Origin of the sequence: Candidatus Nitrospira nitrificans, assembly GCF_001458775.1 — a bacterium.
Classification (GTDB): Bacteria; Nitrospirota; Nitrospiria; order Nitrospirales; family Nitrospiraceae; genus Nitrospira_D; species Nitrospira_D nitrificans.
Genome location: NZ_CZPZ01000009.1, coordinates 1 through 57,324 on the forward strand (window position 1 = coordinate 1; position 57,324 = coordinate 57,324).

The following is a 57,324-nucleotide window of genomic DNA, read 5'->3' on the forward strand; positions in this document are numbered from 1 at the left end:
AAGATCGGCTGGTTGGCGATGCTGGGGATCGGCGTGTTTTGGGTGCTGTACCAGCGGACGTTTGGGTACTCGCACGGCCTGGACTCCATGACGCCGGAGTTCGACTCGGTATGGATGGGGCTGTGGCGGTTCAACATCCTGGCGAACGCCGTGTTCTTTGCCGTGTCGATCGGCTGGATCTGGGTGACGCGGGACCGGAACCTGACGAACCTGGACCCGAAACTGGAGTTGAAGCGGTACTTTTACTGGATGGGGTGGTTGGTGTGCTACATCTGGGGCGTGTACTACGCGGGCAGCTACACGTTGGAGCAGGATGCGGCGTGGCACCAAGTGATCATCCGGGACACGAGCTTCACGGCGAGCCACATTGTGGCGTTCTACGGGACGTTCCCGTTGTACATCACGTGCGGTGTGTCGAGCTATCTGTATGCGCAGACGCGGTTGCCGCTGTACAGCCAAGCGACGTCGTTCCCGTTGGTGGCGGCGGTGGTGGGGCCGATGTTCATTCTGCCGAACGTGGGGTTGAACGAGTGGGGCCATGCGTTCTGGTTTGTGGATGAGCTGTTTGCGGCGCCGTTGCACTGGGGCTTCGTGACGTTGGGCTGGTGCGGGTTGTTCGGGGCGGCGGGCGGGGTCGCGGCGCAGATCGTGAGCCGGATGTCGAATCTGGCGGACGTGATCTGGAACAACGCGCCGAAGACGATTCTGGATCCGTTCCCCAGTCAGGTGGGCCCAGGTTCTAAATCTGTCTACTAGTCGATCGTACGAGTGGTGTGAGGATGTGGCCCGGAACTCCAACAGGGGTTCCGGGCCATATTTTTTCTGCCTTATGGCTGTGACTTCCGTACAACCTACTCATCTGTAGGTCCCCTTGCACCGGAATTTCTTCCCGCCTAAAATGTCAATTCAACGTGTCCGCTGTTTGACAGTGATTTGCAGAAACGTCGCTTCCCCAAAATAGTTCATGTGAGTCTCGTGACGGTGGAGGCTATGCTGCGAGAGAGTTTGACTCTTGATCTGTTGTGAGGTGCGCTACTGAGAATGCTTAGAAAGGAGGATTCTATGTTCGTTGAACGTACCTGTCCAACTTGCAACACTGATAAGGCGCAACGCATCCGGGACATTCTTGAACAATCGCCATCTGCAAAAGCGTTAACCGGCTTTCCAACGTCGTATCTCCCGCCAAAGGTCCCCTGGGCCTATCTTCAGGGATTTCTGCTTGGGGTTCCCGTGTATGTTGGCATCTTACTGACCATCGGGTCCCCTCAAGGTTCAGAAGCAGAGATGGCCGTAACAGAGATCGCCTCGTCTGCGGGCTTGTTGGGAGTATGGGTTGGGTATGGAAGGCTAAAAACAAAGACCTATACCGAGAAGCTGGCTGAATGGAAGGATACGATTGCGTCGAAGTTTCTGTGCCGGAAATGCAATCATGCGTTTGAAGGGTAGGCTTATCACGGGAGTCGTAGTCGGTATCTGGTTTATTTGTGATGGAGTCAGCTTCTCATCTGTCGAGACGAGATGGGTACCGATCGAGGAGGCATATCAAACACCCAGCCTTCACACGGTGTATGTTGATCCTGACTCTATAAGTCGAGATGGAAATGTCGTTGTGTTACGGCAATTGACGGACTATCTGTGGATGCAAGGGAATGCTGGGTTTGGACGATTCGGACCGGGGCCTCATCGTTTTTTTTCGACTGTGACCCGCAAAGAATTCCATTGTGCAGACAAACGTGTGCGATTGCTTGCCTTCACTGAATTTTCACATCACATGGGAACTGGTCGACCGGCAGACGGCTATGTGGACCAGAGTCAGTGGCTCCCTATCGAACCAACCAGCATTAATGAAGGTCTGTGGAAGATCGCCTGCAGCCAGCGCTAGCCGAGCGCCATATTTTTTTAGTTCGGTAAATTCAGGCAGGCCCGTCATGGCAAACCGAGATGGTAGCGGGTGTTTATTCGGGATGATACTGGTGTCTCCAATCGGAATGTAAACTTTTCAATGTTGCCGTTGGCCCGATTTGTGATCCCGTTTTCAGGAGAACTTCCGGCCCGCGCCGCGTAATGCCCTTGTAGAGCAGAGGTCTGGGCCGGAGATCCTTTAGCGTCTTGATCAGTGCGAGCCGTTTACCAGCGATCGCGCTTTCCACCGCCGCCACCACCGAATCCACCACCACCGCCGCCAGAACGCGGCTCCTGTGGTTTCGCTTCATTGACCGTTAAGGTGCGGCCACCCATCTCTGTGCCATTCAACGCTGTGATCGCGGCTTGCGCTTCAGCATCCGAGGACATCTCCACGAAGCCAAATCCACGCGACTGTCCCGTGAATTTATCCGAAATGATCTTTGCCGAGGCCACCGTGCCATGCGCCCCGAACGTTTCGGTCAATTGCTGCTCGGTCGCCGAATACGGCAACCCACCGACGTAAAGCTTTGAACCCATCTTGGGGTCCTCCTGTGATGATGACATTGTCCATGACGCGAGAGGATTTCGCAAAAAGGAAGACGCGACCTAAGGATGGTACGGCGTAATGGGACTGAGGCTAAACTTCCAATCACGGTCTCGGTAGGAACAACATCGGTAATAGGCCGTCTTGCGCGCGTTTCATGCGAGGCCTGACGCGATGAAACAGTCGTAGTCTATCAAGATGCCACAACAATAGAAAGTGTTCCTTACCCCATTGGGGGAATCACTAGCGGTCCGATTGATAAGGGCGAACATGCGGTCAAGAATCTCTAACTAAGGCCTCCGGTTGGCGGATTTCACTGTTGGGGACTGACCGCCGAAGCCAACCTACACTCTGAATGATACGACTCACCCGCATGCCCCAATAACCCTACTGCGCGGCTTAATTCACTTAATTCACATCGACCCGCCGCGCCTCATCCGGTGACATAAGCATCGACTTCAGTTCCTCGACAGTCGGCAACGGTGTCGTGTCTTGCTTCGTCAATTCAATTGTCGAGAGTTTTGACAGGTAGAGCATCGCCACTTCTGGCGGGACCACAGCCAAATAGAAATGTACATACCCAGTCGGTCCCCCTGTATACTGAATGTAGATTGTCTGGCCCGCCTGTACGATGATGTCCAGCCAACGGTTATCGATGTCCCCCAACCCCTGATACACTGTGAAGCGATGGCGACCCGGCAAAACCTCACGAGCAAAGGCTGTGTTTCCCCGTATCGCCCCAATGATTGTGTCATCCTGATAGACCGCAATGGTGTTTGGGTCCGCGAAGCGATTGGGCCAGAGAAAGACCACGGTGGCTGTCTCTGGGTGGTGCGGAATGACTACCGGCGATGGAGAAATTCGATACTCACGCGGCATCAGTAATCGAGCCCCACAGCCCTCTAGGACTGCCATTGTGATCAGCACACCTCCGATTGTTTGCCACCTCATAGTGTCAATGTCCCATGGGCTGGTCATACGGCGTCAGTCCCGATTTCATGTAGACGATTTTCTCCGCTGCCTTCCGTCGGGCTTCCAGCACGAGGATCGACTCCGGGCATACCGGACGCAGCGAGTCTTCCTGAATCGGCACCGCAAAGTAGGCATGCACTCGATCAGGCGAATGGTTATAGCCTGCCCCTGAGGTGCTATCCACGGCCATTCCAATCAATCCACCAAAGAGAAGGTTGCCCCAGATCATCCCGCTCGCTGTCGGCACGACCGTCAATTGGTAGGGATGATACCGGTCTTTCGCGACTTCAACGACATAGGTTTTTCCTCGTGGTAGGGATGCGACCACCGGCGTGGCTCCATACGAGTCACCGTTGATCTTGACGCACAACGCCTCCGGCTGACTCGTCACGGTCAGGTCTTGATTCGGCCCGTTGGCGACGGTCGCGCATCCCGTCGCCATCCAGCCTGCTACTACGATTCCAATTGCCAAAACACATCGTGGTCCGTTCATGCTGTCCTCCTGTGTTCCTGCTCGCAGTAGGATGCACTGGAACGGATTGCTTGGGTATTCCCCTATGGAGGGGCCGCTTTACTGGATAGTACTGTGCAGAGCGGGTTTTGTGATTCAGGAAACTGATTGGGTCGTTCCCCTCTCTCTATGTACATCCCCACGGCGGGTCTTCCTTCATGCCTCAAGAGGACCTGGAGAGGACAGGGAGTATGGGGAGGCGACCGAAGAGAAGAGTCACTGCCACCAACAAGCTGGGGTCGATCGTTAGCAGTCACCTCTCAGTGATCTGGTTTCACGCCTGGTACATGCAGCGGGCGACCTTTCCCTGTCCCAAAGATCCAGACCTACTGCGTCTCATCGTCCCTGCGCGGGTTTTCAAACCTGCCCAGACGAGACAGATTCTTCGGAAACTGTTGCCGAACCGGGTTCGAGTTGGCGCGAGATCAGAGACCGGGAGAAGGTCTATCGCTTCGAAGGAGAAGTGGCAGTGAATCGATTTTTCAACGGCTTAAGTCCACATTGAAAGGTCTGGTGTCCCCAACGGGTCCCGTCAGACAGGGGAGCAACTCCTGACCGTCCGCTAAGCTTCATAATCGAGCTTCTGGTGGAGGCGGCATGAACCACCGGCTCGAACTTGCCCCTCGTCATAGCCACATCACTCGGAAGGTCCGCATAGCGAACCAGAGGACGCTCGATATCTCCGTCCACGACGATCTCTCCCCGGCCGAAATCTTCTTTCGAGTGAAAGGTCCTGACTGTACCCCAGAGCTCATCGGTCTTTACGACGTGAGTGCCCGCCTGACGAGCGTGGCCTTGCAGTACGGTGCCATCATCCCCCGAAAAGCTCGGCGATCTCCTCACAGGCGCCAAATTTGCCCCATGCGGGTCTGTGTCAGGGCATGATCGGCTGAAACACTGCTCCAGCTTGCCGGATCTGATTGGCCGGCATCTGTTGGTCGAGTACTGCAGCAGTGAGGAGCTGGCTCATGTCACAAGAGCGATCGATGAGACTGTGCAGACGAAGGAACATCAGAATGTTGACGGCTAAGCGGGAGCGGTTCTGCCCGGAAATGATCAAGCCGAAGGCCACACAGATTAAAGCGTATAAGGCCGCGTTCAACGTCAAAGAAAATGAGTCGAGCCGCTATGGATGTCGAATCTTCGAAATTGATGAAGAACCCTGAGATTGCCCTAAGACTCAAAGAACTCATGACACCCGTGATCGCCGAAGTCCAACTCACCCGCGAGCAGTGGATCAAGGACGGGCTGAGCCGCGGACGCTCGAAAGCTGTTCGATAAGTTCGGGAATCCCATTCCGGTCGCTGAACTGGGAGACAACGAGATTAAGCTGCTCGAAAGGTTCAAGCACAAGACGGAATACTTGGGGGTGAAGAAAGCGGAAGGGGGGCGAACAAGCGGTTGAGAGTGGCTCGACCCAGCTTGAGGATGCCCAGATCCCGAAAGATCCGGAGACCGGTGAACCCTTCCCCGATCACCACACCCGCATGGCCGCAGCCGATCGCTTGATCGAGCTCTATGGGGAGTTAACAAAAACCAAGACGGACGTGAATCTTGGTGGATCTAGACTTGAAGAGATCGTGTTAGCTTCTTTGGAATTGGAACGAGAAGAGAATGAGGCCCGATGAGTCCTGACAACCCACGTGACATGGGCGCCCACCGATGAACCTCCTCGACACCAACCGAATCTGGTTTTGGCCGTCCGAGGTCGCCAAGATCGGCCACGTCTCGAAGCAGACAGTTTATCACTGGGTCCAAGAGGGCAAGATCACCACGATCCTCAAGATGCGGCCCTTCAAGATCCGACGGGAAGAGGTCGAACAGATACTCAATCGGGGATAGAACCCTATAAACCTCCACCAAAAGGTTTGGAGATCAGCAAGACCTTTTTTCGGGTTGATTCTACTTCTTAGCAGCCTTACGTTTGCGCTTTGGTCTGAGGGGTTCTACCACTGACCTTGCAAGCTTCATGGGGTCAGATGGATTCTTGGAGGGCAGCTTCTTTTCCTTTGGCACGGGCTTCATGGTGGCCTTTCGTTTTGGCTGTAACATGGCCTCATCATGCCACAGCTTTTGGCCTTTCGCCAACCTTTCAGGGTTCAAACTTACCAGTACCCCAGCATTCATCGGAGGCAACAGAGGCAGCGTGAAAGGTCAGGTTTATCCTCTCAAAGGCTTCCTGCTAATAGTATCCAGGATGGCTACGGCTATAAGGATCGCGTTGCGAAGCCGGCGGAGGTTCGTCGTCCCGATGTTGTTGGCCCGGCTGCGGCGATCCCATATTGACGTTGTCGTAGCCAGGCGCCGGTCGTGGTCGACTCGAATATGAATCATCGGCGCAGCCGGCCACCATGGCACCTATCAGAAGGGCAAAGGGCAGAGCGCATAGAATACGAATCATACGAAACCTCCTTCGTGAATCAGAATTATTCTGATGCATTTCGCATCCAATCAGTCTGCTGTACGTGCACGATACCGCTACCTGACAATCCTTCTCCAACCTGCGAAGAGTCAAGGGATCATTTGAATTCTGGATCGTTTTCCTGGCTTCCGCCACTCCCATGGCGGTATAGGCCGCGGATCAATCCATAGCCCTCGTTTGGCTTCTCGTGCCTCTGCCTCGAACCCTTCAAGAACCATGTCATCCGGGGCGTACGTTCGGTACCACCAGCACCACCCGTCTTTGACCAGTTTCTGGTTCACATTCGTGGCGTCCGCGAGGACGATATCGGCCACCACCCGCTTATAACGATCCGTGTCGTGACGCTGAATCGTCACCGTTCGACCAAATAATACTAAGGCAGACAAAGCCCACTTCGCGACCGTCCAGAACGGCTGGCCTTTCTCGGGGCAATCGATGCCGTGGAGACGAATCCTTTGGGCTTTCCGGTCATGCACGACTTCAATAGTGTCACCATCCAGGACAGAGATGACGGATACATTTAGCTCAGCAGCTAGGAGCTCGCGGTCTGAATGCAGCAGCCAGAGACACAGTATGAGTAGTCGGAATATAAGATAGGTTGGCAAGAGAGAGAAGAGGTGATCGCAAGACGACTCTTAGGAGTTGTCCCCGCCAGCACCAATCAGGCTTCGCTGTTTCTTCCCACGTGATCGAGACTTGCATGGACAAAGTATGGTCGGTGGCCTCCTCAGTGCCATATAGCAACCGTCATTGGCTCATGCGCCCCTGGAGTCTCAAGGCTTAGGGGGTTTTGTTTGATCGCTGGAGTGTCGACAGGTGGTACATTGGTTTGTCAGAACAGTTGAGTATTATCAAATGGCGTTGATCCACATGCATATACTTTCTAGATTATTCATGGGGTGCATGATGATCATGACGCTGTTTTCCACGACGAGCTGCGCTCAACCGCCCCCAATAGACAAAAAATACTATTCCTCGCGTCTTTATGACCTGCCGTATGAACGGGTGTTCAATGCCGTGCATGCTCGTGTGGCTGAGTACCCAATGGGCATGGCGGAAGCTAATGAGACCGATGGGATCGTCAAGAGCCGCATCGGCAGCACGACGCCGGGCAGCAGCGCGACCGTAGGCTACCAAATTACCGTGGTTATATTGCAGGCAGGGAAACGAAGGCGAGTGACCCCAGACTGGCACATGAACGTCTCATCGGAACGCTCTCAGCCTCATCTGGTTCCAATCAGTATCGACGAACGGCCTCGGCTCTATGTAGAATTCTTCGAGGAACTTGACAAGTATTTCAAGAACTAACCCAATTCATAGAACCCGTTACTACCTTGAAATGGACACTCCTCACGTTGCCCATAATCGCGTTGCAGGTATGTGTCAAAACTCACAAGATAATCGCGCAATAAACTCTTCGCGGGTCTAGGCCGGCCGCCCGAACCGTCGCATCCCGACGGCATTCGTTCATCGGCGCGGGCACCTCATACGGGCTTCACGCCAGAGATCACGCCTGCTCCGCTGCAGGAACGTTACGAAAGAATTCTCTCTTCGACGGTAATGTCCCGGTACCTCGACACCCGAATGCGCTTGCCGGGATTCTGAAGGATCTTCTTGATCGCTTTCGCGTCTATGAATTGCCACAACTCCTCACGAGACATCTGATCGGCGAAGAACTCCTCGTGCATACCCAGGAGCCATGACAGGTTGTGGTCGCCATTGTGAAAGGTAAAGGTGGGTCTGATCTTCTGATCGAACGTCACGTGTCTGAATTGCGTTTCAAGACATGCTTGTATGATCTGAAGTTTCATTGAATCAATTCCCCCTGTACGACTGGTCATACATATCTCCTTCATGTCAATACGCCATCTGTGAGGCTGGCACGGGCAGAACCGGTTTGCGGCCTCCACCACCAGCGTTGAGGTCTCCGCTAGTGCTGCAACTCGTATTGAACCGCGTTGAGTAGTGCGTGGAGATCAAGCGGTTTCGGAAAGGTCTGCCGAGCCCCGAGGAGCTTCGCTTGGTGAAGGTCTTCGGCGGCACACCCGCTCATGGCGATGACCTTCACATCCAGGAACGCACGGGTCAATGCCAAGATCACGTCCAAGCCCGTCATCTCCGGCATCTCCAGATCCGTAATGACGAGATCCACCGGTTGCTCACGGAACCGTTCGAGTCCCTGTCGGCCCGTCGCAGCCTCGCAGACCTGATAGCCGGCATCGTGCAGCACCTGAGCCAGGAGCGTGCGCACCGGCGTGTGATCCTCGATAATCAGAATGGTGGCTGCCATAATCGTGGTGTCCCTTTCTCCCTGTGACGGTCCCCACTCAGGGAACCAGCCAGCTCATTAGGCTGCCAGCGGTTCAAGGGACTCCGATTCCCTGGATAACGCGACGGTCTCCGGAACCGTCACAGCCGAGGGGTTGCCCATGATCGGCGTGGCGTGTCGCTGACGATGGTGGCGCATGACGGCGTCATCCCGATGGCCACAGTTAAAACAGCGCAAGGCACGATGCCACATCTCGCCATAGCCCCCTTCGAGATCAATCATGTGCTCTTCCAGCATCAATCCCTGACAGCGTGTACAGCTCATCGCAGCCCTCCTTTGGTGTTCACCTCGTGTGTGAAGTAACCGTATCAGGGATGGCGATTTGAGCTAGATCTGAAGGAAGTACTTCGAAAGAGGGGAGCAAGCGATGGGTCGCTTATTCATTGGTGCGCCTACGCCTATTGGTTCGAGAGTCTCAGATCCCCATTATGAGCACGGTGAGAGACTCGTAACGAGGGAATCCATCGCAGGCACCTACTGAAGAGTGGGCACTTCACCTACTTTGGAATATAGCCATCGGAGTCAGACGCGGTATCCTGTCTCTAGCAAGACCATGGCTGGCATAGGGAGGGATCTGCGAATGATGAACCGCGAAGAATTTACACAATTCCTGAACGAGCTCCGGGCCGAATACGATCTTCCACCGAGGTTCAAGAAGGGCTCACTGATGTCCCCGAGCGAGGAAACGGATCACTATGAAGACGTTCTGACCGAAGAAGAGTGCTCCCGTCTACAGCCACAAGACGATGCACGTAGCTAGAACGCGAAGAGGGCGGAGGGCGCAATCCTGACACAGGACGATAGGGAAACCTTTGCCATGGTTTTGTATTCATCCCCTGTTTTAAGAATTGTGGAAAGCTGAAAGACACCGTAATGCCAGACTATAAGCATCGTACAATCAAGTTGGCGCCTAAGAAGCAGGGTGATGAGACGTGGGGTTGCGCGTATCGCATTATTGAAACCAGCTCCTCCGGCTGGAGGTTTCACAAAGGGTATTCGTACGGCAGTTTTGGATCTCGCCAAGAGGCAGCAACGGCAGCTCTTGTGGAAGCGAAACGGATCGTGGACGCCCTCGAACCTCTTACACATCGTCCCTGGCCAAAACCCAGCGCGGTTCTTCGTAATTATGAGAATAGGATCAGAAGGTTTCTTGCTTGGTCATGAAGAGAGCCCCCGTCCCCAGCATCCGTCCATACCGGTCTTTGCCAGGCCCCGCGCTTCTTCAGTCATCAGCTTCTCGTACCCCGCCTTTTCGGAGTGTCAGCCAAAGCACGAGATACCCGGCCATGGCCGAGAGGAGGGATCCAAGCAGAATCCCAATGCGCACATCGAACAGCGCTGGCCGCTGGAGTTCCTCAAAGGCGAGCCCGCCGATGAACAGACTCATGGTGAAGCCGACTCCGCACAGGATAGCGACCCCATAGAGCTGGAGCGTGGTGACTCCACGCGGCAGACGGGCGATCCCGAGCCATACTCCAGCCATGCAGAATAGGAAGACTCCGAGTTGCTTGCCGAGGAACAGCCCCAGCGTAATGCCAAGGGACACCGGGTGGGTCAGACTATGGAGGGAGACCTCGGCCAAGGGAACCCCGGCATTGAAGAAGGCAAAGAGCGGTAAGGTCACAAAGGCCACCGCCGTGTGCAGTTCATTTTCTAGGAAGCGGAGCGGAGAATGATTCCGGTTCGTCGCATCGGTGAGGGGAATAAACATCGCCAGCAGGACGCCCGCAAGCGTCGCATGTACGCCAGACTTCAGCACCGCGATCCACATCACGAGGCCCACCAAGGCATAGAGAGGAATGGCCGTGAGACCGCTATAGTTGATGAGCAGGAGGACCACCAAGCAGCCTCCGGCAGTCCACACCATGACAGGGGAGAGACTAGAGCTATAAAAGATCGCCACGATTACAATGGCGCCGATATCATCAAAGATGGCAAGCGATACTAAAAACACCTTGAGAGAAAGTGGGACTCGTGGACCGAGCAGTGAGAGAATGCCCAACGAAAAGGCTGTATCGGTTGCCATGGGAATCGCCCAGCCCTGCATGTCTCCTGGCTGATCATAATTGACCCACCAGTAGAGCCCAGCAGGTATCACCATTCCGCCGAGCGCGCCAAGAGCCGGAAGCCCTATATTGGCCGCATCGGACAATTCGCCTTCCATGATCTCCCGTTTCAGCTCCATGCCGACCAGAAAGAAAAATAGCACCATGAGACCATCATTGATCCAGAGCAGGAGAGGTTTATGAATCTGGAGGCTCCCAAACTGCACTCCCATGGGAATTTGGAGCAGGCTCTCATACAGATGCTTCAGATCGGTATTGGCGCACACCATGGCGAGTCCTGCTGCCACGATCAGCAGTATGCCAGCGGCGGATTCCAGTTTGAGGAATGTGCGGATAGTGCTCAACATGTAGTGGCCCATGCACCGTCGTCTACCGTGTCTGGAGTTTTGAAGAGTGGAGGATGGTCGCGGGACGAAAATGCTCTAGTAAGAGTGCCGGGCAGCGTGTCCGCTATGTGCTTCTTTCACATGAGGGACAGTCGCTCATTAGGCTTTCAGGAGGAACTCCAGCGTGTTGTACCCCGGCGCCTCAGGTGGCAATCATACTCGGTGAGGGCACCAGTTTACTAGGCTCTCATTTTATCATTACTTGTCGTTGCCAATGAGGGAAACAACGCCATGCATCTCACTGACCCGGCGGTGTATATCCCGTATTCATCATCGCCCACACAATAATAGCCAGGGCGAACGCGCCCAGAATAACGTAGGTGATGATGTCTGCTGGTCCAGGCATGGTCTCACCTCCTTGCGGCGGCAGTGATGCCAAAAAGAAAGCCCCGCCCTTTTCCAAGGACGGAGCTTAGGAGAACAGCGCAATTTTTATATTTCGTTCCTGATAGCGTTTCCGCCACCCCGTTCAAAATATTTCCACTGCTCTGTCCTGTTTGCAGGTTATCGCGTTATAGGTTGAGCCGGTACTAGCAAAACCCCCTGAACGAAGCTTTGGCTGTGATGTGTTCCCAAGACCATCAACAAGAATCAGCCGCCAAAGCTGTTTCCCACTTTGGCGCGCTTGTCTCGGTACTTCTTCAGTAAATCCTTCGCGGCTTCTTCGATTTTGTCGTTTAGTCGAGGTCAGGAGTCTGCGGATCCGGTAACATTTTAGGGCTTCTTCCAGTGGCGCCTTCAGACCTAGACGTTATCGTAAAAATGGAATCCCGCAGGGAAACATTTCGAAACAGTAGCGGAAACGTTATTTCAATCCGAATGTACAAACTGCGCTGTTCTAGAAAGCTCCGTTCTTGGAAGAGCACGGAGCTTTCTTTTTGCTGCTGCTCCATTCTGCCTTTTTCAAAGCAGGGCACGTAAGAGGTGGATGCTGAGGATATCCAAGCCTACCGATCCTATAACTGACGCGAGGACATAGGCCATGGCCATACTCCAATCACCTCCAATACACATGGAGGCGGTCTTAAGTGAAAAGGCCGAAAAGGTGGTGAAGATCGTGCAATAAATAGGAAGACTTTGCTGGACAATTGCGCCGGAGCCAGACCACCAGTTGTTACCTGGTGGTCTGGCACCCCTGATGGTTGCAGCCGCAGGCTTTTCCCTCGGTGCGGGAGCTGCGGCATGCGTCGGAGCAGAATTCTTTTCCCGCTTCAGCGGAACAGGTACACGGAGGATGGGCGCATTTCTTCTCCGCCATGATTCCTCCTGGAGTTAAGTTGCTGTGAACACGCGTTCGTACCGTGCACACGTTCTTTCTCCTTCAATCCTTTATCGAATCGGACCGCCTCAATTATCCCGCTGCAAGGTCGTCGTATGGCCCTGATCGGTCACATAGGCTTTGACCATGTCGCCCACCACCACCTTATCCAGCTTGGTGCTCTTATCGACATGGATCCTATACTGTTTCCCGTCGTTATCTTTTATGGAGTAGAACTCTCCCTCGATATTCATCAATGTCCCTTTGATCGTATCTTTAGTCAGGCGTTCTTTGATGGTGGGACTCGCTTCTTTCTCCGCCATGGTATCGGCTGCGTAGGTTACACCGATTCCACCGCCTAATAGTCCAGCTATAAACATCGAGATCAATCCTGTTTTCATCATGGCCTCCTTATTTTCTGTGATCTTCGCATGGAACCCCGAATCGTGAACCGGGGGAAAACCCTGGAGAGGTTCGGGCATGCCTATTCGTGCGGAGTCGGAGGCTCACGTCGGATGAAGTAAAAACTGAGGAACTCTTCTAGCCTGTAGAGCCTGCCGGGTCATGCGTGGGAAAGCTGCAACAAGACAGAGTTTACATTCTTGGGGGATGGAACCCTGCTAGGCCGTACATGCCGGAAGGAAGATGAAGATGGTGCGGTTTCGTTCGATGTTTTGTGAGGATGGGACTCTAAAAGCATGGGCCGTTTGAGCCCTCTGCAACAACAGGTACCGTTTATTAAACGTGTCCCTACGAACGGTCGAACGATGACGGTGATTGGCAAATGAGAACCATCTTTTGGTCCGAGATCAGAAAATCCGTCTACTGAGGACCGATGCAGATGATATCAGCAAAGTCGGCCGCATCCGCACTTGTGACGTGCCGCCCAGTGGCATTTTAAAAGTATGTTAGGCTGATTTGCTTGTGATTGTGTTCCCAGGGTTCTCCATGGTTGCATGGAGTATGATGTTCCAGCATGATATGCCATGACCGTGGCGTGGCACGAGAATGCCGTATTGTATGCCGTGGATATTGCCGCGTTTCAGGACTCCAACGGGATGGCATTGGAGACTTCCGTGGGTTGACCAATCGACTTCCTTACCTGGCCGATCTCGGCATCACGTGTCTCTGGCTCTTGCCATTTTTCCCATCGCCTGGGAAAGACAACGGTTACGACGTCTCTAACTATTATGAGGTTCATGCCGACGTCGGCAGTCTGAACGACTTCATGGAATGCGTGCACCGTGCCGGAGAGTTGGGGATCCGCATTCTCCTTGATCTGGTCATCGACCATACCTCGGATCAACACCCGTGGTTCCAGGCGGCGCGGCGGGATCGGCAGTCACGCTACCGCTCGTATTATTTTTGGGCCGATGCCCCCTCTCCGCCCGAGCCGGGCCATGGCCCGATCTTTCCAGACCAAGAAATGACCGTCTGGACGTATGACGAGGTGGCGGGACAGTACTACTATCATCGGTTCTATCGATTCGAACCCGACTTGAACGCCTTTAATCCAGAGGTTCGACAAGAATTCCTGCGTATCATGGACTTTTGGCTGTCTTTGGGCGTGGCAGGGTTCCGTATCGATGCCGCCTCGCATCTGATTGAAGCGGGTCCTCACCAGGTCGGACCGGGAAAGGAGGACCATGACATTCTGAAGGAGCTCCGCACGTATGCGGACCGCCGTCGTCAGGGGACTGTGTTAGTGGGAGAAGCCGACGTCGAGCCGGATCAGCTGACGACTTACTTCGGCACCGGCGATGAATTGCACATGCTGTATAATTTTTATCTCGATAATTACCTCTTTCTGGCGCTCGCCGAAGAACGGGCCGAACCGTTGACGCATGCATTACAAAGACTCCCTTTACTCCCCGAGCCCTGCCGATGGATCAACTTCTTGCGTAACCTCGATGAGCTGGACCTCGAACGGTTAACGGAGCGGGAGCGGGAAGTGGTCTATGAGGCTTTTGCGCCCGACGAGGACATGAGAATTTTTGGGCGGGGTATTCGCCGGCGGCTGGCTCCGATGGTGCACGACCGGCGCAAGCGTGAAATGGCGATGAGTCTTCTCTTCACCTTGCCCGGCATTCCGCTCGTCGTGTATGGAGACGAGATCGGCATGGGCGAAGACTTGTCGCTTCCTGGCCGTAGCGCAGTCCGGACGGCGATGCAATGGGCACCGACGCCGAACGGGGGATTCTCCGATGCCGCACGGGAGCGTCTCCGCCGTCCGCTCATCGACGGAGGCGCCTTCGGCTACGACCAGGTCAATGTGAGCGATCAACAGACTGATCCCGCATCATGTCTCAATTGGATGAAACGGCTCATCGCAGCCCGGAGGGCCTATCCGACGTGGGGATCGGGCATCTATCGTAACGCAGAGGGGGGAGGATCGGCCGTCCTCGTCCATGAATGTATCGGTCGCGGTGACCGCCTTCTTGCGCTCCATAATTTGACCGGTAAAGATCAGCCTCTCTCCTTACCTTCGTCACAGATCGATCAACGCGTGGCGATTTTCTCGAGCACCGGTCACGAGCACTCTGACTCGCCATCGCTGGTATTGGAGCCGTATGGATACCGCTGGTATCGCGTGGCCCTCTGATTCTCCTGCGTCGGACCCCGGCTCGACGATGCCAACCCGCTGGTGGCAGCGGGGTGTCATTTATCAGATTTATCCCCGCTCGCTTGCCGATAGCAATGGCGATGGCATCGGCGATTTGCGAGGAATCATCGGCAAGGTGGACTATCTCTCGTGGTTGGGCGTGGATGCGGTGTGGCTGTCTCCCATTTACCCGTCTCCGATGGTCGACTTTGGCTACGATGTCGCGGACTACACCGAGATCGACCCTCTCTTCGGCACGTGGCGTGATTTCGACGATCTCCTGGACACACTGCACCGGTACGGGATCAAACTGATTCTTGATTTTGTGCCCAACCATACCTCAGATCGACATCCGTGGTTCCTGGAATCACGTGCTTCGCGGTCCAATGTCAAACGGGACTGGTACATCTGGCAGGATTCGGCCTCGGACGGAGGACCACCAAATAATTGGATGAGTGTGTTTGGTGGCAGCGCCTGGGAGTGGGATCCGCCCACGGGCCAGTACTATTACCATGCCTATCTGAAGCAGCAGCCGGACGTGAATTGGCGTAACCCGGAGCTCCGAGAAGCGATGCACCAGGCCATGCGGTTCTGGTTGAATCGTGGCGTGGACGGGTTTCGCATGGATGTGATCTGGCACTTGGTGAAGGACGAGCAGCTCCGCAGCAATCCACCAAACCCTGACTATCACCCAGGGCTGTGGCCCTCTCGCCGCTTCCTGTCGACCTATACGACTGACCGGCCCGAGGTCCATGACATCATCGCGGGAATGCGGCGTGTCGTCGATGCCCATGACGATCGTCTGTTGATCGGTGAAATTTACCTTCCCATCGAGCGTCTCGTCACGTATTACGGGACAGGTGGAACCGGTCTTCACCTGCCGTTCAACTTCCAGCTTGTGGAATTGCCTTGGCGGGCCGATGAGATTGAAAAGGCAGTGGATACCTACGAGGCAGCCCTCCCCAAAGAGGGATGGCCGAATTGGGTATTAGGCAACCACGACAAATCGCGGATCGCCACGCGGATTGGTCAGGAGCAGGCCAGGATTGCGGCGGTGTTGCTGCTCACCCTCCGCGGCACACCAATCCTTTATTATGGCGATGAAATCGGTATGACCAACGTCCCGATTCCTAGGGACCGTGTTCACGATCCATGGGAACACACCATGCCCGGGTTCGGCGTGGGTCGGGATCCTGTGCGCACTCCCATGCAGTGGGATGCATCACCCCACGCAGGCTTCACCACCGGAACGCCGTGGCTCCCGATTTCGGAGGATTTTGAAAGCACGAATGTGGCCGCGCAGCGCGAGACCCCTGCGTCACTCCTACGGCTGTACCATCGTCTAATCCATCTCCGGCGCCATGAGCCGGTCCTCGTGTTGGGAGACTACCACCGACTTTCATCTCCCCCTGAGATCATGCTGTTTTTTCGCCGTCTAGGCGACCGCCGGTGTTTGGTGGCATTGAATTTTACGGCGCATCGCCAGATCATCTCCGGTCTTCCTCACGAGCTTGTGTTTAGGCGCGTGACTCTGTCGACTCAGCCTGAGAGGGAAGGAAAGGTTGTGGGTTCGCCCGCCTATCTTGAACCCAACGAAGGCCTGATTTCGATCTACACGATTTGATCGAAGTCCCCCCTTCAAGATACTCACGACCAGTGCCACAAGAGGGAATAGTCCCGCTGTGCCCATGATTCGCAAGGCACTGGCGCACCCTACTGCCTCACTGAGAAAGGCGAGAAACGGATAGAGGGTCTAATCAGCGTGGGGCGTCAGTCCGACGAGAGAGAATTTCAAGCCGGACACAAAGCTGATCCAGAGGCTAAAACCGCTCCTGCGGGACAGGGCTTTCCATCGTATAGATGAACGTCTGAGAGGCATACGTTACAAGCTACGGATTTCCTAGCATGAACGGCCATCATACCGAAGAGGGATCCGAGGGAGGAGTTTGTCGTACGCAGGCTGCCAAGAGCCTTGCTTATCACTATAGAGGTGTACGATGACTGACTGGTTATTGCACAGAACGTCTGAGTCTCCACAAAACCTTACGGGTTGCCTATCCTTAAGCTCTTGAAATTTGAGCCCGGTGAAGTGGTCAATTCACCTTATCCAAAGCGGACAGTAAATGCCCATTCAGCAACCGTCGGTATTCGGCCACAAGCGGAAGTTCGGCGCGGAGATTGCGCCGCCGCAAAGCGGTCCTCAGCCCTGTCGCATTAACGTTCGCTATAACTGGGCCAATAGAACGGAAGCTGTCATATCCCGCCACACGCCTTCCTCCTATCGACCAGATCCGAAACCGTGCCTCTCAGATGTCAGCCTCAGCGCCGAATAGCATCGGCGTCGTGCCTGCCACATAAACCTGTTATCCTGCCGCACTCATGTTCACCTCAGCATACAGGAGTCCTTCCTACGAGGGGCAATGGAACGGACGGTGCGATACACCGCCATATGTTCAATGGTGATCAGGAACGAACGGCGCGGGAAATGCTGAAACCACCCAACAGTCATGAAAGCATTCCAACGTGCCCACGGGCTGTCAGTCAGTAACTGAGAATGCTCCCGTTACGCAAAGTACGTTTTGTCTCCAGGGATCGTCAGCGCAGTATTTGCAAACGGTTAGAATCGCTGTGGCGCAATAGAACAGTTTCCGTTCCATTGCCCCTGGGACGACAGCTTGCCGATACGGTTGTAGAGCAGCTATGCTGAATCACTGGCATGACACGATCCGGCGTGATATTTTACCCGTTCCATCTGTGCCACGAGCGCACCTTGCAGTGGCTGCTGGAGCGGTATCAGCAGGTGCATTTCCGGGACTATATGGCCATACAAGTCAGTCTTTTCTGCGGGACAATGGCCTTTCCCGACCGTATGGGAGATTCCTTCCCCGACCTCCTGGCAAGCAAGCGACTGGTGCAGGGGTACAACGTCAGCGGACCGCTCAAGCCGGACACCTGTATCGCCGTGGATCGTGATCTAACAGATTCAACTTGGCGTGAGCTCTTTCATCGCGCACTGGTGGAGAATCGCCGATTCCAACGCGGCCTGTTCGACGGCACAGACATCACTGGGCGTCACAAAGATGGCCATGTCGAACAGCCCTTGATGGTTCGTCTGAAGGATGTTTCATTCGAGACGACTCCCTTTACGGTGGCCGGTATCCGTCAACTCAGCCGGCGACGGCTCATCGGCAGAGAAGCTGATCTCTTCGACTATGGCCTTGCCCTACTGAAAACCTCCGCCTCACTGGTGTATACCATACAACTGGCGACGGCTGAACAGCTGGCCGTTGCGACTGACTCGCACGCCCATTTCACATTACTCACTCGGATTATAGAACGAATGGGCTTCACGATCGAGAATGGGTTGGTCGAACAAGGCATGTCTTAACCCATACACTCAGGTCTGCTAGAACCTCCGCCCATGCCTGCCCCATCAACGCCCCAAACAATTCCGGATGTCACTGAAGACATTGAGACCGGCAGCGGCAGCGGATTGGGGAGAAGCCGGGATAACTCATATTCGATCAGATGAGGGCAAATGACGCCATGTACTTCTGCTTTGGGTCTGATTTCGACGGTCGCAGAACGGCCGAGTATGGTTCGGCGCCGAGATCGCACCGTCATAAAGCGGCACGGCGGTGGAAACGGTGGGACCGTTGGACGAGGCTCGGTTAAAACGAGAGCTCAAAGATCGGCTGTCTAACTTGAGGGGACTGCTGAGGCGCCATGTGGCTGGGGCACGGCAACTCCTCAAGATCCTGTTGGATCGTCCGCTCAGGTTTGAGACGGTTCAGGACGGCGAGAGGCGGGGGTATCGGATCTGGGGAATAGGCAGTTATCTGCCACTCCTTGGGTACGCGAAAGAATCCATGCTCCCTAGTGCATGGTGTCCCCAACGGGATTTGAACCCGTGTTACTGCCTTGAAAGGGCAATGTCCTAGGCCAGGCTAGACGATGGGGACGCGCCACTATCGATAAACGAACAGAGGCACTCATACCACAGTCGTGCCGGCCCTGTCACTAGGACTGCTTTGCAGGTACTGCGAAGAGAAAAGACGGAAAGACTCATGGTTACACGAGAAGGCCCGATGTGTAGTGGGTGACGATTGAGTTATCGAATAGGTTGATAGGATGGTAACTCTGCTTCCATTTCTTTGAGGGGGCGGCAGGCTTGGTCTTTCGGTGAAAGAAGCGCCTCGCTGATCGGCCAATGGATCCCCAGGGCCGGATCGTTCCACAAAATACCTCGCTCATTCCTCGGCGAATAATAGGCGGTGCACTTATAGAGAAACGTTGCGGTCTCGCTCGTGACACAAAAACCATGAGCGCATCCAGGGGGAATGTACAGCTGGTAAAGGGTTTTACCCGATAGCTCGATGCCATACCATTTCCCGAACGTCGGCGACCCCTTTCGGATATCGACGACGACGTCGTAGATGGTCCCCTCAAGGGCCATGACGAGTTTCCCCTGAGCCTGTGGCTCCTGAAAATGCAGACCGCGGACCGTGTTTCGCACCGACCGTGAGCAGTTATCTTGCACGAAGTGCTCGGTGATGCCTGCCTCAGCGTAGCGCTGCTGATGATACGTTTCCGTGAAGCAGCCTCGATAGTCCGAAATGACGGACGGTTCGAGAAAAAGGACCCCGTGAATGGCAATTGGCGTCACACGCACGGCATCCCCTCGTTCATGGCGTCGGGTTGGATTTGCGAGGTGGATGATCTGGAGGATCGACGGACGTAGGATGGTCGGGATACAATTGTCCCAATCGATCGATCAACGGACTGGCTTCAGGGGTGCTGGTCATGCGAGCCTCGCTCACCGGATGGTCCCACACCAAGGTCGTAATGTTTGCCTCCTGGAAGAGGGATCGGATCGTGGCAGCGCAGGCGTCGAGCGTGAGTTCCGTTCCTCCTCGGAGGTCCAGCACGCGTTCGTGAGGGGTGGTGGGTGGCGGTTCGGTGTGAATGAGGGCCCAGCAGCGATCAAAAATCGTTTGCCGCAGTTCTTGCGAGACATTGATCGTCGACAGATCTGCCGTACAGAGTGCCGACACAAATAACACGAATTGGAGATCGGGCATGCCTGGATTCTGAACATCGAGAGACGGCATATTGATCTATTATCAAGAGAGACGGTGGACGAGTCAACACTCGTCCACTGGAGAGATTGAGAGTGTGTATATGAATGAGGAACGACGGATATGGTGACCATCGTACTGACCGGACAATTGCAAACCGTGGATGGAGAGTGTGATCTGGCATGCGACATCGATCGATCGATGTCGGTTCGCCAACTGATCCAGAGACAAGGAGTTCAGCTTCGGCATCTGCTGCAGCTCCTGCGTGAGAAGAAAGTGCTGGTAACCATCAATAAGAAGATCGCCAGCGAGGACTCGCTTGTTCAGGATGGGGATGCGATTCGTCTGATCGGACACGACGGGATGGGGGGCAGTGGACTTGGACCATCGCACCACTAACCCATAACCCATTGGCAAGAAAAGCCAAGGGCCGAGACCTGTTTGGCCTCGACCCTTGGGTGTATCGTGAGAGGCAGCGGATGGACCCCCAACTCAGTGGATCTGGCGCTGCAGCAAAGCCGGGACAGGAATTCTTCTTATTTCTTGCCGAGAATTGCGTCCTTAGCGGCCTTGGCTACACGGAACTTGACCACGCGTTTTGCCGGGATCTTGATTTCCGCACCGGTCTGAGGATTGCGGCCGATGCGCGCCTTGCGGTTCGCCAGTTTGAGCTTGCCGATACCGGGCACCGTGAAGACATTCTTGGCTTCGCGATAGGCCAGGGCCGCGAAATCATCAAGAATCTGAACCGCCCCTTTCTTCGTGATGCCGGCTTTCCCGGCAAGGTAATCTGCAATCTGCGATTTCGTCATTGATTTTGCCATTCGTGAACCTCCTTGAGGGTAAGGGATACAGTGAGTCGATATGTCTCCTGACGCGCCTCGTGAAAACACATCCTGGTTATTCTGGGGTCGCCGGTGCGCGTACTCGTGATCACATCGTCAAAACCCGCGAGAGTGTAGCCAAGAGTAGGAAGCGTGTCAACGAGAAAAACGCACGTCTGGCGTGGAGAAATGCATGCACTACCCCTTGCGGTTGATGCAAATGGAAGGGTAGAGTAGAGCTGGATGGACCTCGCCGCTCAGCATAAACGGCTCTTGACCATGGTGAAAATGCGTGGGTAAAGACCTGCCTATATTACCCTTAGGTGCGGATAGTCAAGCGCCCGAACAGCTTGACGACATTCTTTATACTCGGGTTTTCTGCCAGAAGGAAAACTCCCCTCCGCTGCAACTCCTGATCGACTTTCTGAAGTCGCGCGGGCAAACCCCCATCGTTCCGGCCGATCTCCAGCAAGGAGCCCTTGAGGAATGGGCCTGGGTGCAGGTGACATTGGGCTACCATCGTGAACGGAAACCGATTCACCTTTTTTGCGTCCGTGATCGCGGCAGCTATCGAGATGTCTTCGAGCAGGAGAAAAAGATCTTCCTGGATCTTCTCGCCGCGCACTCCGACATTGACGCGCAACTCGCGCTGGAATATGTGACTCGTTGCCGATTTATCCTGACGACGCGCATGGCAGAGGGCGATGTGACCGACGAAGGCTATGATTTCAATGGGTGGATCCTTGAGTTCTATCAGGAGCAGTGTAACGGGATCGTTCAAATCGACAGGCAAGGTTTCTACTCGCCCAAGGGCGATCTCATCGTGGACATGTCGGCAGCCGCTGAAGACTAAGCGAAGAGGGCAATCCCTTGCGGCCGTCTCCACTATTTGAAAAGACCGCTCGGTGGTTTCATCGTGCGAACGCCGCCCTCCTAGGCACTCTCCCCTGTACTCAAGGCTGCAGTCACTGTTGTATCGGTCTGTTTCCCGTGACGATTCTCGACAGACAAGCACTTCGGTTGGGTCTCCGAACGCTTCCGGATGAGCACAGGAAGCGGATCGAACGGACAGCGGCGGAACAAGTCTCTGCGCTCACCGCCGCCGCGCCACAACTGAACACGAATCGTTTCATCGACCAGTGGCCGGAGGAGGAGAGCCGACAACTCATCGAACGGTTCGATACCTGGCCTTGTCCGGCTTTGGAGCAAAATGGAAGCTGTGGCCTCTATCAGTTTCGGCCGCTGGTCTGTCGTTCCATGGGTGTGCCCCCGGAGGACGGCGGCTGTGTCAGTGGCGCCTGTGCCGTTCAAACGGCTGTTCCATTGATTCGGCTCTCAAAAACCATTCGCGAGGAAGAGAATCATCTCGCAGGGATGGAAGCGGAGGAAATTGAAGCGCTGCGCCGCCATGACGGTGCCGAGGGAGAAGAACTGTTTCTGCCCTATGCGTTTTTATCCGATGCCGGAGCGTGGTGAAGCACAAACACGACTCGCCACATTATTCATGACGATTCGTTGCAAATCGCGAAGTCGCCCAGCAAGATAGGCATGTAGAGCCTCAAAGGACCGAAGCGTCTCGAAACAGTACGTGGAGGCTACGAGGGGCGAGCCTGCCTGCTGGTAGTCCGCTGCGCCGCACGCCAGCCCGTCGCAGCGGCGAGCCCATGATTGCGCCAGAATGGCTCATGACCACTGCGCGGTAGACAGCATATTTCCCGCTGTGCTAAGGTGACCGTCCTTGGTTGAGGGAGCGCCTGTAGCTCAGCTGGATAGAGCATCAGCCTCCGGAGCTGAGGGCCACAGGTTCAAATCCTGTCAGGCGCACCAAACCGCGTTTTGTTCTCGGCATCGACAATTCAATACCCGGTGGGGCCGTTAGCTCAGTTGGTAGAGCAGCTGACTCTTAATCAGCGGGCCGTAGGTTCGACCCCTACACGGCCCACCAAAATCAACCACTTACAACCACATTCCTGCCCGCATCCGATCGGTGTAGACGCTGTGTAGACGGATCGGAAGCAAATACTTTTTGCTCTTCGAGGTTTTTTGCTTTTAACTCTGCCGAAGCTCAAAAGGAGCTTTTTCAAGAGCTGTACACCATGAAAGTTTTCGTCACCAATTTTCTATAGACGACAAGACTGGCAGAAAACTGCTGCAGACAGATGCTTATAAGCTAATTAGACTTCAGATTACCTGGCGACTTTTTCGAGCTTTTAGGAAACTCTCACCGTGCTGTATCGTGCCGGGTCTCCATGGACATTTCCAATCCTTTGGTGACAAGATGCGGTACTAGTTCCACAGCAGAAATCTATTCTACGCTCTAGCGGGAGTGCAGATTTTATAGAACTTTGGCGGCCCCACCAGAGTACAGGTAACCCACCCTACATAGTGGTCACAGGACCAGACACGCATTTCTAACCACTCCAGGCTATGAGCCGAAGGTTAATAGAGTACGTAGGAGCAAACTGCAACTACTCACATAGCAATGAGGCAAGATTTCAGATGTACTTGCTGGACAGCACCGATCTTCGCTTGCGGTTTGGATTGATAGCATTGCAAATATGTCTCGCTTTGAGTGCGCCAATCTACCTATGGATACAGCCTGAAAGCGCCCCCCTCGGATATCACTCAATGTTGGAATGGGATAAGTGGATCCTTGTGCTATCCGCAATGACCTGCACCTGGAAATGCCTCGAATATATTCGGCAGCTTCATGGGTCCCGCTACTCTGAAGCGGTGATTAGCTATTTTGTCAATCTTCGACTCAGCGACCATCAATTGCATGGCACGGTATTCGTCGCAATCCTTGAGGAAACCCTCTACAGGGGACTAATTAGCCCTTTTGCATCTCCTTACATATCCGTGATTGCCTTTTCACTTTCCCACAAAGGCACATGGGTGAGATTATCCTCCCTACTCTTTGCAATATGCATGGAGCTTTCTTTATCTTGGTCGGCAAGTTTAGTCTTATGCATTGCAATTCACACAGCGGTAAACATAACCACATGGTTCTACATTAGAACCATTCCAATAAAGACAACAACCGAAGGCACAATTGCAATTGCACTGTAAGACGATTAGGGGCACACCCTCAACAAAGGCTATTCCCAGATGGTCCAAAGTAATTGGTCAAAAACAGCAAAATGGGCCTCGTGTCTACGCACTATTCGGCGCGATGAAGTTGGCAGATTTGAACAACGGATGCCACGCGCCGGAGATGTTGTTGTATGTCGAGTTGAAGTGGCCGCATTCCCTCATTCGGTCATTGAGGATACATCAGGACGCCTACAGTCTCTGTTCCCAGGGGACATTCTGTTAACAACAGTTGCCAATAGAGAATCGACACGATGGAATGTTGGGAAAATTCCAGAAGATGATGTTTACAAAGCGGGCCGGCAGCTATCCATACTTAGCGTTCAAGGAATAATAGGAGAACTGACAGAAACGGCCTGCGACCATCAAGAGTACGAAACTCGCGTAAGCGTCCTCGGGGTAGCAATCAGGGATAACTACCTCACTGTAAATATCTCGGATTATGCACTTACGCCATTGGAGTATGGTGGACCAACCCAACTTCCGTTAACCATCCTAATAACTGGCTCGTCGGCTGAGGCCGGGAAGACAACAGCTGCAATTAATATAATGCGCCGTCTCATTCGGGAAGGTCATAGTGTGACGGCGCTAAAAGCTACAGGCACAGCGTCCATGATTGAACGTGAAATCTATGCAGATGCTGGTGCATCTCGCGTAATCGATCCCATTGATTTCGGGTTAGCGACGACTTATTATGCTCCCTCTGATGGTGACTTAATAAAGAGCAGGTTCCTGGGATGCCTTTATTACATATCAAAATTGAATTGCAGTTCGTTAATAGTCGAATGTGGAGGTGATCCCATTGGTGCCAATGTCCCGCTTTTCCTAACCGCACTCAGAGAATGTGGAGGGCCTCAGTTCCACGTATCATCCGCGTCAGATTGCCTTGCGGCCTTAGGGTTAAAAGCTCTCTTTCAAACAATCAATCTTCAAGTGAATCTTTTTTGCGGACGCTGCACCGATACCACGCTTCTAAAAAATAGAACAATGATCCTGACAGGCATACCAGCACTGAACCTTGCAACAGACGCCGACAATGAGGCTCTTTCCGCCATGATCAGAAAACTCACAGGCGCAAACCATCCAGAGGAAAATCGATAATGCTCTTCGATGCACCTGCAATTAGGAAAAAGCTGGGTACGGTTAAAGTCCTTAGGGCCATCAAGGTCGATGATACAAATTACCTGGCCGTAGCAAAAGCTTTGGGCCTCAATGTGAAACTCAAAGGAGTTACTCCTTCAACAATTTACATTGTTCAAGAGGCACCAGAAATTCAGAAAAAGACAAAGAATAAGCCATAGCGCCTTATCTGCGGACACATTTCTCGGGAGATCCTCTCTTAATCAGCTTAAGCCTGCCCTTGCTTTGTCTGAGGAGGAGAGAACCGCTCAACAGCCTCATAAACCTCACCCGGAGTATCAGCATAGGTTAAGAGTTCGCGCTGGGGAGCATTACCCTCACCATCAAAAAGCTTGTCGAGGAGTGGCTTAATCGGCAAGTCTTCTAGCCACTGCTTCTTCTTGTAAAAGACCATCGGACTAGCAAACCCAAATGTCTTATAGTAATTCTGTGCCGCATCTTGGAAAATCTCCTGCAGGGTCCCCGCCCTTCCTTCGACATAGATGATCCCATAGTTGGCCAACGCGAGCATTCCATCTTCCCGAATGCTGTTCTGAAAATATTTTGCGATGTGGCTGGCAAACGGCGTAGAGGGCTCTTGGCCATAGTGCCATGTGGGAATCCCCAAACTGTGGCTTCGCCGTTCATACTCCCGGGCAATGCCTAATGCTGGCCTAAGCCATCGATGAACCTGCTGGAGCAGATCTTCATTCACTTTCCCTTTGTCATCAACGAGGTGCTCTAGCTTTTGAGGTAAGGAAGGTTCAACCGCTAGACGCTCAATAGCTTTGTCCACCTGCCCCTCCTTGAGGTCAGCTAGGAGCGCGCCAAGATGTGCTGCCTCCATTGCTCCTGGCCCACCTCCCGTCACAACCAGGTATTTCCGTTCTGTGAGATGCTTGGCCATGAGAACCACCTCTCGATAAAGCTCGCTAGCACGGCTGAGCTTATGTCCCCCCATAAAAGCCACGATTTTTTGGCCCACTGTAAACGTCTTAGTCGCTTGCATAATGGAACCATCGTGAAGACTCTGCACGATGGCCTGTCGCCCAGAGGCCCGCTCAATTTTTCCACTTGAGACGAAATCTTGATAAACACGAAAATCAAACGTCTGCTTATAACTTCTGAAATCAGTCGAATCATACCTGTCATATAGCTCATCCGCGTCATACAGACTGTCTCGCAAAGAATTGACTAGAACAGATGACTGGGGCATCACGACCTCCAGATAGGTTACGTGGGACAACTTTTCTCGCTCGGCATCCATAAAGGAAGTGGACGACGGGTACATCTCCTAACAATTCTACGCTGGACGTGCAAGGGCCAGATGCCACCAGACCACTCCCTTTCCGAGAAAGCTGGGTTGGCCCCCTCGACGGCATACCATCGACTCCTCGGTGGTGCGTGTCACGATCGGAACCACCTGTAGCCGCTGACCGGTGCTTTCCATTTCTACATTGAGCAAGGCTCATCAAGACGCAACATCCGTGCGCGACTCCTCTCTTGACGTTTACATTCGGATGGCTTACGACTACGCCCCACCATGGCATTGAGAATCATATCAGGGGAGTCCCTTTATGCGACTGGCAACCTTCAACGTTGAAAATCTGTTTGATCGATCCAAGATTATGAACCTGAATAAATGGACAGACGGGTCCAAGATTTTGAAGGATTACGCTCGACTCACAGACCTCGTCGGACAGGACGTGTACTCAAGCACCGACAAGAAAGAAATGCTCAAGATCATGGAGAAGTACCCTGGCCTGAGTTCCCCTCAAAAAAAAGACAGCACCTACATCCGACTCCGAGACATTCGCGGTGACTTCCTTAAGAAACCTCAAGGGCAATCGGTGCAAATTGTCGCCAATGGGCGCAGCAGCTGGATTGGCTGGTTTGAGCTCAATACGGAACCCATCTCCGAAGTGGCCACGGAAAACACGGCTAGAGTTGTGCGACTACTCAATGCGGATATTCTGGGAGTAGTCGAGGCAGAAGATCGCACGGGACTGAAAGCCTTCAATGACACCGTCGTCAAAAAGATTGGAGGCCAGCCCTACGACCATGTGATGCTTATCGACGGGAATGACGAGCGCGGTATCGATGTAGGCATCATAAGCCGCTCAAAGCTCCCGATAGTTTCTATGCGAAGTCACGTGGATGATCAGGATCAGGAGGGATCGATTTTCAGCCGAGACTGCGCAGAGTACACATTCGGTTTGTCGGAAGGAAGAACCTTGCTGGTTCTGGTCAACCACTTGAAGAGCAAAGGGTACGGGACCCAAGGGGATTCAGACGCCAAACGTTTGCGCCAGGCTCGGCAGATACGAAAGATTTATGATCAGCGCAGACAGGAGGGATTTCAGTATATTGCTATTATCGGCGACTTCAATGATACCCCCGATAGCGGGCCACTAGCGCCTCTACTTAAGGAAGAATCAGATTTGAAAGACGTGGCAGCGCACCCTAACTACCACAATGACGGACGGCCAGGAACGCATGGCAACGGTACAGCGTCTAGCAAACTAGACTATATTCTTCTCTCCCCATCCCTCTGGGCAACAGTGCAACAAGCTGGGATCGAGCGTCGGGGAGTTTGGGGAGGAAAGAACGGCACGCTCTGGCCTATTCTGCCAGAAATAAAGTCCGCGAAGGATGCAGCATCTGACCATGCCGCCTTATGGGTCGATCTAGCTATTTGAAGTGTTTCCGCCCCCCTCAGCCCGTCTTTCAAGGAAGGGCGAATTAGTAGGGACGAATTACTGATGCCGAACATATCGTGAATGCCCCGACCGCTCGGCCTTAACGGCGCGCATGGACGACCCGCGGCTCGATAATGTAAGTTCCTCCATCAAGTAGACACCGTGTAGACGGACAGGCCGAAAAATCTTTCTTGCACCTGCCTGCGATTTTCTCTTACTTGGGAACCTCCAACGCTGAAAGAGAATCTTCTAAACCCGGCTTGCGTTGAGAACTATAGCCAAATATCTTTCAAAGCCGAAACGGGCTCCCTGCTCCATCAAGACGACAAGATGCAAATCTGACCGGTCAATTTAGGGAAAAACCACGAGACTAAGATCTGCAAAAAAATTTTATCTGCCCAAGAAGCAAGAAGAGGACGCAGGTCTCATGAAGCTTTACTGATACTCCACAACTGCTGCGACAGCAGCAACAAGCTCTTCCATCACCGTCGACGGCACAGTCCCCAGTTTTTTAACAAGCCGTGAGAGATCTATTCCCCTGAGTTGTAAGGTGTCGATAGAGGAAACCTTTGAGAGGCCGTTCCTACCGTCAGGATCAATCCGGACATGCCAGATGCTTCCCTTGAAATGATCCTTCCATTCGGTGATGGGGGCGATCAGCCTGAGAGGAAGACGGCCCAGTGCATCTGAGCTCACTACGACAACCGGCCGTGTTTTATTTATCTCAGAACCCATGGTTGGGTCTAAGTTTACAAGCCAGATTTCGCCGCGCTTAGGGGATGGTGGGTTAGTACTCAACGAAGTCTCCACTTTGGAGATCGCCTCTGTCTGCTCCCTCCCAATAGTGTGACTTCAGTTTATCTGCCTGTTCAGACAGAATCCGCCTGCGCTCTTCAAGTGGCAACTTCATGAAGGCTCGTCGTTCAATAAGGGTGAGCGGCTCCTCGACATCAAGAGGCTCGCCAAGCAACCTTTCGACTTCTTCACGGGTAATCAGTCCCTCAGCATAGGCTCGAAGCGCTGTTTGCCGAAGCCATTGTGATTGTTCAGGTTCCAATTCACTCGGCTCTTTCCGTTTCCATCTCAATCGGTTTATGAGCATCATCCAATGCCTGTAGTATCCCTCTGAGATGATGTCCAAATCGAACAGTCGTCGAACAAGAGCTTGCACACTCATTCCAAATCGCTTCTTAAATAGCAGCAGTTCTTCACTAAGAATGGTTTCCCGCTTAGTGCCAATCTCTCGATAGACTACTTGTGCGGGAGCAAGGAAAGCTGCCCCGAACCGAAATGCTGCTTTTTCCTCATCAAGGTTATGCCCTATCTTTAAGACAAGATGGCCTAATTCATGTGCAAGACTTAGTCGCTGTCGCTCTCCAGACACGCCTTTGGACGTGACGAGCCCCGCTGCTTGAGTCTGGGTGGCTTCATCGACCGCCACGGCGCAAATGCCATCAAACTTGTCAATGGCATCAATCTCGATGACATGAATGTGATGATCTTCGAGCATACCAACCATGCTTGAAATTGGATCCTGCCCAAGCTTCCAATTCGTACGTAATTCTTCAGCAGCCTTCTCAGTATCTTCTATCTTTGAAATGCGATGTGCGTGGATCGGCAGATGATTCCCGTTCGGCCATCCTGTCATGGCCTGAAGACTCACTCTATCCTCCAAGACCTCCGTCACAATGCTCTCAATTCTTCCCTGATCTTTCTTGGGTAAAGTCGAAGCCTTTCTATAGCCGATGAACTTAACAGTGACTTGAGGCTCTTTCAGAAAATAAGACGCCTTAACCTTAAAGGTGTCGGCAAGCTTGTTCAGTACGATGGGAGACGGGCTAGCCTTCCCACACTCATATTTTGAAAGCGCCTGCTTCGTGACAACATGCCCCATGGACGCAACGAGTGCATCCAGCGAAAGGCCTCGTGACATTCGTAGTCGCTTCAGCCGCAGTGCGATGTTAGAGGAACTAGACATAGATAAGCCGTACACGTGGTTGACAAACTATACAATTATATATGAATTTGTCAACCATCTGAGCCCCCATCAAATCACTCCTTTTCACGCTTTCTTTTGAACAGTATCCCCCATGTAGCAATTGGCGCGGGCGTGAGCCGGCGCCGGGCTGTAGGGGGTCTGGGGGATGTCTTCCCGCTGCATGGAGAAAAACCACGCTGCGGGAAGACTTCCCCCAGAATTTCCCTCGGCCTAGGCAGCCGGACGTCGTTGTTTAACTAAGGCAAGGTTCAGCAAAGCCCTCCATTCCGTCTTGGGATTTTCCGCGACAGCCAGACGCACTTCAAGCAATTCATCGGCGGCCAGATAATTGAGAACCTCCGGAGTAGCAAACTGTGACTTTGCGACGATCAGGCGAACCTCTTTGTCTGGATCACACGCCAAAACCGCCAGAACCACTGTCGGCGTGTTCGGATTTGCCGCCACCGCTCTCCGAATCTCAGGCTCAGGAAACCGCTCAAGAGCTGACCGGTTAAGTGGATGCCCCTGTATCAGATAGTTGGGCTGAGGACACTCAACTAGCGCGGGGATATCCAAATATCCGCGGCTGTGCCAGGAGACCAGTTGGATTTTGTAGTTTTCATCCATGGTGGTCCAGAACAGGCTATCGATAATCTCGGGAAGATCGCCACTCGCGCGACAGGCAACGCGAATGAGCACCATGTTCACAAGCTGAGTCCACGTGAGGGGAACCAATTCAGCCCCCACATAGCTCTTCAGAAACTTGAGATAGAACCAGTTGAGCACCGGACGATGGGGAACCTTCTTCATGCTTCACCTCCAAGTTATGTTAAGAAGATGGGAGATTCCATCCCTATAAGGGTTATACGAGGCTGCTATTTCGACGTGTGTTTTCAATATGTTACCAAGGAATGGAACCTGGTCGTCTTGTTGACAATACCGGCAGAGCCGATTAGGGATTAGACCGTGAATAAATCCCGAGCATACGCGACAACGTTCTGCGCCTAACCACCAATTTACACATCATGTGTTTACTTCTTACCGTTCATGACCTGTTGTGCGCCACTTCCCTGCTGCCGGCTCAACAGCTTCCATTGCACTCTCGTGCCCCTTTGTCTGTTGGACGGCATCACGCAGCCCCTCCCGGTCATCTGTAAAAATCATTGCTGACTCCCGAGCACGACTCACGCTGACGTAAAAAGCTTCCGCACTCGTGACGGCTGACTCTGCGGTTACATGGTAAATCACATGCTCAGCGGTCTTGCCTTGAGCACTATGAACTGTGGTGGCATATGAATGATCCCAATGTGTGCCAGTGCGAAGATCGAGAGTTTGCTCTTCACCCTGGATAGAGATGATGGCAGTCCTTGAGTCTGGATCAACCGAAAGTACTTGTGCGCTTTCTCCGTTTCGCCGCCCTAGATCTGAGAGATTCCGTGTCCATCGGATTTGATCCCCTTCTTGAATTTCCCGACCTTCCAGGCTGTATACCTCGACCTTCGCAACTCGATCAGGCTGCCATTGCACCACTCTCCCACCTGATTCCATCTTTAATTCGACCATGCCAGCAGATACATCAGCCTGGACTACTCGGCCATATTCGTGTGCCTCAACCCCTAAGCTGGGATAGGTTTTCTGGAACTTCACCATGTCACCAGCCTGATATTGGCCTGCATCACGACTTTGCGCCTTGGTGAAACTCTTTTGGACAAGCACCTCGGCATTGATTTTCTGGCCCCGAATTGTTCCCTCTTCTTTTAGCCCAGTTCGGATCAGCTGGTTGAGCTCTGCTCGATCTGCCCTCGTCCCGGTAAGTACAAGCGTACGCCCTCGTCCTTCCTCACCACGGGCAATATATTCACTCGCCACAGCTCCGAGCCTTTCCGCTCTATCCGCTAGTTCGACAACACGCCCGTTCTCTTCTAACCGTTCAAGAGCAACGCGGACCTGCCCTTCAGCTGCTAACTGCACCGTCTCTCTCAGATCCGAATTTGTCTGGCGAACAATGTCGCGCATCTCTACCGTGCTCATCCCCCGATCCACTAAAGTCGCATGAAACTGGCCCGCCTCAATTGAACTCAGCTGGGCACGATCGCCAACTAGGACCAATCTTGCCCCTTCATCCTGCACCTTCTGAATAAGATCCAACCCCTGACGCATGCCAATCAATGAGCTCTCATCAGCTATATAAATTGTTTTCTCATTTTCTGCGGATCGACCATGCCCCTCAGCGAGAAAACTCGCAACAGTCCGACTCTGAATGCCGGCTTCCTCCGCTAACGTATTCGCCGCCGATGCTGTGACTGCCAGCCCTCGGATAGTGATGCCGCGCTCGCCTGCCAGATCATGAATCTCCCGCATCACCGTTGTCTTACCAACACCAGCAAATCCTTCAATGCCAAGGATCTGATCGCGGCTCGTCATCACATGCACAACGGCATCCTGCTGTCCGGGCGTGAGGCTAGACCAGCGAGATACCGCCAATACCTCACCTTCCTTCAGGATCGGCTCTGAAACACCTTTCCCATTTTCCATGCGAGCGAGCACCTCATACTCTCGCTGAAGCGCTTCCAGAGTTGTGTACTGACTCTTTCCTACAAGGACCAACTCCCCCGTCTTCTCGAGCTCAGAGATGGCCTCCCGGACATACAGGAATGAGGTCTTCCCTACTTCCTGCTCTAAGGCATGCCGGATGATGTCCTTCCCTTCAATCACGGTTTGCCGTTCAGTCAGATGCTCAATGGCCCATTCACTCCCCTGCCTAGCTGACTCTCTCAACTCTACCGGTGAGAGCTCAACCGAGCCCGTACGCTCCACAGCCGTTAGCACCATACGCTCAAGGTCCAATCCATGAGCCTGCGCACGCTCCTGCCACTCCTGGGAGAGCTCCCTGTAGTCAACAACAGACTTTGCTTGCCGGGTCAGTAACGTCACACGTTCGGCGTCTTGCGGTCCGGAAAGACCACGTTCCTCCATTACCTGCTCGATCACCTGCCGGCGTTGACTGAACTCCTTGATCACCTCCTGGGAAACCCCGCGCACCTCCCACCTGCCATCGCTATGTGTGCGCTCAACTTCGTACCCGAGCTGCCTGGTCATCAACGCGAGCTCCGCATTCTGAATCGCCGATATGGTAGACCTGTGTTGGAATAGAAGGTCATTTGATAGGGCAACGATCTTGCCGTCCTGCCGCTGAGTCAGCCCAAACACCACCACATGTTCATGTGTGTGCGGATCATTCGCACGAGAAGTGTGATGCATCGCCCTGCCAATGAGCAGATTTCCCGTCGCTTCCTTGCTCACTTCTCCATCTTCCGTGATTCGAGCAGCAGCCGTGTATTCCTCCATGTACCGAATCGCAGGCGCTATAGAATCACTGAGAGCACCGTCTAGTCGTTTATCCCCTCCAACCTCATCGATAATTGAGAACGACTTGGGGGCTGAGTAGGTGAGGTCAATCCCACTACGGTGAGTCCCATCCGGCCCTCTGGCGATCCGTTGACCGTCAGGGAGTTGGCCATCGAATAGCTCGTAGAGCTGCTCATAATCAGTCGGCCCTTCGATATCCAGACGCTGGGCGAGCTTCCCGGACAATTCGAATGGTCCGTCCTGTTGCTGAGAGGGTTCTGAGTAATAACTAACCCGCTCGTCTCGAGCATGATAAGTGGCAGCGGCTTTGGCATTTTTGAGCAGCGTCATACTCATCATGCTGCACCTTCCTTTGGCAGGTTTCGATCCGGCATGAGCTCTTGCGCAAGGCCCGCGATCCCTCCCCCTTCACCTTTGATGCCACCCGAGCCAACAGGTTGCTCGTTCCAGGCAGCGGGAGGAAACACAAGATCAGGACGGAAGTTGTAGAGAGATTGATTACGATCTGTTCCTGGCCACACCTTTGCCAATTGCACCTGTGTGACAGGATGGTCCGCCATTTTGAGCAGACACGAGAACCGGGGCAGGTTCATGAGCTCACTCGCGAGAATGAGTGGCTCAATTCGGCTCACACGAGACAACCCTGTCGAGTCCCGCATGGCATGCGTTCCCATTGTCATAGTCGTGTTGGAGTCCTCGACCTGAGTCTTGCCTACCAAACGCTCAAGGTACTCAGCACTTGCCACTGATCCAGCCCTGAACAGAACCTTCGTTGCGCAACTCGCTATAAGGCGATCTCGATCATCTTGCTGGTACGCACTGAGCGAATTGATGCCTTGGATGGTCAGCCACACACTCGCGCCCTTCGACCTGCCTCGCTCGGTCAGGTCGATCAGACTCGAAAGGTACCCAAGCGACCCGGCCTCATCGAGCATGAAAAAGATCCGTCTATTTGGATTATCCGGCATTTCCAGGAGATGCATAGCGATGAAATCCACCGCCAGGGCCAGGAGAGGCGACAGCTGGGTTCGAACAGATGGTGGGTTGATGATCCAAATCCACCCGCTCCCTTGCTGCACCCACTCCCGGAATGAAAAGGCGCCGTCGGTTTGCCAACCTAAAGCCATGGCATATCTGGTCAGCGAAGCCAGGATACTTTTCGTCATGCCCCGATCTTCACCTCGCAGATGCCGCGCGGCATCAGCCGCCAGATCATGGGACTCGAGCAGGTCAGCGAGTTGATCGGGAGGTAGTCGCAGGGCTGCGATCAGATCTCTATTGGACGCCTTCCCCTGCATGCGCAACACGACCATCGTGGCATACAAGACTTGGCGTGCGGCAGCATTAAAGAATGTGTCCGTCCCCTTGCTGGCATCGTCTGGAATAAGACTCTGGCTTGCACTTATGGCATGCGTGATGGTGGGAATATCGTTGGCGAGGGTCCACGCGACACCAGCGCCCAAAGCCGGGCATAATACAACATCGCCCGGCCGCCACCATTTCACGGCAAGATCGAGCTTACTATCATGCACCACGGCACGTTCCCTCCTTCCCCTGATGCGTTCGAGCAGCTGGTGCACGAGCGTTGTCTTCCCGACACCTGGAGCGCCAATAACGACTCCGTGCTCTGACTCACGGCTCCGAGGGATAGAAATGGGCCCAATGGCCAAGTCTCCGTCACCCTCTTTTAGCGCAAGTGTCACCTTGAGCTTCCAAGGTGAAACACGTCGACTCCCACGACGCCAGGTTGTGGCCGTCATAGAGCTCGCTCGATACCGGTAAAATACAAATGCTGGGATCATCAATGCATACACCCATGATCCATCCTCCACACACTCGATCACCTGATCAGTTGTCTCCGTGAGCCACGCTCCAAGCCATTCCTTGAGCTTACGCGCGTCATACATCGCTCGCTCTTTCCCAGGAAGTTGCGCTGACACAACCAAGCCAGGGACAGGCAATCCACCAATGAACCAAGCCCATGCGTACACCGGCAGATATGAGAATGCTTCGGTGTGCACCTGACGTGCTTGAATCAGAAACCACGTGGTTGGCAGGTGAAAGAAGAGTCCCGTCATGGTGATCGTCATGACGACCATGCGGATCCACATACGCACTTTCGCACCCAGGCTATCAAATGCTTCACTTGCAGTGATGTTCATGATCCCACCTCTCGCTCCGCTACGATGCGTGCGGCTTTTGCTGCATTCGAATCACGAGCCTCAACCAGCTGCTTAATAAGATTTCTGGTTTCGTACAGCACGACTCTGTCCCTGCGATCCGACACGCTCGCCTGCATGGGTTCAAACAGCAGCCCGCGCTCAATGAGCAAACATAAGAAACTATTCGCAGATATGCCTCGCTGCCCAGCACGCTGACGCATCAAAGCATCTAATTTATGTTCGATAGAAATGCGGTATCGTCCCATCGTCATTCTCCTTCCTTGGCCGGGGATGCTGACCATCTAAAACCCTGGCAGTTATTGGGCTTCTAGCTCGCGCTGGCCTTGGCTCCTGCTCCTAGACTCAGGCCATCGTGGCCACGGCCACGCCCTGCGAGAGACTGAGCCGAAAGCCATTGCCTTCGGCCCAGATCCCGTCATGTCTTAGTGGCCAGCATCCCTCCGTTTACAAGCCCGTAAGGGCCTGTGTAGTGTGTGTATGCAAAAACGCTCTTTATCTATCTGTTAAGGGCGAAGAGCGCGTCACTACTCGATCCGCTCCTCTGATGCCTTATTACCCCGCGGACCAACCGATTTTTGGGTCAGCGCACGCGAGAGAATTCGCGAAGCCAGCTCGTTCCGAGAAATCCGGTCAGGCCCGCCGACTTCACGATGAAGTTGGTCCAATGCCGCCGCCTCCACCCCTCGAAGCAAGAACGTGCCACGAACGAATTTCTCACTCGATTTGTCTGACAACTGCTGCTTGATAACCTCCGCAAGTGCCCTTTTCATGTGATATGCCTTTCCGGAGCCCCACCCACTCGGGCAGGGCCCTTTTAGAATTCGAATTACCCTATGCAGTGACACTGTCCCAGACCTTGTTTTCACCACCATGTGGCGGAAGACTCCTCAGTTCCTCGGAAAGGAGGTCCACACTTCCGTTATGCCGCATGGGATGTCGGGCCCTGCCCATCGAGGTCGAGAAACTTGCGGACATCCGTGACCCGGTAGCGGATGGACCGCTTGTTCAGTTTCTGATATCGGAGAGACCCTCCGCGCAGACGCCAGGCCTGAAGAGTCCGAGTAGACAGACCGAGGTACTGTGCAACTTCCTTTTCGCTGAGCAACTGACTCTCCGGCAGCTTCGACAAGTCAGCCCCGGATTTGGTGCTCTGCAAATCCTCAAGAACCTTCTTCAAGATCATTTCAAGTCGTGCATAGAACTCTTCTGGATTCGAATACAACGGTGCCATAGCTCCTCCTTAAGCAGTCCTAGCGGACGGCTTTACGTTGTGATTAACGGAGTTATTGGAGAAACGCGACGAGTTAGAGGAGCTGAGGCGGCGGTCTAAGTGTGTGGTCAGATGTTAGAATGAAGAGCCGCAGCGAGGTATGTTCCTCGAAGGCTCGAACAGTGCGGTGATTCGTGGGGACAAGTAGGAAGCGATGAAGCGAAAGTAGATGAGAGAGCAGCAAACTAGCACGATCAAGCAAGCGCGCGAATGAAAAAAGAAGCGATTTGATCAGGTCTTCAACTGCGAAAGGATCTATCCGGTAGTGAGATCCCACATGATGAGACACTCTCTCATAGTCAGGAGTATTTGAACATGACAAGACTTTCCGGGCTACACGAGGGAAAGCGAATGCTGCTCCATACCCGATGATCAAAAAGCTGAGGAGTATAGCGGCATGTTCTAGTGGAGCCTTACAGGCATACCAAGCAACAAAGAGTGCGGACAAAAACAAATAACCAAGAACTGTACCACTGATCCGAAAGCTCTCCTTTTCAATTCTCGCACGTTTTCTTGGTCGACGAAAAGTCATGGTTCTACAAATAACGATGTTGCGCGACTTTTTCAAGACCCTGGTGGGCTCATAAATGCTTCTTCGCAAGAAAAGACGAGAATCGTAGAAATGTACTAAGGATAGGAGCGTCTGGGCATGAGATGAATCAGGACGCCACACAGATCAGTGGCTTGGCTGGGCCAATCAGTATACCGGCCATCCCGATCTATTTGTAAGCGGGTAAAAAAAGTAGTTCCACTCCAACGGTGGGATGTTTTCTCGCGAGGAAAGGGGTATTCTTCGGCGGGAGATTTGTACTTCCGAAGAGTGAGCCTTGCGCATTTCTGATACAGACGGAGTCTAGAATCTGTGGATGAACAGTTTGAAATCGCAGCCCCAGACCCATCGGCGCTAATCGAGGCCTTTAGAGGTCTCGGCTATAGCCTGTCGACTGCGATTGCAGACCTCATCGACAACAGCATCACGGCAAAAGCACGCACGATCGAGATCACCTTCCACTGGGCAGGGAAGGATTCACATATCTGCATTCTCGATGACGGGCACGGAATGTCAGAAAAAGTTCTCTTCGAAGCTATGCGCCCAGGCAGCAAGAGCCCCCTGGATACTCGTGCATCACACGATCTCGGGAGATTCGGGCTGGGACTCAAAACGGCTTCGTTTTCACAGTGTCGCGAGTTGTGTGTGGCATCCAAGGCTAAATGCGGTTCCCTGAGCTCCTATACGTGGAATCTCGATTATGTGTGCAAGCATAAAGAATGGAGACTTCTAAAGAGTCATACATCTTCTAGTAAGGTATACCTCGACCTACTTTCAAATCGACTGTCAGGGACTGCCGTAGTATGGAGTGCACTTGACCGGGTTGTTGGAGATACTTCTTCACAGGATACTGCAGCCCATTCCCGTTTCAACGACGCCATCGACCATGTCCGCCAGCATTTAGCCCTGACGTTTCACCGATTCCTGGAAGACCGTTCCCTGAAAATTTCCCTCAATAGTCAAGAAGTTGTGCCATGGAATCCGTTCATGGAAAGACACGACGCCACGTATTGTTCGCCGGAACAAGAGATTCCCATCGGCAGATCCTCAGTAAAGTTCAAGGGCTTTGTCCTGCCTCATAAAGACAAGATGAGCAAGCAGGAGTGGGAGGATAATGGCGGTCCAAGAGGATGGACTGGACATCAGGGGTTTTACGTTTACCGAAATAAGAGGCTCCTATTACAGGGGGACTGGCTGCGTCTGGGTCGACCAAATCCATGGACCAGAGAAGAGCAGTACAAGCTTGCAAGAATCCGCCTCGATATTAATAACGGTACTGACGGGGAATGGCACCTGGATGTAAAGAAATCAACTGCGAAACCTCCGGCAATTATTCGTGACACATTGACTGATCTGGCAGCAAGAATCAGAAGCGAAGCGAGGAAAGTTTATGTTCATCGTGGCCAGTACGGGCCTCGTCCTGGTTCAGCTGTCCAATTGGAACGTCCGTGGGTTTCTCGCCTTCGAAACGGAAACCGCGTGTATTCTATTAACCGTGAGAATCCATTGGTTGCCGGAGTGATCCAGCTATGCGGAACAGCAAAATCAGATGTTGAAACGCTACTTCGATATCTTGAGGAGACAGTTCCCGTACAGCAGATATGGCTCGACACCGCAGAGCAGGTTCAGGATCAGGCTGTTCCCTATGAAGGCGTCGATTACGCCGTCCTTCGGGCCGACATGCGCCGGATATTTGACATGCTGGTTAGTAGCGGTGCTAATCCTGAAACCACGCGCCAGAGGATTCGGGCAATGGAACCATTCAACCGTTATCCCGACCTGATCAAGGAACTTTGACCTCTTATGGATGATGAAAGTAAATTCAAGACCGCGCTGGGCATGTGTCAGATGTATCTTCGTCCACCAGCATCCGGCAGCTCAACCTTTCATACTCCTCTCGCAATCCAGCAGGCCGTCGAAGCAATTACCACCATGTCTATTTTTTCAGGGGTCGATGGAGCGCGTCTATCCGCTGAACTGGAAATGCGTCTCACGGTATACGCTCCGTTCCACCGGACTCTGGGCATGGATACCAATCATATGGCGTGGCTGCCGTCTAAACGTGGTCAGATTGAATGGCGATATTGGGATCGATACAGGCTATATCTCGAAGAGCGCTTACCGGATGCTGGCATACGAAGTCTAGAACGGGTCACTGATGACATTCTTGCGCGGTTAGAGGACCCGGCTCGCCCTGGAGACTGGGACCGTCGTGGTCTTGTCATGGGTCACGTACAATCCGGAAAGACAGCCAACTATTGTGGCCTGATCTGCAAAGCTGCCGATGCCGGGTACAAAGTCATCATTGTTCTATCAGGCATTCATAACAACTTGCGGTCTCAAACACAGATCCGGCTTGATGAAGGGTTTCTAGGATTTACGAGCGAGCCTCGTACCAGCGGAAGCCAGCAGATATTCCCCAGGGCTGGCGTAGGCTTACTCGACGGGACTATTCATGCCAATACTGGGACGAATCGCACTCAAACAGGGGATTTTAATACTACGGTCGCTAATCAATTCGGAATCAGCCCTGGCGGATTACCGCTGCTATTTGTTGTCAAGAAGAACGTCAGCGTGTTGAATAATATCTTCGGGTGGATCCAGTCCTATGCCGACGCCCGCGAATCCGAGACTGATCGACGCTTTGTGAGAAATGTTCCTGTTCTGGTTATCGATGATGAGGCTGATCTTGCTTCAGTCGACACCAGACAGCAGATGTTTGATGAGTATGGTAATCCGGACCTGGAACACGAACCGACGAAGATTAACAAGCTGATCCGCAAGATCCTCCAGTCGTTCGGCAAAGTGGCGTACGTTGGATATACAGCGACTCCATTCGCAAATATCTTTATTCACGACCGCGGGGTAACCCGTGAACTCGGGGCTGACCTTTTCCCTCGCAGCTTCATTGTGCATATTCCACCACCCTCTAACTATCTGTCTCCGGCACGAGTGTTCGGTATCAAAGGCGAGGAGGATACCGGATTGGAAGCAGTTGAGTCGCTGCCGCTTGTGAGGATCGTCAGCGATCATGCCAGATCAAACGCTATTGATGAACAGCATGGTTGGATGCCGCCGAAACTGATTGCCCGTACCGGCCACATTCCTCTCTTTAACGGAGAGCACCGCGTTCCGCCTTCGCTGATCGAGGCTATGATGGGGTTCATCCTCACAGTGGCCGTCCGCAGACTCCGGGAGCATGGGCCCCACCACAATTCCATGCTGATTCATGTGATCCGTTATACGGCGGTGCAAAATTTAGTGGCTGAACAGGTCCAACTTACACTCAGGGATATTGTGCAGCGGTTACGATACGGTGACGGTGGCCGTACCCCAACTATCCAAAATGAATTCAAGGATCTCTGGTTCAGAGATTTTGTCCCCACCAGTAAAGAATGTCACCGCATTGCTGGTAAGGACGCAGTTCCTCCGCTACACGAATGGGAGAAAGTCGCTCCACTATTACGGGAGGTTACGGACTCTATTCACGTAAAGACCATAAATGGCTCTGCCGGTGACGTTCTTGAATACGAAGAACACCGGGTGACAGGGCTGAACGCGATCGTGATCGGTGGCGATAAACTCTCGCGCGGATTAACGCTTGAAGGGTTGAGTGTTAGTTACTTTCTCCGTGCATCACAAATGTATGACACGCTGATGCAGATGGGACGTTGGTTTGGTTATCGCGACAAGTATCTTGACCTGTGCCGTCTTTACACCACAGGTGAGCTTCTTGGCTGGTTTACGCACATTGCCGCGGCAAGTGAGGAGTTACAGCGTGATTTCCAATACATGGCTCACGTCCATGGTACGCCGGAAGATTTTGGTCTGAAAGTTCGCTCGCACCCGGTCATGTTAGTTACCTCCGCTGTAAAGATGCGCCATGGCACTGAAATGACGCTATCCTTCTCGGGTGACATCAGTGAAACGATTTGCTTCTACAGGGATCCAGTCTGGATTGGGCGTAACTTTTCAGCTGTCGAAAACTGGTTGGCAGCACTGGCCGGCAGACCCACAAAGACCGAAAAGTCAAACGGCCATCTCTGGCACGATGTCGGGGCTAGGGAAATCCTTGACCTGATTTCCGCATACTCAACCCATGAAGGGGCGTATCGCGCCAACACCACTTTGCTAACCAGATACATCAAGGCGAAAGTTGAACAGAGTGAACTGCAGGACTGGAAAGTACTACTGTGTTCGTCCGGATTAAAAAAAGCACAACCCGCGATAATTGCAGGCCTGGACATTGGACTAATAGAGCGCGCCCCCTATCCAAAGGAACAGCGAACGGAGGACCCTCTCACAATTCGACAGTTAATGAGTCGCACAGATGAGCTTGTGGATTTGACTGATGAGCAGATAGAGGCAGCGAGGAAGTTGACCGTCGATAACTGGAAGGATGACCCTGATCGCAAGCCTGAAGATCCCCCGCCGAAAGACCCGGGACGACGAGAAGCAAGACAGTTCCGCCCAAAAACAAACGGTCTGCTTCTACTGTACCCTCTTAATCCATCTCAGTATGTTGGGCTCCCTCATCCCACGAAGCCGATAATCGGCCTGGCGATCAGCTTCCCGACAAGTGATAAGGCAGATCCGATCAGCTATACGGTCAACAACATCTATACTCTACGCGGCGGTGATGATGAGAGTTTCTGAAGTACTGTCGGAGGCGTGGGATACGGCATCTGGCGATGCAGGGGTAACACCGGGATACTATAGGCGGCGTATACAGCTTCCACTCGGTTTGGCGATATATGGGGGAGTGCTTGTTCCTGGAGGTATGCGCTGTCTTTCTGTGGAATTTGGCCTGACGTCTCTGCAGGGGTTGAATTTTAAGGATCAGACTCGGGGCTATCTAGTCGAGACCGAAGTGCAAAGCAGTGGGAAAGGCATCTTCGTTCATCTTCAGGAAACGCCTGCTGTTATGCCAAAGGATTTATTCAAGATCCTTTGTTCGGATATTCTTGAGCACATACTGTCCTCCAGAGCTACTGCCGACGTCGCGAAAACGTTGCACCGGCGACTGCAGCATTGGAAGAAGTTCTTCCAAAACCGCTCACCGGATGGTCTCTCACGTGATGAATACATCGGGCTATTTGGAGAACTCGAGTTTTTTGAAAAATGTCTTCAGCGTGGGGTCCCCCTCCAAGTTCTTTCGGACGCATGGCAGGGACCACTACAAACCAATCAGGATTTTCTATTTGGCAAAATCGCGGTAGAGGTTAAAGCTGTTACTGCAAATGATGCAGGCACAGTCAATATTGCAAATGCCCGTCAGTTGGATGATACAGGGCTGAGCGCCCTCTTTTTGTGTCATGTCGCTTACGATTTCCGCGAGGGTACTGGCCGTATTCTGACCTCCGTGATTCAGTCAGTAAGGCTCTTGCTTGCAAATGGGCCGGACGCCTTAGCGACGTTCGAGGACCGTTTATTGGCAGCAGGTTACATCGAGCCCGAGATATCACCCTTCGCCGGTTACGGATTCACCGAAAGACAACGATCCTACTTCAAGGTCCACAACGGTTTCCCTCGCATTCTGGAGTCAGATCTTGATCAGGGTGTCTCAGCTGTATGCTATACAGTGAATCTATCTAACTGTTCAGCATTTACAATCTCAGAAGCCGAACTGATGAGCGCAGTGTCTATTTAGGAACCTATGTCTAAAGAGTCTGATCTGATTAATTTTTCTCGCGAGCTGGAAAGCGACATCACCGATCACGCTAAACCGGACGGCGATCCTTCAAGTGCCAGTTTTCGAGAGTCTGCACTAACCGAGATCATCTCCGACGATCTCGCTGCTTGTGGAGTCCTGGAATCGCCCGTAGTCTGTCACTTTGAAGGTGGACATGGTGCAGGGTCTTTCAAGGTAGATGGCTACAGCGTGCCTGAGGAGGATTCACGACTCGACCTCTTCATCACTCATTACGCCAGGCCTTCCGATGAAGTCCAGACCATCAACGCATCACATATTGAAGCGTCATTCAACAAGTTAGAACGATACTTTGGTCGGGCAATTGCAGGCCATCACAGGAATCTGGAGCCGGGTCTAGAGCCCTACGGGATGACCGAGCGAATCCATGACCTGCGCAGTAAGTTCGATCGCGTAAACTTCCTGCTGTTCACGAATTCTCGCCTTGTTCAGAGGCGAGAAAAAGAGCGAAAGCAGGAAGTGAACGGTCTCGCAGCTACCTATGACGTCTGGGACCTAGAGCGATTCAGGCGGCTTCGCGAAAGCGGAATGAGTTATGAAACTCTTCAGGTAGATTTAAGATCCCTCAAGGCGGGAGGCCTGCCAGCGGTAAAAGTTGAGCAAGGAAACAATAAATCTCAAACCTGGGTCACTATTTTCCCAGGGTCGCTGTTGGCAGACCTTTACGATGAACATGGTGCGCGCCTTTTGGAATTGAACGTGCGCTCATATCTACAGGCCCGAGGAAAAGTGAACAAGGGAATACTTCAGACTCTCCGCGATAAGCCGGAATACTTCATGGCTTATAATAACGGCATTACTGTAGTGGCAGAGGACGTTGTAACAGGCACACTGCACGATGGAACGGATGGCATCCTTAGTCTGAAAGGGATGCAAATCGTCAATGGAGGCCAGACCACAGCTTCTATTCATAGGGCGGTGAAAGACTTTGGGGTCGATCTTTCTCGTGTTTCCGTGCAGGGGAAAATAACGGTTGTTGAGCCTTCACGGTTCCAAGAACTGGTTCCGTTCATATCCAGATACTCAAATACACAGAATAAAATCACCGAATCCGATTTGACTGCGAATCATCCATTCCATATCGGTATGGAACGTGTCTCCCGACGTGAATGGACACCTAATCAGCAGACCCGCTGGTTTTATGAGCGTGCTCGAGGCAGCTATCCAACAGCAAAGATGCGTGAAGGAACCACTGAGCTGAAGAGGCGTGAGTTTGAAAAACGTTATCCACCCGAACAACGCTTTAGCAAAGAAGACCTGGCCAAGTTCGAAAATGTTTGGAAGGGCCTACCGCATGTAGTGAGTCGGCATGCGCAGAAAAACTTTGTCTATTTCATGCATGAGCTTGGAGCTATCCGCGACGGCTGGGAGCCGACTGTTGAAGAATATCGGCGATATATCGCCAAGGGAATCCTGTATAAGGAAGTCCAGCGGATAGTCAAACGAAATGAAGCGATTACTGCTTGGCGCGTCAACGTAACCGCTTACACTGCAGCGTTGCTAGCGGATAAAACAGTTCGTCGCATTGACCTCGATCGCATTTGGCGTGAGCAAGGGCTCTCTCCGTCTCTCATGCAAACAATAGAAAGCTGGGCTCCTGCCGTCTTCAAACACCTCCCTTTTATCGGCCAGCGTGACGGCAAACATATTGAAGAGTCGTTCAAATCTCAAGCCTGCTGGGATTATATCCGTTCATTAGACTGGAATATCCCTCCCGCTCTTGATCGGGAGTTGATTTCCTCAACGGGTGCCAATGGTGATGGCGCGGCAGGACCAGACTCAATCAGTGGAGAGCGGTTAACCCCTCATGATCATAACAACATCGCTCTGTGTAAGGAGTTGAGTGCCGCACAATGGCTAACAATTTCTGCTTGGGGACAGAAGTCCGGGGAACTCAAAGAATGGCAGCGTGGTGTTGCATATACACTCGCCAGCTATGCTGCCGAAGGCTGGATCCGTTTGCCATCGGTAAAGCAGGCAAAACACGGCTCGGCTATGATCGAGAAGGCCCGTTCAGCCGGCATTCTTAATAGAGATGAATGAGTACCTTGGTCTAAAATGAATGCGCTTTAAAGACATCCACAATCGATTTTTCTGCTCACATACAGGAGCATATTCAATCTTGACAGCAAGAGAGTTTGCAGACTCGCAAGTTACGCTAACCGATGATGAATTTCAGTTAGCCAACTTATTTTTTGGCGGGCGGATTCACAGCGGGTCGGTCAGATTGGCCCCGGACGGTGCACTTAAAGAATTCCTGTTGTATCCGACTGGAAAACAGATCGGACTGAACCTCATTTATCCAAAGCCGGAGAGAGAGGAACTACGCTTGTACCTCTCGGAACGACGTGGATTCAAGCCGCGGCCAGGTGATATCTGGTTTCTGTTTGAGCGCGAAGCGGAACTATTTCTCGGCGCTATGCCGTCAAATGAGTGGAATCGTCACTTTGGGACGATTTCTAGCACACAGGCTTAGTTTGCAACCGATACATGCATGGAGAGATCAACTTCATTCTATGAGATGCCTAAGTGATTAGCCCTGTGCATGAATTCAGGAGTAAAGTTTTAATTCGTCAGGCCAAGCCCAAGGGCACCAAGGAGAAATATTCTGGAGTGATTGGGTACAAGGACGCACTGGATCTTATTATCGGTTCGACAGCGGTGGAGTCACTGCCCGAGGATGCCCGGACACAACTCGAAGCGATCGCCTCACACTGGATCCAATCGCCAGAGACAAGTCCGCTGATCCTCGGCAGGAAGGCGGGAGAGGATTGGCGGATGCTCCTGTCAATGAAGGCAGATTCTGGTCAGTTCAAAATCAAGCGAGGCAAGCGGAGCAAAGAGAGTTCTGAATGTAATTGGAGAATCGACTTCAGTAGTTTGCCTTTCCCTCCAGTCGATCGACCACGGTTTACCTTCATTGACTTGTTTGCCGGCATCGGCGGATTTCGCATCGCGTTGCAAAGTCTTGGCGGCAAGTGTGTTTTCTCCAGCGAGTGGGATCGCCATGCACAGCGAACTTATGAAAGAAATTTCGGAGAAATGCCGTTTGGCGATATTAGAGCTTTTACAGGCGATGATATTTCCAACAGGCAAATCGCCAAGTGGATACCCGATCATGATGTTCTGACTGCTGGATTCCCGTGCCAACCCTTCAGCAAGGCAGGGGTTTCAGCGAGAAAGTCGCTTGGCCTCAAGCATGGGTTCTCATGTGAGATTCAAGGAACTCTCTTTTTTGATCTGGTCCGGATTGCGAAGGCAAAAAGACCCAGGGTTTTACTTCTGGAGAACGTTAAGCACCTTCGGGGACACGACGAAGGACGTACTTTTCAAACGATTGAGAAAACCATCAGGGAAGATCTCGGATATTCTTTTTCGCCGCATATGCTGGATTCCTCCACGCTGGTCCCACAGCGGCGCCAGCGTTGCTACATAGTCTGCTTTCGTGACTCTGAAGAAACATTTTCATTCCCCCCCTTCACGGGCGCGCCAATGCCGCTGAGTTCAATTCTCTTAAAAAAAGACCCAGATGCCCGCTATACGATTTCCGATCGATTGTGGACAGGGCATCAGAACAGAACAGAGCGCAACCTTAATCGCGGAGCAGGATTTACAGCCTTTCTGGCTGACCTTAGCAGGCCTGCAAACACTTTAGTGGCCCGGTACTACAAAGACGGGAAAGAGTGTCTCGTGCCTCAGCCGGGAAGAAACCCAAGAAAACTAACTCCGAAGGAATGTGCCAGACTACAGGGGTTCCCTGAAGAATTCATCCCAAGCGATTCAGATAATCAAGCATACAGACAGTTTGGTAACTCTGTAGCCATTCCTGTGGTAAAAAGAGTTGCAGAAGAGATTATGAAGAAGTTGGAGATAAGTGAGTAAAGATGTGCAAGGCGACCTTGGGCTGCTAGACCTTTCATAAGAAAAATTCATCAGCAACTCTCCAGACGGTTCTCAGCATTCAGAAGCCGACTAAGTCTCGAAATAAGCTTTGCCGGTTTTTCAGTTTCGCATTCCCACACAATTATTACCCGCCAACCTAGATGCCGAATGGACCGATGTTTGATCCGGTCCCTGGCAGCATTGCCCAGTAGCTTGTTCTGCCAGAATATTGGCCGTGTTTTTGGCATGGTCGCATCTTTGCACCCCTTATGACAGTGCCAGAAACAGCCGTGTACGAAAACAACAGTCTTATATTTTGGCAGCACAATGTCTGGCTTTCCAGGCAAGTCTTTCCGGTGGAGACTAAAACGGTAACCCATTCGGTGCAGGATCGAACGAACTATCCGCTCAGGGCCTGTATTGGAGCCCTTAATCCGGCTCATGTTCCAGCTTCGTCGTTCAGAAGATAGTGTGTCCATATGTATGCTGCTATCAATCGGCTCAGCTTCAGACTATTTTCCTAGGGAGCGCCCCATAACCACCAACAAGCCTACTGCGGCCGCATAACTAAGACGACTATCATTTCCCAATAACGTTTCAGGCAGGAATTTGCAAGGGTAGGCCTATCGGTTGATAGCTTTATGTTTCATGCGTACAATGCTACCGATAGGATAAGCATAAGATCATGGCAAACCGCTCTCCGAATCTATCAGGAACACGGGTACTAATCCTTATTGAACCTCACGCGGGGGAGGAAGGTGTCTGTCTTGGCCCGGCAGATCCCGATGGATCATGGTTCGTGTCACCTGACTCAAGCAATGAGATCATCAGTCTGGAGTTCGAAAGAGACTTCGGGTTGTTAGTAGACCGTCCCCCACGCCCGTTGACTCACTAGATCAGGGATTACAGCGCGATCAGCAGAAGTTGGCAGGGCCATTTTCTAGCTGCTTGTGCTGTTCTCCAGGCAAAGAATGGGCCGAATGCGCTGGCTGCTTTGATCCTTGGAGGATCGCCACGTGTGTTGTCTTCTTCCCTCTTTTGTCGCTGCTCTTCTCGGGCACACCTGCACTCGCCGAACCCAGCTTCCACGACAAATAAGAGTCCGACTACAATATCTTCAACCCACTCAATCAGTACCGTACCGATAATCCGCTGAATCCAATCACCGCCTACGACCCGAAGAATCCATTTCATCCCATCAATTAGTACGATCCCAGGAATCCCACTTCACCCCATCAACGAATACAATCCGTCTATGCCATTCCAGCCACTGAACCCCTCGCGTTTTAAGCCTTTGGTGAGGCCAAATTATCCGAATTAATCAGCAATCGCTGAAGTCCCGGGAGTGTTACTCGGCCCACTGACCTCTTCCCCTTAACGACTCCGTTTTTCTTCTCACAGTGATTTTGCACCGTCAGCAGCATCTTATTGGCATTTTGTTCGAGCGCGGTTCTGACCGGGTCAAGATTCAACCGCGCATAGATTCTTGTCGTGCTGATGTTGCTGTGATTGAGAACTTTCCCAATTAACTGCAGGCTCTCCCCGCTTCCTGACAGCCATGATCCAACCGTTCGTCGCAAATCGTGCAATCTGACATCCAGTATCTTTGCTTTCGTCCGAATGCGGTTCCACGCCCTCTTAATATTCACTCTGTGAGAACCATTCTGACCCACGAAAACATATGGATTGCCCTCCTGCCTGGTCAGATTGCTCAAGACGGCCAACAGAGGGGTAGGCAGGGGCAGAACGTGGGGACGATCGGCTTTGGTCTGCGGAATGCGCCATTCCGCTCTTTCTAAGCTTACATCTTCCCATTTCATCGAGAGAACCTCCTCCCGCCTGGCTCCCGTGAACACATACGCCCAAAACGATGCACGGACATATTCATCGGATTCTTCCATGATGGCGGCAAATACTCCTGGGAGCTCATCCGGCTGAACGAATCGATCCCGCTCTCGTTCTTTGAAGAAATGAATTCTCGTCGCGGGATTCTCGCCATGGAACATTTCCCAGTCTTTGGCCAGGTTGAACATCTTGCGCAAAAGCGCCACTGCTCGATTCGCCCGATATGGTGCAGTCTCTCCGATTTTCGAGTGCAGAACGATTACATCATTTCTTGTGATGTCGGATAGCTTTCTCGTCTTCAACTCAATCAGACGGGATTGCAAAAGACTACGGTCATCACGACCTGATCGCTTGAACGGCAAATGCCGCTGTTCATAGAGCGCCGTCAGGTCAGCAAACGTCGGTTCTTTGATTCTATCTTGTCTCGTTTGTGCGGGATCTTCTCCTTGTGCAATCGCGCCAATATGGCCCTCTGCAATTTTACGAGCCTGCTCAACCGTCAGAGGGCCAAAGGGACCGATCGTGATTCGTCTGACCCTCCCTTTGACGCGTCGCTCCAACACAAAAGTCTTCGCTCCCTTGGTCACTCGGAGGGCAAATCCACGAAGCACTGAGTCTCGGACAAAGATTTGCCCTGATGTGGGAAGCGGGGTGTCATCAATAATTCGTTTGGTGAGTTTTTGCATGGACCGAACCTCCAGTGACCTCACTCCTTGATTCCAAACTTTGTAATCAGCGGGCCACGGTGTAGACGCTGTGTAGACAGGAAAGAGCGAAATGTCAGGGCCTAGACCGTACTCAGGAATGGGAAACTAATCGTAACTCGTTGAACTGTCAAGGAGTGGAGTAAATGAAAGTACCTGATGGTAATAACTGACGCTGACTCTTAATCAGCGGGCCGTAGGTTCGACCCCTACACGGCCCACCAAACCTCACTTCGTGTGCGCCGCGCGCTCTTTATCGTTTTATCGTATCTATCGCGCGCGGATAAACCCCTCCAGCAGATTTCATACCTCACGTCTCGTGTGAATGCGCTAAAGATTTTGTGAGTCTAAGCAACCGACACGGCCGGCACGTGTCGTGGCTGGAGCATCATCCTGATGCCACCTTTCGGCCGCAGAGTGACCATGAGTTGTGGCTCGACGTGTTCTTGAGCCAGGTGCAGATCATAGCGGCGGCCGATCAAGGCTAATAGAAGTGGCCCTTCCACTGACGCGAAATGGATTCCCACGCAGGCGCGAGGTCCTGCGCCGAAGGGGAGATAGGCATAACGGGAACTGAGCCGCTCGCCATCCAACCATCGCTCCGGCAGAAATTGGTCGGGGTCTCGCCAAAAGGCCGGGTGTCTGTGCAGATTGTAGGTGCCGACCAAAACGAGCGCGCCTTCCGACAAGGGTAACCCACCAACCGTCGTGTTGGTCGCGGCCTTGCGCTGGACTGCCGGGGCCGGTGGATACAGGCGGAGCGATTCATCGAATAGGGCCCGAGTATACGGAAGGTGCTGAAGGTCGTCGGCGGTTGGCGTTCTTCCCTGGAGCACCCGGTCCACTTCTTCATGAAACCGTGCCTTCGCCTCGGGGTGAGTGGCGAGCAGATACCAGGTCCAGGCCAGCGCGTTCGCGGTGGTCTCGTGACCTGCAGCAAAGATCGTCAGGGCTTCGTCGCGCAACTCCCGATCGGTCAGTCCTTCGCCGGTCTCTTCATCGCGGGCTTGAAGCAGCAGATCGAGAAGGTCTCCATGGGTTGCTCCGGTGCGACGCCGCTCGACGAGCAGTCCATACATCAGCCCGTCCATGAACTGCATGACCGAACGAAATTCGCGGTTGCGGGCGGTGGGTACCCATGTGGGTAGACGCAGTGGGTTGTGAAACGAGTCGAACGCATACTTCAGGCTCACGCGCAGCGCATGACTGATCTGATCGATGTGTTGCGCCATGCTGGTGGTGAACATTGTCTGCGAGATCACTTCAAGGGCGAGCTGCATCATCTCGGCGGCGATGTCTATCGTTCGTCCCGCATGGTTTTCCCAAGCGGTAATCCGCTGCTCGCCCACCTGGGCCATGCGATCGGCCATCGCGGCCATGCGAGAGCGATGAAAAACCGGTTGGATGATGCGCCGATGTCGCTTCCAAACCTCGCCCGAACTGGTCACCAATCCATTGCCCAAAACCAGCGCAAGGCCCTGTGGTCGCTGAGGGTCATACACTTTCACGAAGCGGTCGGCTTGCTGGACGAGAATTTCTTCGGCGAGATCCGGGTGACTGAACAGATGGAGTGTCTTCGGGCCGAGGCGAAAGCGCAGCGCATCGCCGTGCCGGCGCCACCAGACTGAGAGCATCTCTAGCGGCTGCTTCTTGAACGAACCCAGGTGGCCGAGAAGCGGTACCGCGCCGGGCACATCGACAAGCGTGAAGGAGGGAACCGAGTCCGGCATGAGAGGACGGACCGTATCACACTAGGGCAGGGGCATCAAATGCGGTGGGGCTAATCTTGGCTACGGATTATGTGAGCTCAAGTGGCTCATATCAGATCTCAGAGTAGTACGCATCAGCTCTCCAGCCTCTGAAGCTCAGTTAGAGTCTTGGCGATGTGATCGCGCACTTGGTCGGGATTCCAACTTGAGGCGATGCTTCCAGACATCGACACCCCAATTCCGTCGCTGCTCTTGAGAAAACGAGCCCAACCCAACTCACGAAGGAGGACTACCACGCTCTCCACATGCGCTCGAGTGAAATACGAAGTGATGTCAGCGTCGAGCCGTTCATTGTTTGGCTTGAACAGGTCGTTCTCAGATACGCTGGCAACCGTCCGGATCAGGAAGTGACCACTTCGGATTGAACGGAATACTATCCTGCCTGAACGGGTCATGCATGCGTCCAGCTCTGGCGGCGGGGCGGGTCGCTGAATGGTTACGGATAGAGTTGTCAGGTTTGAATATGTCGCACGAACTCTGACCGGCAAACCCCTCCAGCTACCGTGCAGCAACCGGTCGCTCCAAAGTCCCCAGCTCATGCGAGGAGTTTCTAAACCGTGGGCCACATACCCGATGACCCGCGTGTGGTATCGGATCGACCAAAGGATTACTCCTGCAATTACAGTAACGAGCAGTCCGAAAACAACCATTGCTGGGTCCGTTGTGACAAATGGGATGTTATAGAACTCCAATCGTGACCACGTAACTATTTACTATGTGGTTCCGTATAAGATCTCAATCGTCGTGTGATGTTGGATGGTCTCACTGCTATAGATCAATTCTCCAATTTTACAGAGAATTCAGCTCCCTTCGAGTTTCACGCCGTAAGAGATCTCTAGGAGAAGTCGCTCGCTACTCATGTATTGAAGCGTATCATAAGGCCTGGAGCACGCTAGAGTGAGTTGTCTTGTTCTGCCTAGCGCTTAAGAAGCAAGCCAATGGAAGTTGACGCCACTGATCGGGAGAGGAGGATTGAAGGGCAAATTCGTTTGGTTTTGAATTGGGCGATAGGATACGTCAAAGCCCAAGAAAATGCGATGAATCTGCCTACGAACTGATCAGAGTTTTTTCTTTGTATGGAAGGTACTACCAACAAGGCTTCAACTAAGCATGAGTGCCCCCATTAACAACTGCCTCAATTTGTGGTGCTGTGTATCTTCCACTTGGGAAATGCATCCTAGGATGGTATCCTGACCACTTCAGTATCTATTCGCCACCGAGCCTGTTGTACCATAAATATGTGAACCGCCTGCACGGAGTAGCAGGACCTATGGCCGGCTCCACACGCATGTCCCCATTTGCGAAGCAGGACCTCTGGACCAGGGATCTGACGACCATGTCATGGCTCCAACGGTTGAGTACTCAGGCGCTCAGGCTGGCCACTGCCGTCGGCATGGAGTTTCGCCATCGCCTGCTCGATGCGCGGGCGGCGGGTCTGGTCTACACGACATTGCTGTCGATGGTGCCGTTTCTCGCCGTGATGTTCTCGGTGTTGAAGGCCTTCGATGTCCACCATGTGATCGAACCCCTCTTGGCCCAGACCCTGGCACCCTTGGGCACAAGGAGCACGGAGATCACGTCCACCATCGTGGGGTTTGTCGACAATATTAAAATCGGCGTGCTGGGTGCCGCAGGGATTGCCGGCCTCTTCTATACGACCTATTCGCTGATCGACAAGATCGAGCAAGCGCTCAACGCGATCTGGCAAGTCAAACAGGGGCGCACCTGGGAACGAAAGTTTACCGACTATTTGAGCGCGGTCCTCGTGGGACCGGTGCTCGTCGTGAGCGCATTCGGTCTGCTCGCGTCACTGCAAAGTCATACCGTGGTTCAGCGTCTCGTGGACATGGAGCCGTTCGGGACGCTGCTGGTGTGGAGCGGCGACGTGGTGCCCTTCGTGATGCTCTGTGTCGTGTTCAGTTTTTTCTACAAGACGATCCCCAATACCCATGTCCAGGTGCGCTCGGCCGCCGCGGGCGGCGTCTCGGCGGCTGTTCTCTGGATCATCGCCGAAGAAGTCTTTGCGAAATTCGTGGCGGCCTCCGCCAGTTACAGCGCGATCTATTCGAGTTTCGCCGTCCTCATGCTGTTCCTGCTGTGGCTCTACGCCGGATGGATGATCGTGCTGATCGGGGCGCAGTTCTCCTTTTTTCACCAATATCCCACGGCCTATTTGTCCCGCCTGCTGTGGGATCAGGGTACGTACGTCTTTCGTGAACAACTCGCCTTGAACGTCTTACGCGTTCTGGGGCACCACTACCTCAAGGGCGATCGTCCGTTGCAGCTGCCGGAGCTGTCGAGTGAACTGAACATGCCCTTGTCTCTGGTGGAGGAAGAGGTTGAACGTCTGGTCGACAACGGGTTTGTGGGGCGCCTTCAGGAACCGGAAGGGGTGAGTCTCATCAAGGCGCCGGACCTGATTCTCGTGAAAGAGGTCCTGGATTCGGTTCGCAATGGGACCCCACCGTGGGTCCTGCCCCACCTCGATCCCAGCGATCCGGTGTCTGCCCTGTTGCGCCGTCGGGATAAGGCGGTGGAACGAGCGTTGGTGGGCGAGACCATGCAATCGCTCCTCCAAGACCAACCGTCGTCCCGGTCGATTGAGTCTTGATTGTATAACGGCACGCGTCTATCCGTTACGGCCGTCCATCAGTTTGTGGTGTGTCCCGATTCTGGCCGAACGATCGCACGTAGAGCAAGACCTGCCAGGCTTCTTCTTCGGTCAAAACCAGCGGAATGAACTTAGCCATCGCCGTGCCTTTGCTGCCGTTTTTCAAGATCCAGAGGAGTTCGCCATCTGTTCTGGCGGCCTGCCAGTCTTGATCGGTGAAATTGCGTGGCAAGGGACCTTTGAGCGTACCGGGCTCAATATCGCCTCCCAATCCCTTGCCGTCTCTCCCGTGACAGGTCACACAGAATGCTTTGCCTTGAAAGAGCTGCTTTCCCTTCTCAAGCATTTCAGGGGTGGCGGGGAGGGGATTGGTCCATGTCCTTGCTTCCTCAAGTTGATCGACCGGCACTCGTGGTTTGAGGATTGCTTCATCAGCCCCATAGACAGCAACGCTCCAGGGGGCGAGCGCTGTGGCTGTGACGAGCGTCAGGGCCAGAGATCGGCAGAGGATGGGTCGTCTCATGTCGCCTTCCTTAGCTCACAGGGACTGTGACCAGGGTCCTCCCCGATTCATCGAGGGGACCTGGCCAGTCTTCTCCAACGAATTTATTTGTCAGAATAGCCGGTGAACTTATGCCCAAGGGATTGCGGAAAGCTCACGGTGCCGTCGGGGAATTCTTGCCCATGTTGCCACAGATGATAGATCACGCCGTCTGTCCCTGCCGCCACGTCCGCCACCTTGGCGGCCTGGTCGGCCGGCATATCAAGAATTTGGACACGACCGGTCGCGATTTCTACTTTATGATCGTGGAAATGCCGATGCCACTGAATGGCGGGAAGCTTTCGCGTCAGATCCTTGGCCACGAAATACTCGACCCCGACCAAGGGGGCCTTTGGGTCGGTCGACTCGAACAGGAGGCATTGAAGAATCTTGTCGGAAATGCCCTTGCAGTAATGATGGAACGGGCCGCCCGGGGTCCCATCCGGCATCATGTGGGGCGCCTGCACATGGATCTCGTATCCGACCGCAGGGCTTGTTGGTTCCCCGCCGACAGCCTTTTGGGTGGCCACTCCGCTACATCCAACAGCGGCCATCGCGACAACGGCTAACAGTCCTTTTTTCATCACAAATGCCTCCCAGGTTTGAGAAGTCCTTGCCTGGCCCATCCAGGCGGTGAAAGACCTCCACATTAGTCTGGCTATGAGAGGTCATCTATGGAAAAAGGATTCGGATAGGCATGGGGCAACGTCGCACGAGGACAGGGACGTACGCCCTGTGCGAACTACGAAGGGAGCGTTGGTGAGGAAGGAGAATCAGGCCGGGTCGGGGTAATAAGGTGTTGAGCCTGAGGGACGATCTTCTCCTGGGCGTCCATCATCTCGAACATCAAACAGCATTTCAGCCTGCCACACACGCCCAGCAAACGAGGGTCGTCGATCGGTAGGTCGAGCTTTTTCGCTTGCTTGGCCGAGATCGGCTTCACATCGGTCAGAAAACTGGCACAACAAAGAACCAAGCCACAGGTATCGATGCCACCGAGGCGTCTGGCCTCCTCGCGTACCCCGACTTGACGCATTTCAATCCGGCCGCCGAAACGACGGGCCAGGTCTCGGACCAGCTCTCGGAAATCGATTCGGTCCTCAGCCGTGTAGACAAAGGTCAGTTGCCGGCGGTTCATGGCTCCATAAACCTCAACCAGCTTCAGATGGATGCCAAGTTCCATCGCTTTCGTTCGACAATAGGCGGCAGCCTCCTCGGAGAGCCGCTCAAGTCTGCCGATCAACGCGGTTTCTTCAGTATTCGGCTTTCGCAAGATGGATTTCATCGCGCGCATAGGAGGAATAAAGGGGGTGGTGTACGGCTCGGTATAAACGATCCCGTACGTGGCTTCTCCATCCACTTCGAGTAAAACGGGATCTCCGTTGCGCAAGGGTACGCTGACGGCGCCTAACTTCTTGACCTCTCCACGGTTCCTGATCTTGACTCCGACCAGGCGGACTGAGGTGGGATAGGTGTGGAGGAGCTGGTCATCACATGCAGATTCCATGAGGCAATCATACACAAATTTAGTGGAGGAGGGAAAGGTTATGATGATGATAAGGTAAAAGTCGCTTCAGCGTGGGGTGAGGCAAATAAATCGTAAGTAATTGATAAACGGCAATAAAAATAGCAACACTCAGCCTGGTCCATTATGGTAGGCTATTTCACGGTAGGAGGAAGGGTGAGTGAGCAATGGGTACGATGCTTCGAGAACGAAAGAAAATGTTGCGCATACCCAATCAGGTTGTCCTTCCGTTCGGTTATCGGATTACCGTTCGACAGTTATCCGACGCGGAGATGGATAAGCGCGATGCGAATGCCGATGGAATTTGGGATGACGACACCAAGACGATCTACGTGCGGAAACGACTTCCCGTGACCCGCCGCCGATACATTCTTGCCCACGAGCTGGGCCACGCCTGGCTGGACTGGCAACACCGATACATGGATGACGGAAAAGCGAGTATCTAAGACCCGGGCCGGCTCAACGGCCGGCTAGTCGGAGGATGTGTCTCCATTCGAGCGCGCTGACCGGTTGAACCGAAAGCCGAGACCCCTTCTGCAGTAAGACCATTCCTGTGAGCGTCGGTTCTTTTCGCAATTCCTCCAGAGGCAACGGACGAACGAATTTACGAACAAATCTGATATCGACCATGTCCCATCTGGGTCGCGAAGGCTTGCTCGCGGGATCATAGTGAGTGTCCTTTTTATCGAATTGCGTTGAATCAGGATACGCGCTTGTGGTGACTTCCGCGATGCCCACGACCGCCGGTGGATCAGCGTTGCTGTGGTAGAAGAGGACGTGGTCGCCGACTGCCATGCTGCGCATGAAATTGCGCGCTTGATAGTTGCGTACGCCGTCCCAACAGGTTGTCTTTTCGGGAGATCGTATCAAATCGTCAATGGAGAATGCGGAAGGCTCTGACTTCATCAACCAATACCTTTTGGGTCCCATTCCTTCCTCTTTCTTTCTGTCTTGGATCAACTTCTCTCTCGTGAACGAGACTCGATAAACTGGATGAGAAAGTGATAAGTGAGTTCCCTGAGCCGCGCTTTCCCGATGCTTGAGCCGTCAAGATTGACCTCAAGCCACACGCGGTCGGCTACCAGCGGTAGGGCCTCATTACAGAGCGTCCACATGTCATGGAGAAACGTGTTCGGCAGCCCTACCTGGACACCTTCCGATTCGATGCGATCGTCCAGCAGGGCAAGAAGGTCGGAAAAGGCTTGATCGGGTCGATAGGGAAGGGCAGTAAAGCCGAACTGTTGTTGGGATCGCTGCTCTTGCGTGGCCTGATCGACAAGGTCCCGCATATACTCTTTGAGCAGACCTATGACATGGCCAGAAAACGCGATCGGCTGCGGCATGCGGCCATTATCGAACTTCTTTATGGAAGGAGCAAGATCGGCAACGCTTGCTGAGTCGACAGGGCAAGATGGCTATTGTGAAGGATTATTGCGCGGAGGGGACAGGAAGTGAGAGGCGGTGATTAAGCGGGGGTACACCTCGCTGACTCGTATGAGTGACGACATCTCATTGGCTATCTCATGTTCGACAGGGTCGGTGTACCCGCGCACGATAAACTTTACGCCTTTTCTTAAGACAC

The 57,324-nt window shown here is 53.2% G+C and carries 56 protein-coding genes and 3 tRNA genes; 28 read left to right on the forward strand and 31 right to left on the reverse strand.

Annotated elements, in window-relative coordinates; all coding sequences use genetic code 11:
• The 3 genes from amoC to COMA2_RS21275 form a co-directional block, all read left to right on the forward strand.
• A partial coding sequence (amoC, locus tag COMA2_RS06560; RefSeq protein WP_139077135.1) for a bacterial ammonia monooxygenase, subunit AmoC occupies positions 1-756 on the forward strand: 756 nt, incomplete at its 5' end.
• A 306-nt stretch (positions 757-1,062) separates the two neighbouring features.
• A complete protein-coding gene (locus COMA2_RS06565; RefSeq protein WP_090895742.1) occupies positions 1,063-1,446 on the forward strand; it encodes a hypothetical protein in 384 nt (127 codons plus the stop codon).
• Positions 1,430-1,882 (forward strand): surface-adhesin E family protein, encoded by a 453-nt coding sequence (locus tag COMA2_RS21275; RefSeq protein WP_407919008.1) that lies wholly within the window; start codon positions 1,430-1,432, stop codon positions 1,880-1,882. The genes COMA2_RS06565 and COMA2_RS21275 overlap by 17 nt, the downstream gene beginning before the upstream one ends.
• 245 nt (positions 1,883-2,127) lie before the next feature.
• Here the strand turns inward: COMA2_RS21275 and COMA2_RS06575 are convergent, their stop codons facing one another.
• From COMA2_RS06575 to COMA2_RS06585, 3 genes are all read right to left on the reverse strand, one after another.
• Positions 2,128-2,442 (reverse strand): RNA recognition motif domain-containing protein, encoded by a 315-nt coding sequence (locus tag COMA2_RS06575; protein ID WP_090895745.1) that lies wholly within the window; start codon positions 2,440-2,442, stop codon positions 2,128-2,130.
• A gap of 415 nt (positions 2,443-2,857) precedes the next feature.
• Positions 2,858-3,364: a hypothetical protein gene (locus COMA2_RS06580; protein WP_139077138.1), complete on the reverse strand. Its 507-nt coding sequence runs from the start codon at positions 3,362-3,364 to the stop codon at positions 2,858-2,860.
• Positions 3,365-3,404: 40 nt separating this feature from the next.
• Positions 3,405-3,914 (reverse strand): PEGA domain-containing protein, encoded by a 510-nt coding sequence (locus COMA2_RS06585; RefSeq protein ID WP_090895749.1) that lies wholly within the window; start codon positions 3,912-3,914, stop codon positions 3,405-3,407.
• Positions 3,915-4,948: 1,034 nt separating this feature from the next.
• On the opposite strand from COMA2_RS06585, the gene COMA2_RS20090 reads away from it, so the two are divergent.
• The 3 genes from COMA2_RS20090 (at position 4,949) to COMA2_RS06600 (ending at position 5,774) form a co-directional block, all read left to right on the forward strand.
• Positions 4,949-5,098 carry a hypothetical protein gene (locus tag COMA2_RS20090; protein WP_175304432.1) on the forward strand — a complete coding sequence of 50 codons (150 nt, stop codon included), beginning with the start codon at positions 4,949-4,951 and terminating at the stop codon, positions 5,096-5,098.
• Complete coding sequence (locus COMA2_RS20095; RefSeq protein ID WP_175304433.1) at positions 5,061-5,213, forward strand: hypothetical protein; 153 nt, start codon at positions 5,061-5,063, stop codon at positions 5,211-5,213. Before COMA2_RS20090 ends, COMA2_RS20095 begins: the two co-directional genes overlap by 38 nt.
• Positions 5,214-5,594: 381 nt before the next feature.
• The gene (locus tag COMA2_RS06600; protein ID WP_090895754.1) at positions 5,595-5,774 is read left to right on the forward strand and encodes a helix-turn-helix domain-containing protein; all 180 of its coding nucleotides are present in this window, start codon (positions 5,595-5,597) and stop codon (positions 5,772-5,774) included.
• Between the two features lie 340 nt (positions 5,775-6,114).
• Here the strand turns inward: COMA2_RS06600 and COMA2_RS06610 are convergent, their stop codons facing one another.
• Positions 6,115-6,333 (reverse strand): hypothetical protein, encoded by a 219-nt coding sequence (locus COMA2_RS06610; protein WP_090895757.1) that lies wholly within the window; start codon positions 6,331-6,333, stop codon positions 6,115-6,117.
• Between the two features lie 110 nt (positions 6,334-6,443).
• Entirely contained in the window at positions 6,444-6,830 is a 387-nt protein-coding gene (locus COMA2_RS06615) for a thermonuclease family protein (RefSeq protein ID WP_175304434.1), read from the reverse strand.
• 427 nt (positions 6,831-7,257) lie between these two features.
• On the opposite strand from COMA2_RS06615, the gene COMA2_RS06620 reads away from it, so the two are divergent.
• The gene (locus COMA2_RS06620; RefSeq protein WP_139077140.1) at positions 7,258-7,662 is read left to right on the forward strand and encodes a hypothetical protein; all 405 of its coding nucleotides are present in this window, start codon (positions 7,258-7,260) and stop codon (positions 7,660-7,662) included.
• A 224-nt stretch (positions 7,663-7,886) separates the two neighbouring features.
• Here the strand turns inward: COMA2_RS06620 and COMA2_RS06625 are convergent, their stop codons facing one another.
• From COMA2_RS06625 to COMA2_RS06655, 5 genes are all read right to left on the reverse strand, one after another.
• On the reverse strand, positions 7,887-8,195 hold the full coding sequence (locus COMA2_RS06625) for a hypothetical protein (RefSeq protein WP_090895763.1): 309 nt from the start codon (positions 8,193-8,195) through the stop codon (positions 7,887-7,889).
• A gap of 89 nt (positions 8,196-8,284) precedes the next feature.
• The gene (locus tag COMA2_RS06630) at positions 8,285-8,644 is read right to left on the reverse strand and encodes a response regulator (protein ID WP_090895765.1); all 360 of its coding nucleotides are present in this window, start codon (positions 8,642-8,644) and stop codon (positions 8,285-8,287) included.
• A gap of 57 nt (positions 8,645-8,701) precedes the next feature.
• A complete protein-coding gene (locus COMA2_RS06635) occupies positions 8,702-8,947 on the reverse strand; it encodes a hypothetical protein (RefSeq protein ID WP_090895767.1) in 246 nt (81 codons plus the stop codon).
• A 958-nt stretch (positions 8,948-9,905) separates the two neighbouring features.
• Positions 9,906-11,096 (reverse strand): Na+/H+ antiporter NhaA, encoded by a 1,191-nt coding sequence (gene nhaA / locus COMA2_RS06645; protein WP_090895912.1) that lies wholly within the window; start codon positions 11,094-11,096, stop codon positions 9,906-9,908.
• Positions 11,097-12,482: 1,386 nt separating this feature from the next.
• Entirely contained in the window at positions 12,483-12,797 is a 315-nt protein-coding gene (locus COMA2_RS06655) for a hypothetical protein (RefSeq protein ID WP_139077142.1), read from the reverse strand.
• Positions 12,798-13,474: 677 nt separating this feature from the next.
• Between COMA2_RS06655 and COMA2_RS06660 the strand changes: the two genes are divergently transcribed.
• The 3 genes from COMA2_RS06660 to COMA2_RS06670 all read left to right on the forward strand — a co-directional run bounded on the left by COMA2_RS06660 (position 13,475) and on the right by COMA2_RS06670 (position 18,383).
• Positions 13,475-14,995, forward strand: a complete 1,521-nt coding sequence (locus COMA2_RS06660; protein WP_217490654.1) for an alpha-amylase family protein — start codon at positions 13,475-13,477, stop codon at positions 14,993-14,995.
• A gap of 28 nt (positions 14,996-15,023) precedes the next feature.
• Positions 15,024-16,619: an alpha-amylase family glycosyl hydrolase gene (locus tag COMA2_RS06665; protein WP_090895913.1), complete on the forward strand. Its 1,596-nt coding sequence runs from the start codon at positions 15,024-15,026 to the stop codon at positions 16,617-16,619.
• Between the two features lie 1,092 nt (positions 16,620-17,711).
• Positions 17,712-18,383 (forward strand): hypothetical protein, encoded by a 672-nt coding sequence (locus tag COMA2_RS06670; RefSeq protein ID WP_090895776.1) that lies wholly within the window; start codon positions 17,712-17,714, stop codon positions 18,381-18,383.
• 496 nt (positions 18,384-18,879) lie between these two features.
• Here the strand turns inward: COMA2_RS06670 and COMA2_RS06675 are convergent.
• The 3 genes from COMA2_RS06675 to COMA2_RS06685 form a co-directional block, all read right to left on the reverse strand.
• Positions 18,880-18,957, reverse strand: a tRNA-Glu gene (locus tag COMA2_RS06675).
• A 149-nt stretch (positions 18,958-19,106) separates the two neighbouring features.
• On the reverse strand, positions 19,107-19,667 hold the full coding sequence (gene rfbC / locus COMA2_RS06680) for a dTDP-4-dehydrorhamnose 3,5-epimerase (protein ID WP_090895778.1): 561 nt from the start codon (positions 19,665-19,667) through the stop codon (positions 19,107-19,109).
• Between the two features lie 13 nt (positions 19,668-19,680).
• The gene (locus COMA2_RS06685; protein ID WP_090895780.1) at positions 19,681-20,106 is read right to left on the reverse strand and encodes a hypothetical protein; all 426 of its coding nucleotides are present in this window, start codon (positions 20,104-20,106) and stop codon (positions 19,681-19,683) included.
• Between the two features lie 90 nt (positions 20,107-20,196).
• Here COMA2_RS06685 and COMA2_RS06690 point away from each other — a divergent pair, with 90 nt between their 5' ends.
• Positions 20,197-20,472: a MoaD/ThiS family protein gene (locus tag COMA2_RS06690; RefSeq protein ID WP_090895782.1), complete on the forward strand. Its 276-nt coding sequence runs from the start codon at positions 20,197-20,199 to the stop codon at positions 20,470-20,472.
• Positions 20,473-20,609: 137 nt separating this feature from the next.
• On the opposite strand, the gene COMA2_RS06695 is transcribed toward COMA2_RS06690, so the two are convergent.
• Complete coding sequence (locus COMA2_RS06695; RefSeq protein ID WP_090895784.1) at positions 20,610-20,897, reverse strand: HU family DNA-binding protein; 288 nt, start codon at positions 20,895-20,897, stop codon at positions 20,610-20,612.
• A gap of 292 nt (positions 20,898-21,189) precedes the next feature.
• Between COMA2_RS06695 and COMA2_RS06700 the strand changes: the two genes are divergently transcribed.
• The 7 genes from COMA2_RS06700 to COMA2_RS06730 all read left to right on the forward strand — a co-directional run bounded on the left by COMA2_RS06700 (position 21,190) and on the right by COMA2_RS06730 (position 25,288).
• Positions 21,190-21,750, forward strand: coding sequence for a hypothetical protein (locus tag COMA2_RS06700; RefSeq protein WP_090895785.1), 561 nt, complete (start codon positions 21,190-21,192; stop codon positions 21,748-21,750).
• A gap of 17 nt (positions 21,751-21,767) precedes the next feature.
• Positions 21,768-22,373, forward strand: a complete 606-nt coding sequence (locus COMA2_RS06705) for a YkgJ family cysteine cluster protein (protein WP_090895787.1) — start codon at positions 21,768-21,770, stop codon at positions 22,371-22,373.
• Between the two features lie 274 nt (positions 22,374-22,647).
• A tRNA-Arg gene (locus COMA2_RS06710) sits at positions 22,648-22,724 on the forward strand.
• A gap of 42 nt (positions 22,725-22,766) precedes the next feature.
• Positions 22,767-22,842, forward strand: a tRNA-Lys gene (locus tag COMA2_RS06715).
• A gap of 722 nt (positions 22,843-23,564) precedes the next feature.
• A complete protein-coding gene (locus COMA2_RS21280) occupies positions 23,565-23,966 on the forward strand; it encodes a CPBP family glutamic-type intramembrane protease (protein WP_407919009.1) in 402 nt (133 codons plus the stop codon).
• Between the two features lie 39 nt (positions 23,967-24,005).
• A complete protein-coding gene (locus COMA2_RS06725) occupies positions 24,006-25,088 on the forward strand; it encodes a P-loop NTPase family protein (RefSeq protein ID WP_139077146.1) in 1,083 nt (360 codons plus the stop codon).
• Positions 25,088-25,288, forward strand: a complete 201-nt coding sequence (locus COMA2_RS06730; protein ID WP_090895793.1) for a hypothetical protein — start codon at positions 25,088-25,090, stop codon at positions 25,286-25,288. The genes COMA2_RS06725 and COMA2_RS06730 overlap by 1 nt, the downstream gene beginning before the upstream one ends.
• 47 nt (positions 25,289-25,335) lie before the next feature.
• Here the strand turns inward: COMA2_RS06730 and COMA2_RS06735 are convergent, their stop codons facing one another.
• Complete coding sequence (locus COMA2_RS06735; protein ID WP_139077148.1) at positions 25,336-26,322, reverse strand: LOG family protein; 987 nt, start codon at positions 26,320-26,322, stop codon at positions 25,336-25,338.
• Positions 26,323-26,683: 361 nt separating this feature from the next.
• Here COMA2_RS06735 and COMA2_RS06740 point away from each other — a divergent pair, with 361 nt between their 5' ends.
• The gene (locus COMA2_RS06740; protein WP_090895796.1) at positions 26,684-27,805 is read left to right on the forward strand and encodes an endonuclease/exonuclease/phosphatase family protein; all 1,122 of its coding nucleotides are present in this window, start codon (positions 26,684-26,686) and stop codon (positions 27,803-27,805) included.
• A 435-nt stretch (positions 27,806-28,240) separates the two neighbouring features.
• On the opposite strand, the gene COMA2_RS06745 is transcribed toward COMA2_RS06740, so the two are convergent.
• The 8 genes from COMA2_RS06745 to COMA2_RS06780 all read right to left on the reverse strand — a co-directional run bounded on the left by COMA2_RS06745 (position 28,241) and on the right by COMA2_RS06780 (position 36,566).
• On the reverse strand, positions 28,241-28,603 hold the full coding sequence (locus COMA2_RS06745; RefSeq protein WP_090895799.1) for a type II toxin-antitoxin system PemK/MazF family toxin: 363 nt from the start codon (positions 28,601-28,603) through the stop codon (positions 28,241-28,243).
• On the reverse strand, positions 28,593-29,783 hold the full coding sequence (locus tag COMA2_RS06750; protein WP_139077150.1) for a helix-turn-helix domain-containing protein: 1,191 nt from the start codon (positions 29,781-29,783) through the stop codon (positions 28,593-28,595). Before COMA2_RS06750 ends, COMA2_RS06745 begins: the two co-directional genes overlap by 11 nt.
• Positions 29,784-30,014: 231 nt before the next feature.
• Positions 30,015-30,593 carry a HEAT repeat domain-containing protein gene (locus COMA2_RS06755; protein ID WP_090895803.1) on the reverse strand — a complete coding sequence of 193 codons (579 nt, stop codon included), beginning with the start codon at positions 30,591-30,593 and terminating at the stop codon, positions 30,015-30,017.
• A 228-nt stretch (positions 30,594-30,821) separates the two neighbouring features.
• Positions 30,822-33,491 carry a MobF family relaxase gene (gene mobF, locus COMA2_RS06760; protein WP_090895805.1) on the reverse strand — a complete coding sequence of 890 codons (2,670 nt, stop codon included), beginning with the start codon at positions 33,489-33,491 and terminating at the stop codon, positions 30,822-30,824.
• Positions 33,488-35,314 carry a type IV secretion system DNA-binding domain-containing protein gene (locus COMA2_RS06765; protein WP_090895807.1) on the reverse strand — a complete coding sequence of 609 codons (1,827 nt, stop codon included), beginning with the start codon at positions 35,312-35,314 and terminating at the stop codon, positions 33,488-33,490. The genes mobF and COMA2_RS06765 overlap by 4 nt, the downstream gene beginning before the upstream one ends.
• On the reverse strand, positions 35,311-35,580 hold the full coding sequence (locus tag COMA2_RS06770; RefSeq protein WP_090895809.1) for a hypothetical protein: 270 nt from the start codon (positions 35,578-35,580) through the stop codon (positions 35,311-35,313). The genes COMA2_RS06765 and COMA2_RS06770 overlap by 4 nt, the downstream gene beginning before the upstream one ends.
• A 279-nt stretch (positions 35,581-35,859) precedes the next feature.
• Complete coding sequence (locus tag COMA2_RS06775; protein WP_090895810.1) at positions 35,860-36,105, reverse strand: hypothetical protein; 246 nt, start codon at positions 36,103-36,105, stop codon at positions 35,860-35,862.
• Positions 36,106-36,254: 149 nt separating this feature from the next.
• Entirely contained in the window at positions 36,255-36,566 is a 312-nt protein-coding gene (locus tag COMA2_RS06780; protein WP_090895811.1) for a helix-turn-helix transcriptional regulator, read from the reverse strand.
• Between the two features lie 901 nt (positions 36,567-37,467).
• On the opposite strand from COMA2_RS06780, the gene COMA2_RS06785 reads away from it, so the two are divergent.
• The 6 genes from COMA2_RS06785 to dcm are packed head-to-tail and all read left to right on the forward strand — an operon-like array spanning position 37,468 to position 46,747.
• Positions 37,468-38,952: an ATP-binding protein gene (locus tag COMA2_RS06785; RefSeq protein ID WP_090895813.1), complete on the forward strand. Its 1,485-nt coding sequence runs from the start codon at positions 37,468-37,470 to the stop codon at positions 38,950-38,952.
• Between the two features lie 6 nt (positions 38,953-38,958).
• Positions 38,959-41,811: a Z1 domain-containing protein gene (locus COMA2_RS06790; protein ID WP_090895815.1), complete on the forward strand. Its 2,853-nt coding sequence runs from the start codon at positions 38,959-38,961 to the stop codon at positions 41,809-41,811.
• Positions 41,798-42,805, forward strand: a complete 1,008-nt coding sequence (locus COMA2_RS06795) for a PD-(D/E)XK motif protein (RefSeq protein WP_245630917.1) — start codon at positions 41,798-41,800, stop codon at positions 42,803-42,805. Before COMA2_RS06790 ends, COMA2_RS06795 begins: the two co-directional genes overlap by 14 nt.
• 6 nt (positions 42,806-42,811) lie before the next feature.
• Positions 42,812-44,908 carry an AIPR family protein gene (locus COMA2_RS06800; RefSeq protein ID WP_090895818.1) on the forward strand — a complete coding sequence of 699 codons (2,097 nt, stop codon included), beginning with the start codon at positions 42,812-42,814 and terminating at the stop codon, positions 44,906-44,908.
• A gap of 19 nt (positions 44,909-44,927) precedes the next feature.
• The gene (locus COMA2_RS06805; RefSeq protein ID WP_090895820.1) at positions 44,928-45,341 is read left to right on the forward strand and encodes a hypothetical protein; all 414 of its coding nucleotides are present in this window, start codon (positions 44,928-44,930) and stop codon (positions 45,339-45,341) included.
• 53 nt (positions 45,342-45,394) lie between these two features.
• Entirely contained in the window at positions 45,395-46,747 is a 1,353-nt protein-coding gene (gene dcm, locus COMA2_RS06810; RefSeq protein ID WP_217490656.1) for a DNA (cytosine-5-)-methyltransferase, read from the forward strand.
• A gap of 50 nt (positions 46,748-46,797) precedes the next feature.
• Here the strand turns inward: dcm and COMA2_RS21060 are convergent, their stop codons facing one another.
• The 4 genes from COMA2_RS21060 to COMA2_RS06830 form a co-directional block, all read right to left on the reverse strand.
• On the reverse strand, positions 46,798-47,226 hold the full coding sequence (locus COMA2_RS21060) for a DNA mismatch endonuclease Vsr (RefSeq protein WP_090895822.1): 429 nt from the start codon (positions 47,224-47,226) through the stop codon (positions 46,798-46,800).
• A 424-nt stretch (positions 47,227-47,650) separates the two neighbouring features.
• Positions 47,651-47,941 carry a hypothetical protein gene (locus COMA2_RS06820; protein ID WP_090895823.1) on the reverse strand — a complete coding sequence of 97 codons (291 nt, stop codon included), beginning with the start codon at positions 47,939-47,941 and terminating at the stop codon, positions 47,651-47,653.
• Positions 47,942-48,033: 92 nt separating this feature from the next.
• Positions 48,034-49,278 carry a tyrosine-type recombinase/integrase gene (locus COMA2_RS06825; protein ID WP_090895825.1) on the reverse strand — a complete coding sequence of 415 codons (1,245 nt, stop codon included), beginning with the start codon at positions 49,276-49,278 and terminating at the stop codon, positions 48,034-48,036.
• A 365-nt stretch (positions 49,279-49,643) separates the two neighbouring features.
• The gene (locus tag COMA2_RS06830; RefSeq protein WP_090895828.1) at positions 49,644-51,026 is read right to left on the reverse strand and encodes a cytochrome P450; all 1,383 of its coding nucleotides are present in this window, start codon (positions 51,024-51,026) and stop codon (positions 49,644-49,646) included.
• A 1,309-nt stretch (positions 51,027-52,335) separates the two neighbouring features.
• Here COMA2_RS06830 and COMA2_RS06840 point away from each other — a divergent pair.
• Positions 52,336-53,676, forward strand: coding sequence for a YihY/virulence factor BrkB family protein (locus COMA2_RS06840; protein WP_090895832.1), 1,341 nt, complete (start codon positions 52,336-52,338; stop codon positions 53,674-53,676).
• Between the two features lie 25 nt (positions 53,677-53,701).
• Here the strand turns inward: COMA2_RS06840 and COMA2_RS06845 are convergent, their stop codons facing one another.
• From COMA2_RS06845 to ricT, 3 genes are all read right to left on the reverse strand, one after another.
• Positions 53,702-54,199 (reverse strand): c-type cytochrome, encoded by a 498-nt coding sequence (locus COMA2_RS06845; protein ID WP_090895834.1) that lies wholly within the window; start codon positions 54,197-54,199, stop codon positions 53,702-53,704.
• 83 nt (positions 54,200-54,282) lie between these two features.
• Positions 54,283-54,801 (reverse strand): DUF1264 domain-containing protein, encoded by a 519-nt coding sequence (locus tag COMA2_RS06850; protein WP_245630906.1) that lies wholly within the window; start codon positions 54,799-54,801, stop codon positions 54,283-54,285.
• 158 nt (positions 54,802-54,959) lie between these two features.
• The gene (gene ricT, locus COMA2_RS06855; RefSeq protein ID WP_090895836.1) at positions 54,960-55,724 is read right to left on the reverse strand and encodes a regulatory iron-sulfur-containing complex subunit RicT; all 765 of its coding nucleotides are present in this window, start codon (positions 55,722-55,724) and stop codon (positions 54,960-54,962) included.
• Positions 55,725-55,909: 185 nt separating this feature from the next.
• Here ricT and COMA2_RS06860 point away from each other — a divergent pair, with 185 nt between their 5' ends.
• Positions 55,910-56,188, forward strand: coding sequence for an ImmA/IrrE family metallo-endopeptidase (locus COMA2_RS06860; protein WP_090895838.1), 279 nt, complete (start codon positions 55,910-55,912; stop codon positions 56,186-56,188).
• Positions 56,189-56,201: 13 nt separating this feature from the next.
• Here the strand turns inward: COMA2_RS06860 and COMA2_RS06865 are convergent, their stop codons facing one another.
• Complete coding sequence (locus COMA2_RS06865) at positions 56,202-56,672, reverse strand: EVE domain-containing protein (protein WP_090895840.1); 471 nt, start codon at positions 56,670-56,672, stop codon at positions 56,202-56,204.
• Positions 56,673-56,860: 188 nt separating this feature from the next.
• On the opposite strand from COMA2_RS06865, the gene COMA2_RS20100 reads away from it, so the two are divergent.
• Positions 56,861-57,139, forward strand: a complete 279-nt coding sequence (locus tag COMA2_RS20100; RefSeq protein ID WP_175304437.1) for a hypothetical protein — start codon at positions 56,861-56,863, stop codon at positions 57,137-57,139.
• The last annotated feature ends 185 nt before the right edge of the window (positions 57,140-57,324 follow it).

Coding starts and splice junctions, on each gene's coding strand:
- COMA2_RS06565 (WP_090895742.1), top strand. CDS start 1,063: ATGTTCGTTGAACGTACCTGTCCAACTTGCAACACTGATAAGGCGCAA.
- COMA2_RS21275 (WP_407919008.1), top strand. CDS start 1,430: ATGCGTTTGAAGGGTAGGCTTATCACGGGAGTCGTAGTCGGTATCTGG.
- COMA2_RS06575 (WP_090895745.1), bottom strand. CDS start 2,442: ATGGGTTCAAAGCTTTACGTCGGTGGGTTGCCGTATTCGGCGACCGAG.
- COMA2_RS06580 (WP_139077138.1), bottom strand. CDS start 3,364: ATGGCAGTCCTAGAGGGCTGTGGGGCTCGATTACTGATGCCGCGTGAG.
- COMA2_RS06585 (WP_090895749.1), bottom strand. CDS start 3,914: ATGAACGGACCACGATGTGTTTTGGCAATTGGAATCGTAGTAGCAGGC.
- COMA2_RS20090 (WP_175304432.1), top strand. CDS start 4,949: ATGTTGACGGCTAAGCGGGAGCGGTTCTGCCCGGAAATGATCAAGCCG.
- COMA2_RS20095 (WP_175304433.1), top strand. CDS start 5,061: ATGGATGTCGAATCTTCGAAATTGATGAAGAACCCTGAGATTGCCCTA.
- COMA2_RS06600 (WP_090895754.1), top strand. CDS start 5,595: ATGAACCTCCTCGACACCAACCGAATCTGGTTTTGGCCGTCCGAGGTC.
- COMA2_RS06610 (WP_090895757.1), bottom strand. CDS start 6,333: ATGATTCGTATTCTATGCGCTCTGCCCTTTGCCCTTCTGATAGGTGCC.
- COMA2_RS06620 (WP_139077140.1), top strand. CDS start 7,258: ATGATGATCATGACGCTGTTTTCCACGACGAGCTGCGCTCAACCGCCC.
- COMA2_RS06625 (WP_090895763.1), bottom strand. CDS start 8,195: ATGACCAGTCGTACAGGGGGAATTGATTCAATGAAACTTCAGATCATA.
- COMA2_RS06630 (WP_090895765.1), bottom strand. CDS start 8,644: ATGGCAGCCACCATTCTGATTATCGAGGATCACACGCCGGTGCGCACG.
- COMA2_RS06635 (WP_090895767.1), bottom strand. CDS start 8,947: ATGAGCTGTACACGCTGTCAGGGATTGATGCTGGAAGAGCACATGATT.
- nhaA (WP_090895912.1), bottom strand. CDS start 11,096: ATGTTGAGCACTATCCGCACATTCCTCAAACTGGAATCCGCCGCTGGC.
- COMA2_RS06655 (WP_139077142.1), bottom strand. CDS start 12,797: ATGATGAAAACAGGATTGATCTCGATGTTTATAGCTGGACTATTAGGC.
- COMA2_RS06665 (WP_090895913.1), top strand. CDS start 15,024: ATGCCAACCCGCTGGTGGCAGCGGGGTGTCATTTATCAGATTTATCCC.
- COMA2_RS06670 (WP_090895776.1), top strand. CDS start 17,712: ATGACACGATCCGGCGTGATATTTTACCCGTTCCATCTGTGCCACGAG.
- COMA2_RS06685 (WP_090895780.1), bottom strand. CDS start 20,106: ATGCCGTCTCTCGATGTTCAGAATCCAGGCATGCCCGATCTCCAATTC.
- COMA2_RS06690 (WP_090895782.1), top strand. CDS start 20,197: ATGGTGACCATCGTACTGACCGGACAATTGCAAACCGTGGATGGAGAG.
- COMA2_RS06695 (WP_090895784.1), bottom strand. CDS start 20,897: ATGGCAAAATCAATGACGAAATCGCAGATTGCAGATTACCTTGCCGGG.
- COMA2_RS21280 (WP_407919009.1), top strand. CDS start 23,565: ATGACCTGCACCTGGAAATGCCTCGAATATATTCGGCAGCTTCATGGG.
- COMA2_RS06725 (WP_139077146.1), top strand. CDS start 24,006: ATGGTCCAAAGTAATTGGTCAAAAACAGCAAAATGGGCCTCGTGTCTA.
- COMA2_RS06730 (WP_090895793.1), top strand. CDS start 25,088: ATGCTCTTCGATGCACCTGCAATTAGGAAAAAGCTGGGTACGGTTAAA.
- COMA2_RS06735 (WP_139077148.1), bottom strand. CDS start 26,322: ATGCCCCAGTCATCTGTTCTAGTCAATTCTTTGCGAGACAGTCTGTAT.
- COMA2_RS06740 (WP_090895796.1), top strand. CDS start 26,684: ATGCGACTGGCAACCTTCAACGTTGAAAATCTGTTTGATCGATCCAAG.
- COMA2_RS06750 (WP_139077150.1), bottom strand. CDS start 29,783: ATGTCTAGTTCCTCTAACATCGCACTGCGGCTGAAGCGACTACGAATG.
- COMA2_RS06755 (WP_090895803.1), bottom strand. CDS start 30,593: ATGAAGAAGGTTCCCCATCGTCCGGTGCTCAACTGGTTCTATCTCAAG.
- mobF (WP_090895805.1), bottom strand. CDS start 33,491: ATGATGAGTATGACGCTGCTCAAAAATGCCAAAGCCGCTGCCACTTAT.
- COMA2_RS06765 (WP_090895807.1), bottom strand. CDS start 35,314: ATGAACATCACTGCAAGTGAAGCATTTGATAGCCTGGGTGCGAAAGTG.
- COMA2_RS06770 (WP_090895809.1), bottom strand. CDS start 35,580: ATGGGACGATACCGCATTTCTATCGAACATAAATTAGATGCTTTGATG.
- COMA2_RS06775 (WP_090895810.1), bottom strand. CDS start 36,105: ATGAAAAGGGCACTTGCGGAGGTTATCAAGCAGCAGTTGTCAGACAAA.
- COMA2_RS06780 (WP_090895811.1), bottom strand. CDS start 36,566: ATGGCACCGTTGTATTCGAATCCAGAAGAGTTCTATGCACGACTTGAA.
- COMA2_RS06790 (WP_090895815.1), top strand. CDS start 38,959: ATGGATGATGAAAGTAAATTCAAGACCGCGCTGGGCATGTGTCAGATG.
- COMA2_RS06795 (WP_245630917.1), top strand. CDS start 41,798: ATGAGAGTTTCTGAAGTACTGTCGGAGGCGTGGGATACGGCATCTGGC.
- COMA2_RS06800 (WP_090895818.1), top strand. CDS start 42,812: ATGTCTAAAGAGTCTGATCTGATTAATTTTTCTCGCGAGCTGGAAAGC.
- COMA2_RS06805 (WP_090895820.1), top strand. CDS start 44,928: ATGCGCTTTAAAGACATCCACAATCGATTTTTCTGCTCACATACAGGA.
- COMA2_RS21060 (WP_090895822.1), bottom strand. CDS start 47,226: ATGGACACACTATCTTCTGAACGACGAAGCTGGAACATGAGCCGGATT.
- COMA2_RS06820 (WP_090895823.1), bottom strand. CDS start 47,941: ATGAAATGGATTCTTCGGGTCGTAGGCGGTGATTGGATTCAGCGGATT.
- COMA2_RS06825 (WP_090895825.1), bottom strand. CDS start 49,278: ATGCAAAAACTCACCAAACGAATTATTGATGACACCCCGCTTCCCACA.
- COMA2_RS06830 (WP_090895828.1), bottom strand. CDS start 51,026: ATGCCGGACTCGGTTCCCTCCTTCACGCTTGTCGATGTGCCCGGCGCG.
- COMA2_RS06840 (WP_090895832.1), top strand. CDS start 52,336: ATGGCCGGCTCCACACGCATGTCCCCATTTGCGAAGCAGGACCTCTGG.
- COMA2_RS06845 (WP_090895834.1), bottom strand. CDS start 54,199: ATGAGACGACCCATCCTCTGCCGATCTCTGGCCCTGACGCTCGTCACA.
- COMA2_RS06850 (WP_245630906.1), bottom strand. CDS start 54,801: ATGAAAAAAGGACTGTTAGCCGTTGTCGCGATGGCCGCTGTTGGATGT.
- ricT (WP_090895836.1), bottom strand. CDS start 55,724: ATGGAATCTGCATGTGATGACCAGCTCCTCCACACCTATCCCACCTCA.
- COMA2_RS06860 (WP_090895838.1), top strand. CDS start 55,910: ATGGGTACGATGCTTCGAGAACGAAAGAAAATGTTGCGCATACCCAAT.
- COMA2_RS06865 (WP_090895840.1), bottom strand. CDS start 56,672: ATGGGACCCAAAAGGTATTGGTTGATGAAGTCAGAGCCTTCCGCATTC.
- COMA2_RS20100 (WP_175304437.1), top strand. CDS start 56,861: ATGGAGAAACGTGTTCGGCAGCCCTACCTGGACACCTTCCGATTCGAT.